A 57,671-nucleotide genomic window follows, 5' to 3' on the forward strand; every position below is an offset into this window, starting at 1 on the left:
CGTTTCCAGCGAAGAGAGTAATGCATTCAACGAGGTGGCCGTTTTATGCTCCGTCTCTGTTGTGACATTTTTATCTGTAGCCGCAGGGGTTTTACCGTGCAGCTTCGCCAGGGAAAGCAGCTGATTTCCCAGGGCGGTGATAAAGTCCTGTGGCAGCGTCTCACCACTGCTTAACAGGTCTGTGGTGCCTGATGTGTCAGCAGTGCCGATGGCTTTCGTCGTCAACGCGGTGTTTGGCAGCGTAATCATTCGCCTTTCCTCAGTGCGGCCCGTTGGGCAAATTCATCCATCCGTTTCTGGTCGAGACGGTTTTCTTGTCGTAATGCATTTTCCTCTGCCCGGGTGATCAGAGTTTGATAGGCGTTCAGGCGCTGCTGTTTCTCACGCCAGTTGACCAGCGCCTGTTCCAGCCGTTGGTTCCATTGCTGTAGCTGGCTGCGGTGTTGCTCAATCGCCTTCTCCAGCGTCTGGATAAACTGGTGATAGTTGGTCCAGCGATTGCTGGCAATTCCGCTGGACATGTCACTGTTCAGCTTATTGCGGTACTCGTCCTGGTAATCGAGCAACATGGAGAGCTGCTCGTTAGCCGCCTGCTGACCCCGGCGCATATCGCCCAACAACACGGCGGCGCGCTCCAGGTCCTGCTCCGCTAAATCGCGAAGCGTGTCAATAGCATTGGCTGTTTTCATTACGATGTCCTCGTATCAAACGCGCTGACTAGCCAAACAAGGCGTGCAAATGCAGGCAGGCGTCGTCGTACTCACTGCGTTCAAAAATGCCTTGTTGCAGGAAGGCTTCCATCTGCGGGTAAAGCTGAATAGCTTTGTCCAGCATGGGATCGCTGCCTGCGGCATAGGCGCCGACGCTGACCAGGTCACGGTTGCGCTGAAAACTTGAAAGCAACTGCTTGAACTGGCGTACGCGTGCATAGTGATTTTCATCAATCAGTGATGTCATGGCACGACTGATTGACGCTTCAATATCAATAGCCGGATAGTGTCCGGCCTCCGCGAGGCGACGTGACAACACGATGTGTCCGTCGAGGATTGCGCGGGCAGAGTCTGCAATCGGATCCTGCTGGTCGTCGCCTTCGGTCAGAACGGTATAAAAAGCCGTAATGGAGCCGCCGCCATCGATACCGTTACCGGCGCGCTCAACCAGGGCCGGGAGCTTAGCGAAAACAGACGGTGGATAACCTTTAGTGGCTGGTGGCTCACCGATTGCCAGGGCAATCTCACGCTGGGCCATGGCGTAACGCGTCAGGGAGTCCATGATTAACAGGACGTGCTTACCGCGATCGCGGAAGTCTTCTGCAATACGTGTGGCATAGGCTGCGCCCTGAAGACGCAACAGCGGGGAGACATCGGCCGGCGCCGCAATCACCACGGAACGGGCACGGCCTTCCGCGCCTAAAATGTTTTCAATAAAGTCTTTAACTTCACGACCACGCTCACCGATTAACCCGACAACGATCACATCGGCCTGGGTGTAACGCGCCATCATGCCGAGCAGCACGCTTTTACCCACGCCTGAACCGGCAAACAGGCCCATACGTTGACCACGGCCAACGGTGAGCAGGGCGTTGATAGCCCGAACGCCCGTATCCAGGACATCAGTGATGGGCGTGCGCTGTAAGGGGTTAAACGGCGGAGTATTTAGTGCCGCACGGTAGCCAGTTTCCGGTGACGGTAAGCCATCGAGCGGCCTTCCGCTGCCGTCAAGGACACGGCCCAGCAGTTGTGGTCCGAGTAAAAGCTGCTTTCCGGCCTGCGGGTTTTCACCGGTAGCCCGGGCATAAACGCGCGCCCCCGGCAGAATGCCGTCCACTTCTTCCAGCGGCATCATCAGCAGTTTCTGACCGTTGAAACCGACGACTTCACTTTCGATTTCGCTGATGCTCTTACCGTCGTTGCGCTCAATCACACAGGTTGAACCCAGGGGCAGCTGCAGGCCGGTCGCCTCCAGTACCAGGCCGGTGGCACGGGTCAAACGCCCATAACGACGAATCGGTTGTACCTGAGAAATACGACTCTCAAAGGCATCAAGCGAGCCAAGCCAGCGGTTCAGACGTGTGGTCATTAAAATTCTCCCGGCGCCGCCAGGCGACACAGTTCCTGCCAGCGAGTGGCGACGCTGGCGTCGAGATCGCCATCTTCGGCGCTGAGCTTGCAGCCGCCAGGGTGCAACGTGTTATCTGCCAGTAAACGCCAGCCGTGAAGATCGAGCGTCGGACCTAAGGTTTGTTCGATTCTCAGCAGATCGTCCGGATGAACGCGCAGTTGAGGTTTACCGCTAAACATCGGCTCCTGCTGAAGCAGGCCCTGGATCTGCCGAAGCAGGGCGCTGCCATCCACCGTTGTTGCCTGCCCAATGACTGAGCGCGCGGCTTCCAGCGCCAGCTGCATCAGACGGGCGGCGATCACGCTGTCCAAAGATTCCAGCGTGTTCTGGAATTCGGTGACCAACTGCTGCATGCGTGCCTGTAAAGGCGCCTGCTGCTGCTGTGCATCGGCCAGACCTTGCTGAAAACCCGCGTCGTAACCGGCCTTCTGGCCTTCAGCAAACCCCTGCAGATGACCTTCGCTATAGCCTTGCCCGTGCGCCTCTTTACGCAACTGCTGCTGCATATGTTCAAACTGCTGCTGTTGCTCATCTTCTTCAGATTCAAAGATGGTAACCTCGGCTGGCTCTGCTGACATGGCAACGGGCTCTTCTGGACGCCCCAGCTCAACCGGCTGCCACAGCTGCCATGGACGGGCAGAAAATGCATCAGACATAGGTTTCCTCGCCACCACCGATTACCATCTCGCCGGACTCTGCCAGGCGACGAACCACCAGCAGGATCGCTTTCTGTTCGTTCTCGACCGCAGACATACGCACCGGGCCACGGTTGGCAAGATCGTCGCGCAGAATATCTGCTGCACGTGCCGACATGTTTTTGAGGAACTTCTCGCGCAGAGGCTGCTCTGCACCTTTCAAGGCGATCAGCAACTGCTCGGACTCCACTTCCTGCAACAGACGCTGGATACTGCGATCGTCCACTTCCACCAGATTTTCGAACAGGAACATCTCGTCGATGATTTTCTGTGCCAGCTCGCCGTCGAAGTCGCGAACCGCTTCGATGACCGCTTCTTCCTGCTGCGTTTTCATCAGGTTGATGATTTCTGCCGCCGTTCTTACGCCGCCCATCTTCGCGCGCTTGAGGTTGGTGCCGTCGAGCAGGCTGTTCAGCACTTCGGTCAGTTCTGCCAGTGCGGCAGGCTGTACGCCACCAAAGGTCGCAATACGCAGCATGACGTCATGACGCAGGCGTTCATCAAACAGCGCCAGGATATCTGCAGCCTGACCGCGTTTGAGGTGTACCAGAATGGTCGCGATAATCTGGGGATGCTCGTCGCGAATAAGGTCGGCAGCCGCCTGCGGCTCCATGAAGTTGAGCGTTTCCATCCCGCTGGTGGTATCACGGGTTTCAAGGATATCTTCCAGCAGGCTTGAAGCACGTTCTTCACCCAGCGCACGGGTCAACACGGAGCGCAGGTAGTCGTTGGAGTTCAGGCTCAGCGCCGCGAACTGCTCGGCATCGGCTTCGAACTCTCGCAGCACTTCAGTCAGCTGCTTATGGGATACCTGACGCATGCTGGCCATTGCCGAGCTCAAATGCTGCACTTCGCGTTGGTTCAGATGCTTAAACACTTCCGCCGCGCGTTCTTCGCCAATGGTCATCATCAGAATGGCGCTTTTTTCAGTACCGGTCAGACTCATAGTTCGTTACCCATCCATTCACGAATAACCAGCGCCACGACGCGCGGATCGTTTTCAGACATGTCGCGGATACGCTGGCTCATGACTTCAGCGCTCATGCGGTTATTAGTTTTGCGTTCCTGCTCCATCTCATCTTTGCTGAGCTGGACGCTGTAAGCTTCCTGATCGTTTTGCTGTGCAGCACGGGCAGCCATCGCTTCTGCAGCCGCTTTCTCAGCTTCTTTCTTACGCAGTACATGTGGACGAACCGTTTTGCGGTACAGGATGAAGGCAACCAGTGCCACCAGCAGCCACTTACCTGCACTTATCAGCTGGTCAAAGAAGGACTGCTGTTGCCAGAAGGGCAGTTCGCTGACAGTAGGTTCGGTGGTATTGAACTGCGAGTTCACCACGTTGACGCTGTCACCACGTTGTTGTGAATAGCCCATGGCTTCACGCGTCAGGTCTTCAATCTGCTTCAGCTGCTGCTCGTTAAGTGCAAGCGCTTTGCCTTTATCATCTTCGCGATAGTTCACCACCACGGCGACGGACAGACGCTGCACATCTCCCACATTCATTTTGGTATGGCGAATGGTGCGATCCAGCTCATAGTTCACTGTGTCATCGCGGCGAGAGTTGGTTGGCACGCTGCTGGCCGAGGCGGTACTGGTACGCTGGCCATTCGCGGCATTGTTCTGGCCATTCGCATTCTGCCCGTTGGCCGCGTTGGTGTTCGGCGCATTGACCGGCGCAGTATTCGCGGGCGCTGGCTGATTAGACAGCGCGCCAGGCACGCCGCCAGGATAAGGGCTGCCAGACTGCTCGCTGGTGCTTGTCTGCTGTGAGCGGATTGACGCATTTTTGGGGTCGCCATTTGGCTGATACTTCTCGTCTGTCTGCTCGCTGGTATCAAAGTTAATCTGCGCGGTAACCTGTGCATGCACGTTGCCCTGGCCCAGAATCGGATTCAGGATAGCTTCAATGCGTTGCTGATAACGGGCTTCCACTTCGGCAGCATATTTAAGTTGTGCGTCATTCAGGTCACGACCCACCGCATCAGAACGCGTTAACAGATGACCGCTCTGATCCACGACGGTGACGTTGCCCGGAGGTAAACCCGCCACGCTGCTGGAAACCATGTGGGTAATCGCCTGAATCTGACCCTCGTCCAGTGCGCGACCCGGTTGCAGCGTTAAGGTTACGGACGCAGAAGGGGCCTTTTGCTCACGCACAAACAGAGTAGGTTTAGGCATGGCCAGATGCACGCGTGCGGTTTTAACCGGCCCCAGTGATTCGATGGTACGTGCCAGCTCGCCTTCGAGTGCGCGCTGGTAGTTAACCTGCTCACTAAACTGGCTGATACCGAACTTCTCTTTATCCAGCAGCTCAAAGCCGACGTTGCCACCTTTAGGCAGGCCCTGTTCAGCCAGACGCAGACGCAGTTCATGCACTTTGTCTTCAGGGACCATCAATGCGCCACCGTTATCGGCAAAACGATAAGGTACATTCATCTGCGTCAACTGCGTGACAATGGCGCCGCCATCCTCGTTTGAGAGATTGCTGAACAGCACGCTGTAGTTAGGTGTCTTGGCCCAGAGGACCAATGCAAACACCACTGCAATAGCAGCGGCGGCGGCGACGATTAAAGGTATGCGTGGATTAGCACGCAGGCGAGCGAGAAGGTCACCGAAGCCTTTCTTGTCTTGATCTTGTGTGGCGGCTGCACTCGCATTCATGACCGATTCCTGCCTGACGTAATTGACCGGGTTAGTTGTGATGGCAAAACAGACTCCCTGACCTGCATAAATAAAATTTCCACTTCAATGCCTGGCATTATTTGATGAAACGCAAAATTCGATGGGTGAATAAGCCACGGTTTTTAGCGCCATTTAGGGGCTTTGTCTTATTGACAATGTGTTAACTTCTCCGCACATCAAAAATCTTCATCTCTTTTCTGTGAGGTAACAGCCATGTCAGTGCAGGCAATCGAGGGTGTTTTACAGCAGTTACAGATGACGTCGCTCCAGGCCAACAACAAGAGTAACGACGTCACCAGCCATATCGACTTCGGTGCGACCATGAAGGCCGCGCTGGATAAAATCAGCGAAACGCAGACTTCTGCACGCACCCAGGCGCAGGATTTCGAAATGGGTAAGCCCGGGATCGCGCTGAATGATGTGATGGTCGATCTGCAGAAATCATCCATCTCAATGCAGATGGGAATTCAGGTCAGGAACAAGCTGGTTTCGGCTTATACCGACATCATGAATATGCAGGTGTAGTCACGTCACTGACGGGGGAATATCAGGTTCGTGCAAGGTGGACTTTGGGTTGTGGTAGAGCCAGGGCAGAGTGCGTGTTTGTGATAGGGCATCCAGCGCTGCTTTTTCTTATCCTTATTCCTTATCCACGCCGTCATACACCTGATAACCCCTCAGTGAAGGAGTTTGCCGCGGCTGACTGGCCAACAAATTCAAAAGTGTAAATCGATAAAAACAGACTGACCGACCCTTATACTGGCCAATAAGCTGGTTAACTCACGTCTGACAACCCGCCAAACGTACGCCTTAAAATTTATTGCCTCCGTAAGAGATAACCTTTATTTACATCACCTGTGCTATCGCAAAAAAAAAGAATTTTTATCCTGACTGGAATTAACGCGCCTGAGTGAAAACAATTATCCTTTACAGGGTTTTGTTTAATTTTCATTTAACTTCCAAACTATTTTTCAAGAGTGTTGCCGCGGTGTCTCGAACAGCAATATAAGGTTTTCTTCAGTTTCAATCCGATGACATCGCTGAGAACAGAAAGATATTTTTCGATAATAAATAAGAAGGGTCGCGGCGGTACGAATGAAAAATGGCTTGGTTTATTTAAACTCCTTTCGATAAAAACGCCGTGTTAATGTGGGTGGCGGTATAGAGGTAAGGCTGTGAACATGTTGCCTCATCCCGCAGTGAAGGCACCTCTGGCAGGGCGTGAGCAGCAAGCCAGGCAAGGCCTGTCAGCATAAAGTGAGAATGAGCAGGTTTATAAGAAATAATATCTGATTAAAAGATTTAACTTTTTAAAAAAAGTGCTCCGCGTTAATGTAATATCCTTGTTTACCCATCCTTTGGTTAAAATGAAATACTTAATTCAAACTCTGCTCGCTAACTCAAATAGCGGTGGGCAGATTAAATATGAGATTTATTCTGACGTTCAAGGCTCTGACTCTTTAAGCAAGATCCCTGAAGGCACATGCAGGGTGATTTCATATAAGCTGGTCAAGGGCTCTATTCAGTTACTGGATGACGATCTGGATTTGCAGGCGTTATTTGATGCTAACCGACCGGCGCAGGGCGTGTTTTATCCAGATGGGCCTCACCGGGTTAATCTTGAAATGCTGGTGGACTACCTTCATAAACAATCCTGAGTGACGGCGAGCCGTATTTACTTAAAAAGGCGTGATGGCATGCTAACGGGATGCAAACACATCGTTGCGCTTTTTTTGGGCTTTGTAATCTAAATTGCATGCCTCACTCTTCGTGCATTTCCTGGCGATAAGGATTACGTCAGGCGAAGTTAAAAATGATACAGGTCTGTTACTGCAGGGACGATACGGATGTAAATATAGGGTATTCGATGACGTGCTTTTTAATGATGAGGCATTGATTGAGCAGGTAAAAGCATGCCCCGGCGCGGAACATGCTCGCGATAAAACCACTCAGGACGCTTTAAAAGGGTCTTTTTTATCATCCTGACTGTCATCATTTTTTCTCGGGACTTCCCCGTGATCTTTAGGTGCATCCTTAGCGGGATGATCGTCTTCCTCATAGGCATTGCCTGCATGAGGTGCCGCTTCGGGTAAACCTTTGCTGACATCGCCCTCATGTTTACGCTGTTCGTTACTGTGATGTGTATGCATGCTTCGCTCCTTTTTGAGTCTGTTAAGTCTAGTCCAGCTAAACCAGACCGTCACAATTCCCCTCAATCAGTGGGGCTCGCTCAAAAATGGGCACCCTTACTGATAGCGACTAAGCTTACGCATTGACGCTTTGCTCTCATGGTGCTTACTCATCCTACCGTTTTCCGCTCATGTCACTCACGCTAGTGAGTTCCGATTATTCCTAATGCAAAGTCGCTATATTGTTCTACCTTTAAATCTCCAGGCGACATTTTCATTGGATAAACAACCATAAGGAAACACAGCATGACTGATTCAATCGAAACCAAAAGCAAAACAGATTATCTGCGTGACGTGGCATCTCAGCTGAAAGAAATGCGTCACTATGCACAGACGAACACTGAGACGCTTTCTGCACATTGGTTAGCCTTTGACGCCGGCGAGTATAAAGATGAAGGAAACGCAGCCCGCATTGACGCGCTGCTGAACAAACAGGGTACGTTACTGGAAGATCTGGAGACGGCCATTCAGGATATCGAAATCGAAATTAACCACAGCGAGCAGGAGAGTTAAGCGATCTCCCGCTGACTGAGGCGGTGGCGGTTAACGGATTAATCAGCCACCAGCCAGAATTCTGCTTCATCAAACATCTCTTCCACGAGGCGCGCTATTGTCGCCTTCTCGTTCTTACTGAGATCGGTCTCTATCGCATTCCGCTCCATAGGCTTGACCTTAACCTCAATGTCAGGGAACACGCGATGCACCCGTTTCTCTAGTTCTGCTAAAATCATCTCACGCGCTCCTGGCAGGCCCGCGACATTACGTTTATCGTAAATTAACTCTACAAACATGTTAACAATCCCTTAAGGGCAAAATCGCCTCGCCATTTTACTGTAAATAAAAACAGTATCAAGCTGATGTTTATCTTAATTCGTTTTTTCCGCGTCGCGTAGAAAAGCACCGTCATCTGGTTTACTCTGAGTGCGTTCACAACACTAAGTGCGCTCACTCACCAGGAGAAGTGCAATGCGACAATTGGTTATAGATATTCTGCTCAAACTAGCAAAAATGGATGTCGACGCTAAGGAACTGACTGCGCAGATAGAAGCACAGTCATTGTTGGTGGCAGCTTTATTGGTCCAGGCGAAACAAGATAACGCATTAACCATCTCCGAAACGGTTCAGGATGCGATAGTGACGGCTTCACGTTCATCATCTGAATTTATGCAGTCGGATATTGATTTACTGCTTACTCACATTAACCGGCTGCTGGCCGTCGCTAAGTATGTTGAAGTGAGAGGCAAAATGGCGCAGGAAGAGTAATGGCAAACGCTGGCGATAAGTGTGTTGTCTGTCGCCAGCGACGCCGTAAAAAGGAGAGGCTCAGCGAACCCATCCTGATGGTTAACAGGGCGATGACATCAGCGGTATTTTCATTGTCCCGCCAAGACCTTCTTACTACAGTTCATTTTTAATACAGAATTCTTCCCAGCTCATTCCCAGTGATTCCGCATGCGATCTGAGATAACGTTCTATGGCCTCGGCAGCGACGGCTTTATCCGGTTCAGCCAGCTGGATCGAGAAAATCATACCATCAAGGTTCTTCTGGCGTAAAAAAGCCGCGTAGATGCGTTCAGCATGCCATTCACGTAGTTCACGCAGTGACATATTGGCGGCGCGGGCATCGCTTTCTGTGAGTTCGTCTAATGCTGCCTGGAAATCCGCGTGGGCGGTAAAAAACAGGGCGCGAGCCTCGGCGTAATAAGCTTCTGGAGTTTTCATTGCAGGTTTCCTGATAGGTAGTGCAGGGCGACAGTGTAGCCTGTTGCGTCTGGCTTGTCAGGCTAAGTGGGGCAGGATGAAAAACGGTCAGTTCGCGGTGCTGATATTGATAAATGTTGCCCGTGCGCGATGAAAGCGTCAGAAAATGCAGTTTTACGCTTAGGGCAGCATTCAGATAGCTTGCGCACCTTACCGTAAAAATTATAACGTAGCCGCCATTGACCGGATTTTAGGGATTAAAAAATGAAAAACTGGATGCTGATTGCCACTCTGGCGCTGAGTGGCTGCGCACAAATCAATAGTTATGAGAGTGCGGTGCAAACGCCTGCTCCGGCAAATTTGCAGGGTAACTGGCAGACAGTAGGGCCACAAAGCGATCTGATTAGCGATAAGGCGATTGCCAGTCTGATCGTCAATGCCGATGGCAGCACTCTGGATTGCCGCCAGTGGCAGCGTGTCATTGCAAAACCAGGCAAGCTGACCCAACTCAATGGCGATTATGTCAATGTGACGCGTCAGGTGCGGGTAATGCCGCTGGACGTCGATAACGGTGAGCTGGAATACGACGGTCTTACCCTGCGCAAGGTCGAAAAGCCGACCGTTGAATGCCAGAAAGCAGAGCAGGAAGTGGCAAAACAGCCTAATGCCGACGTTATTCAAAATATCGAGCCTGAAATTATGCGGCCGGCATTAGCAAAATAATTGGCTGAATGCGGTCCAGAGACCGCACTCAGCATAGTCACACGGGTGAATCAGTCAATCTGGTGGCGTTGGCAACCTCTGTTTATGCTTCAACAACCCAGACGCTCACGCTGCCACCATTACAGCTAAACAGCGCGCTGCCATTATCATCGGTGGTAATGGTCTCTGATTTATGCCCAAGATAGTCACGCCACACTTTTCCGGCATAGCCTTCGCCCATCGCAATGTGTTTTTCTCCCGCCTCACCGTTTGACATGATCACCACGCAACCGGGCTTTTCCGCCGTGCCGCTTCGGCTAAAGGCTACACAGTTTGGATGATCGAAATAATCGGTTTGTGCGCCCCAGCCAAATAGCTGGCGGGCTCGGATCAGACCTTCGAGTTCGGGAATAACGGGCATATCGACCTGGTGAACGTCGCCATCACCGCCCTCATCCTGATAGCTGGCACCGAAAAGATCGGGATAGAACACTGTCGGTACACCTTGCTCACGTAACAGAATAAGCGCGTAAGCGAGCGGTTTAAACCAGGCTTCAACAGGGGCTTCCAGCGACTGTAACGGTTGCGTATCGTGGTTTGCGACGATGGTTACGGCATGCCAGGGATCGGCCAGAACCAGTGAGTTATCAAAGATTTTGCTCAAGTCGTAGGCGCTGCCTGCTTTGGAGGCCTGATGAAAGTTCATATGCAGGGGTGCATCAAAGAGCATCGTTTTGCCGTCAACCTGGTGGATATATTCCTGCAGTTTGTCGGTTTCAAAAGACCAGTATTCCGCCACGATAAATAAAGGTTCGTTGGCGACTTCCTGAACGTGGTCGATCCACGCTTTATAAAACCACGCCGGGATATGTTTTACGGCATCCAGTCGGAATCCGGTGCAGGGCACCTGTTCCATCACCCAGCGCGCCCAGTATTTAAGCTCTTCGCTCACAGCATTATTACGGAAGTCAATATTGGCACCCATCAGGTAATCGAAATTACCGAGCTCGCTGTCTACCTGGTCGTTCCAGCCCTCTGCGGTGTAATCGTTGATGATCTTAAAAACGCCATTTTCATCGGGGTTTTCAATATGATCGACACCGCTGAAACATTTATAGTCCCAGATGAATTTAGAATACTGTCCTGCCCGGGCAGGGAAGTTAAATCGTGTCCAGGCTTCACACTCTATAACATCAGGGTATATTTCATCGCGATTATCGGGATTAACCCGATTGACCCGAATCTGCTCTTTTTCGTCAGCGCCCATTTTATGGTTCACCACAACATCCAGCAGTACGCCGATATCGTGACTGCGTAACGCATTTACCGCATCCAGTAATTGCTGTTTATCACCGTATTTTGTGGCTTTACTGCCTTTTTGTTCGAACTCGCCTAAATCGAACAAATCATAGCTGTCATAACCCACCGAATAGCCACCGGATTCACCCTTATAACAGGGGGGGAGCCATACCATGTTGATGCCTATATCATTGAGCAGTGAGGCTTTTTCCGTAACTTCCGGCCACAGTTTGCTGCCATCGGGATAATACCAGTGGAAAAACTGCAATAGGGTTGGGTTGTGCATGACGCGTTTCCAGTCAGAGGAGAGGGAACTGGAAGTATGGGATAAGAGTGGAGAAATTACGCGGGTGAATTAAAAATATAGTTTCCACCCGCTAAAGCCGGGCTTTACTGCTCTTTAGGATAAAGAATATTGCCTGCCATATTACCGTAAGAGGTCATGATGTTCTGTTGCTGCGTTGACGTCGTGACCAGAGAGCGCAGCTCTTGCATGCGCTCACCTAATAAGGTTTTCAGCGTAGTTTCGTTATTGAGAATTTGCTCAAGTACGGGGCGAATCTGTGCCCGTTGTAACGCCGAAAGCACACCGGCATCGTTATCACGAGCCACACGCTCGACGCTGCTAACATAGGTGGATTCACAACTCAGTAATGCCTCCCATTGCCCTTGTCTGGCATTTTCCAGCATAGCATTACTGAGCGTGAGTAATTCCTGATACTCTTTTAGCAGCGCGAGTGGGTGACTCATTAAAACGTATCCTGCTGTGGCTGATAGTTAGGACCAATCTGTTTCCAGGCATCGGCGATGTTATTCAGCAAGCCTTCGACTTCCGCAATGGCTTCAACGTCATTATTGAGGTTGGCCTGTAACAAACGGCGGGTCATATATTCATACAGGTTATCAAGGTTGGCAGAAATCTCACCGCCTACTTCATGATTCAGGCCTGCACGTAAGCCATTAGTGATGATATTAATGGCTTTTGATAAGGCGTTTCCTTTACCCGGGATATCGCCTTGCTCAATTAAGATAGCTGCTTTTTTCATGGCGCTCAGCGCGCCATCAAACAGCATCACAACCAGCTGGTGCGGGCTGGCGCTTAACACCGCGCTCTCCACGCCGACCTGGGCATAGGCCTGGGTACCGGACTTAGCGTACATGCTTACCACTCCTGTTATAGTTTAGCGAACTGCTGGGTCAGATAGTTGCCGGTCTGCGTCATAGAGCTGACGAGCGTTGACAGGCTGGTGAACTGCGTTTTGTAACGCGCCATCGTTGCAGCGATTTGGCTGTTCACATTGTCATATTGATCCGACAGCTTTTTCAGTGACGTATTAATGCCGTTGGTGGCATTTTGTACCTGTCCGTCGCTGGCCAGAATTTGTGTCAGCTTGTTATTGGTTTGGGTTGCAAAACCGGTGGTTTTACCGTCACCCGTCAAAAAGTTCAGAACATCTGTTGGCTGATTGGTCAGGGCGTTGTTCAGCTTAGTGCTGTCTACGGTCAGCTTGCCGTTGACATCCTGCGTGATGCCCAGCTGTGACAGGGTGGTCAGGCTGCCGCCAGACTGTGCGCTGGATAACTGACTGCGCAGGCTGGTCTGAATATTACGCAGCGTGTTATCCCCTAACAAATCCCCATTGCCCGTACTCTGCGTCTCACCCGCTTTAACGGCAGTATATTTCGTTTGGTTACCGATCGTGGTCTGCAGCGAATTGTACGCATCAACGTAGGCCTGAATCGCCGCGGTCATGGGCTGATTATCCGTGGCCACCGTTAAGGTTTCTGGCGTATTCGCTGCGGTGGTTTTCGTCAGGTTGAGCGTGACGCCTTCGGGGGCATCAGTAATGGTATTGCTGCTGCGTGTGATGGACACGCCATTAATCTTTAACTGTGCATCTTTTGCGGCAACCTGTTCGGTCATCGCGTTACTGCTGCCGCCCTGACTGTAATTAATATATTGCGACAGACTGCCATCATTTGAGCTTACCGTCATGGCATTCGCCGTGCCGCTGTCACGCGCAGTCAGGGACAGATAATAGGTATTATCATCGGCTTTAATGATGCTCGCGTTTACGCTGCCTTGCTGCTTATTAATCGCATCGCGAATATCAGCCAGGCTGGTTTGATCCTTCGTCAGTGTCACGGTTAGCGGTGATTTTTGACCGGACTGCGAGATGGTAATGGTGCGTGAAGCCAGGCTCTGATCGCCCAGATCGGTATCTTTACTGGTGGCAGCTTTAGACAGCAGGGACTGAGAAGAGGCCAACTGGCTCACTTCTACAGAATAGTTACCTGCGGAGGCTTTACTCGCCAGCGTGGCAGTAAACGCGGTGTTTGTGCTGGTCACTTTAGTGGCGGCAATAGTCGATGCATTTTGCAATGCCGCAGCAGCGGTCTGGAATTTTGACAGGCCTGTTTTCACCACGCCCCAGGCGGTAAGCTGGGCATTGTAAGAGGACTGTTGCTTAGTAATTGGCGTCAGCTTAGTCTGTTCAGCTGTTTCCAGACTATTGTACAGAGTATTGAGATCGAGGTTAGTACCAGCACCGAGTGAACTTATACTTGCCATGGGTTAATCCTTTACGGGTTATACGCTAAGTAGATTGGGTATCGGCAGCGAGTGGCAAAAGATTAGCCTGTTTTTGATAAATTTAATGCGCCAATAAAGGACGCTTCTTTAATTGTCTTCGCGGATTTGCCTGCCAGAAAATTCCTGAAATTTTTCCCTAAAGGTTGCTCAGAGGCTGACGATAATCAGGTTGTCGGTGAGCAAACCGAATTCAGACGCCTTAATCTGGCTCAATTTTTAAAGGAAAAACATCATGGCAGTGATTAACACTAACACCCTGTCTCTGGTTACTCAGAACAACCTGAGCAAATCTCAGTCTTCACTGGGTACTGCGATTGAGCGCCTGTCTTCCGGCCTGCGCATCAACAGCGCGAAAGACGATGCAGCCGGTGAAGCGATCGCTAACCGCTTTACGTCTAACATCAACGGCCTGACCGTTGCTGCCCGCAACGCCAACGACGGTATCTCTCTGTCGCAGACCGCTGAAGGCGCGCTGACCGAAGTCAACAACAACCTGCAGCGCGTACGTGACCTGACCGTTCAGGCGCAGAACAGCTCTAACTCAGCGTCTGACATCGACTCGATTCAGGCTGAAGTTAACCAGCGTATGCAGGAAATCGACCGCGTCACCAAGCAGACCGACTTCAACGGCATCAAAGTGCTGAACACCGGTTCAGGCAGCAGCACCTACAACTTCCAGGTTGGTGCCAAAGACGGTGAAACCATCGGTATCACCATCAGCGCTAGCGACGGTTTTGACCTGGCCGCTGCCGGTCAGTCTGGTACTACTCAGAACACCAGCGTGACGACTGGCCAGACCGTAAACGGTAACGCGCGTACCACTTCAGCGATCGGTTTCGACGTGCTGAAAGGTGCTGTCACCGGTGGTACTGGTGGTACTGCAGCAGGCACCACGCCGCTGGCCGATATCGATAAAGCGATCAAAGCGGTCGACAACCAGCGCAGCCTGCTGGGTGCGTCTCAGAACCGTTTTGAGTCCACCATCAGCAACCTGAACAACACCGTAACCAACCTGACCGCGGCCCGCAGCCGTATCCAGGATGCGGATTACGCAACGGAAGTGTCGAACATGTCCCGCGCGCAGATCCTGCAGCAGGCAGGCTCTTCTGTACTGGCCCAGGCCAACCAGGTTCCACAGACCATGCTGTCTCTGCTGCGTTAATCGCCGCAAAACCTGTATTAATAAAAACGCCCTCAGCAATGAGGGCGTTTTTTTTATTGCCGCGTCAGGCTGATCACAACCTCAACGGATTTAGGCGCGCGGTAAGGTATTGAACAGCGTTTTGAGGCTCTTTTTGTACGAAGTGATGTCCGCTTTAGCAGCAAAGACTTAGGTTTTTACGGCAAAGTAATAAAAAAACGATACGAAGAATTAAAGTTTCAACCAGAGCGGGCGATAACAATATTGAAGGCGATAAAGCCGCAGGCCAAATACCTGACCCTGACTTTCTTATTAAAGGACATTCATCATGGCAGTCATTAATACCAATACCCTGTCTCTGGTTACTCAGAACAACCTGAGCAAATCTCAGTCATCACTGGGCACTGCCATTGAGCGTCTGTCTTCCGGCCTGCGCATCAACAGCGCGAAAGACGATGCAGCCGGTGAAGCGATCGCTAACCGCTTCAGCTCTAACATCAACGGTCTGACCGTTGCTGCCCGTAACGCCAACGACGGTATCTCTCTGTCACAGACCGCTGAAGGCGCGCTGACCGAAGTCAACAACAACCTGCAGCGCGTACGTGACCTGACCGTTCAGGCGCAGAACAGCTCTAACTCAGCGTCTGACATCGACTCGATTCAGGCTGAAGTTAACCAGCGTATGCAGGAAATCGACCGCGTCACCAAGCAGACCGACTTCAACGGCATCAAAGTGCTGAACACCGGTTCAGGCAGCAGCACCTACAACTTCCAGGTTGGCGCCAAAGACGGTGAAACCATCGGTATCACCATCAGCGCAAGCGACGGTTTTGACCTGGCCTCAGCCGGTCAGTCTGGTACCACCCAGAACACCCGCGCAATGACCACGGGCGACACTGTAAACGGCAACGCGCGTACCACTTCAGCAATCGGTTTCGACGTGCTGAAAGGTGCCGTCACCGGTGGCACCGGTGGTGCAGCAGCAGGCACCACGCCGCTGGCCGACATTGATAAAGCGATCAAAGCGGTCGACAACCAGCGCAGCCTGCTGGGTGCGTCTCAGAACCGTTTTGAGTCCACCATCAGCAACCTGAACAACACCGTAACCAACCTGACCGCGGCCCGCAGCCGTATCCAGGATGCGGATTACGCAACGGAAGTGTCGAACATGTCCCGCGCGCAGATCCTGCAGCAGGCCGGCTCTTCTGTACTGGCCCAGGCCAACCAGGTACCACAGACCATGCTGTCTCTGCTGCGTTAATCGCCGCAAAACCTGTATTAACAAAAACGCCTTCAGTTATGAAGGCGTTTTTCATTTGTGTCATATAAATATTCTTCTCAAACGTGTTTGCTCCCGTTTTGCTTTTCCCTCATCCATTGCTTTTTGTGTCGGGCATTCATAGCCCAATGCGAAACAGCGCAATGGCCTTTATGTTGCTGATGAGGTTATTCAGCTACGCCTGAGATTCCATCTCAACAGGTTTTCCAACAGACGATTAAAAAAAACCGTGTCCTGCGTAAAGTTTTGCTCATGACGGGCGATAACAATATTGAAGGTGATGAAGCCGCAGGCCGAATCCAAACCCTGTAATTTTTATATAAAGGATAATTATTATGGCAGTTATTAATACCAATACCCTGTCTCTGGTTACTCAGAACAACCTGAGCAAATCTCAGTCTTCACTGGGTACTGCGATTGAGCGCCTGTCTTCCGGCCTGCGCATCAACAGCGCAAAAGACGATGCAGCCGGCGAAGCGATCGCTAACCGCTTCAGCTCTAACATCAACGGCCTGACCGTTGCTGCCCGCAACGCCAACGACGGTATCTCTCTGTCGCAGACCGCTGAAGGCGCGCTGACCGAAGTCAACAACAACCTGCAGCGCGTACGTGACCTGACCGTTCAGGCGCAGAACAGCTCTAACTCAGCGTCTGACATCGACTCGATTCAGGCTGAAGTTAACCAGCGTATGCAGGAAATCGACCGCGTCACCAAGCAGACCGACTTCAACGGCATCAAAGTGCTGAACACCGGTTCAGGCAGCAGCACCTACAACTTCCAGGTTGGCGCCAAAGACGGTGAAACCATCGGTATCACCATCAGCGCAAGCGACGGTTTTGACCTGGCCTCAGCCGGTCAGTCTGGCACCACCCAGAACACCCGCGCAATGACCTCGGGCGACACTGTAAACGGCAACGCGCGTACCACTTCAGCGATCGGTTTCGACGTGCTGAAAGGTGCTGTCACCGGTGGTACCGGTGGTACTGCAGCAGGCACCACGCCGCTGGCCGATATCGATAAGGCGATCAAAGCGGTCGACAACCAGCGCAGCCTGCTGGGTGCGTCTCAGAACCGTTTTGAGTCCACCATCAGCAACCTGAACAACACCGTAACCAACCTGACCGCGGCCCGCAGCCGTATCCAGGATGCGGATTACGCAACGGAAGTGTCGAACATGTCCCGCGCGCAGATCCTGCAGCAGGCCGGTTCTTCTGTACTGGCCCAGGCCAACCAGGTTCCACAGACCATGCTGTCTCTGCTGCGTTAATCGCCGCAAAACCTGTATTAATAAAAACGCCCTCAGTGATGAGGGCGTTTTTTTATTGCCTGAAAACATGATGTCTTCATGGCTGTGGGTGAAAAAGTGAAACGCTTGCTTGAATGTTACAGGGATTCATACGGCATTTCACGTCGGTGAGTCTCTGGCAGGTCAGCTCACAGCGTTGAGTATCGAACGCTGACGTAAGGGAATAGACAGAAATATGCTGCGTTGAGGGCCTGGGCTAAAACAGGTGCATATCCTGATGCTGATTCGTTCCTGAAAGTGGTTCTGGCAGGCACGGCTATGACATCTTGCGTTATATCCGTTCATGTTCAGGCCGACTGGCTTTTAAAAGGGAAGCGGTTTGACATGAGATGATGAATAGTAATTATTAACGCAATGTTATTATCACGCCTTTCTGGGAATGGATTATTGAAGATGGAATGCTGAAACAGGTTGCCCGAACAGGCACTGAGATATCACGATGTTTCTTTATTGCAGAAATAACATTTTGTCTCGGTGGTGGCATCATATTAAAGCGGAGACACTTTTCAATAAAACCAGTAAGTGAAAGGTTTTAATACGGAATAAATAGGCGAAAAAATATAACCGCCTATTTAATAACGTTTTTTAATACAGGGGAAAGTGAGCAGGGGAGCGCCTGCTGCCAGGAATACGGTAAGTTTACGCTTCAGTACGGCCTGACCTTGACCTGGGAAGTCTTTTGTAAACAAATTTCAGTTGTCCTCTTTGGTAAAAAAAAGAGTAAAGCATAAAGTTTTAAGCCAGGAGGGCGATAACAATATTGAAGGCGATGAAGCCGCAGGCCAAATCCGAACCCTATAATTCTTTTATGAAGGATAATTATTATGGCAGTTATTAATACCAATACCCTGTCTCTGGTTACGCAGAATAACCTGACCAAATCTCAGTCATCACTGGGTACTGCGATTGAGCGCCTGTCTTCCGGCCTGCGCATCAACAGTGCAAAAGATGACGCAGCGGGTCAGGCGATTGCCAACCGCTTCAGCTCTAACATCAACGGCCTGACCGTTGCTGCCCGTAACGCCAACGACGGTATCTCGCTGTCGCAGACCGCTGAAGGCGCGCTGACCGAAGTCAACAACAACCTGCAGCGCGTACGTGACCTGACCGTTCAGGCACAGAACAGCTCTAACTCAGCGTCTGACATCGACTCAATCCAGGCTGAAGTTAACCAGCGTATGGAAGAGATCAACCGCGTCACCAAGCAGACCGACTTCAACGGCATCAAAGTGCTGAACACCGGTTCAGGCAGCAGCACCTACAACTTCCAGGTTGGCGCGAAAGACGGTGAAACCATTGGTATCACCATCAGTGCAAGTAACGGTTTCAACCTGTTCAATACCTCTGGTGCGACGTCTCAGACTACAGGTCAGACTATCAATGGCAACGCCCGTACTACCGCTGCAGAAGGCTTTGACGTACTGAGCGGTACCGTAACAAGCGGTGGCAGCACTGATGGTGCGCCGCTGGCCGATATTGATGCTGCCATTAAAGCAGTCGATGACCAGCGCAGCCTGCTGGGTGCGTCTCAGAACCGTTTTGAGTCCACCATCAGCAACCTGAACAACACCGTAACCAACCTGACCGCGGCCCGCAGCCGTATCCAGGATGCGGATTACGCAACGGAAGTGTCGAACATGTCCCGTGCGCAGATCCTGCAGCAGGCTGGTTCTTCTGTACTGGCCCAGGCCAACCAGGTTCCACAGACCATGCTGTCTCTGCTGCGTTAATCGCCGCAAAACCTGTATTAATAAAAACGCCCTCAGAAATGAGGGCGTTTTTTTGCTTAATCGCTTTAATTAGCCCGGTTTACTGTAGCTAATGTCCCGCTAAGTTAGTCGCTTACACTTCTACAATAGTCTGATATGGGTGATCTATGTGCGTGCAGATTTTGCTGATGCACAACCAGAGGATATCAGATGAGCAGGCTTTTAATTAGCATCGACAGATTCGAGCACTTTTCCATTCACGTTAATGAAGCGCTCGATATCATTGATGTTTTTTTGTCCTTAGGATGGCAGGTTGACGTTGTTACCAGTACGTACGGTAAGACGGTGTCATTTGAACTGGAAAGGCTCAGACAGAATCCAGACTTTCGCATCATCAGCGAAAAGCTGGGCACTTTGGCCGATGAGTATGGGCTTATCCTGGTTTACAAAGGTTTTTTTAGCCAGAAACTCCTGTCTTCTGTTGCGTTATTTTCCAGAACCGCGCCCGTTATTTTCCGGCATTTTTACGACTATCACGATGTTTATATGCCATGGGGCGTTGAGCTTGAGAATCAGCTTGCTTCACTCTCTCTCAGCCTGTCGCCGGCGATCTCTGAGCGATTACTCCAGAACGGCCTTCTACCCGGTCAGGTAGAGGTTTTACCCTATACTTTCTCCCCTGCATTCAATGCATTCGGGCAGCGTAGGATTCGCACAGAATTGAAAAAGGTGCTTTATTTTGCGCCTGATATTTCTGCCGAAATGTATGAACTACAGCAGCAGCTCAAAGCACAAGCAATCAGCCTGGAATGGTTCGATTGCAGCCAGCCTGTTAGCCGTATTGAGCCTGAGTGGCTCAATAATTATGATGCCGTTATCGGTAGTGATGAGATTGTGGCGAAATCACTCATCCTCGGTATTCCTGTGTTTCTCGCCTCTACAAATTATGTTGAAGGCTATTTAGGCGAGCATAATTTTAGTGAGTTCGATAAATCACATTTTACTGTCGTTAACCTGCAGTTTTGTCCTGATGCGGATGAATGGATTGAATTACTCAAACGTGGCTTCAAGGATGCACTGCATTGGACGCTTGCAAATGAAGACCGCTTCCGAAATCAGTGGGACCTGTCTTGTGCCATCGACAAAATCATTAGCCTGCCACTTGTAGCCAAAAAATGGTCCATGGATGAACGCGCGCATCACGCTTTGCGTTTCCATAGCCAGTCAGTATTGTCATGGGTAGACAAAAACTATTCTATAGAGCAGTGGCTTAAAGAGAGGCGTATTACGGACGCCCGTCGGGCAGCATTACTCTCGTTTATTGGAGCCGTTCCAGAAAGTGGTCACATCGGCGTCGTCATCGTTAATGAAAAAGGCAACGCAGCTGACTGCAAACGTTCTCTGGCTGCGGTCAGGGAGCAAACACTGCCGCCCTCGACAATAAGCTTATTAAGCGATGATGATGTCGTTTTAGATGAAGGAACTTTTGCGCGATGTGAAAAGGGCTGGCTGGCTGAACTTAACCAATTGCTCAAAGACACAAGCGCCCCTTCCGCATTTATTGTTGTCATGGCAGGAGATGAGCTTTTACCGGATGCCTTGTTGCTCATGGCTGAACACCGTTTGCGCTATCCTGATACCGCCTTCTGGTATTGCGATGAGAGCTTTAACGATGAAAACAATGAACCCGGCGTCATACTGCGACCCGCGCCTAATATCGATCTGTTAAGAAGCACGCCTTACGTGGGCCGCACGCTGATGTTTGACAAACATAAGGCGCAGGCAGCAGGGGGGATCACCGATGAAATGAATCCCCTCGGACTTTATCAACTGCTTTGGCAATGCATTGAACAGCAAGGGCCGGGTGCACTTGGTCATCTGTCAGAAGTGGTGGTAAAGAGCAGTCAAGATAACGGCCGCTGGTTCGAGGAAAGCCATTACAGCGCAGCCTACCAGGACGTTGTTAAAGCACATTTACAACGTTTAGGGATCACGGCATCACTTGACGCCGGGATGAATCTGGGCACGATGCGGGTGCGTTACCACTGGGATGCTAAACCGCTGGTTTCAATTATTATTCCCACCCGCGACCACGCCGCCTTATTACGTACCTGTATTGATACGTTGATGGAGAAAACGCGCTATCCCTATTATGAATTGCTGATTGTTGATAACCAGTCAGTGGACGAACAGGCGTGTGCATTTCTTAACGATCTTGAAAAATTAAATATCGAACAAATCAAGGTCCTACGCTACGACGCGCCGTTCAACTTTGCAGCCATAAATAATCGTGCTGCGGAACAGGCACGAGGCGACATACTGCTGTTTCTCAATAACGACTGCCAAATTACCCATCCGGACTGGCTTGATGCACTGCTCGAACATGCCTTGCGTCCGGAAATTGCCTTGGCGGGCGCTCGTCTGGAGTATCAGGATGGCCGGATACAGCATGGCGGCTTTCTGCTCGGCGTACAGAATGGTGTAGACAGCCCCTGGGATGGGGTTGATGGTGAAGCCAGAGGCTTCCAGCGTTATCTGCAAACTGAGCACAACCTGGCCGCGGTAAGCGCATCTTGCATGATGGTTCGCAAATCGGTCTTTTTTAGTCTGGGTGGATTTGCTGAACAAGAGTATCCCCTGTATTTCGCGGATGTTGATCTGGGCCTACGCGCTTTACAGCAAGGTTACCTGAACGTCTGGACACCATGGTCGCGCGTTCGTCATATGGGCGGAGCAACCCGACTGATGACGGAAAAATTCCATGTGCAGGAAAGACCTTTTCTTCACGATTACAGCAAGCTTCGCAGCCAATGGCGATCGATGCTCTTGCGGGATCCCAGCAATAATCAACAAATGCAGCGGGCAGGTAAAGCGTTCACGCTTGGCGCAGGAACGGCGCGTTTCCAGCAGCCGTTACCGGGGCGCCCCTTGCCGGTTGTGTTAGCGCATCACGTTGACTGGCAGGGATGTGGCAATCACCGTATCGTCCAGCCATTTAAAGCGCTGGAAAGTAATCTGCTGTTAGAAGGCGGTATGACCCAGCAGATTCCCGGCGTCATGGAAGTGGCGCTTCTGCAACCAGACATCATTTTGCTGGAGTCATTAAGTGGAAGCCGCTTCCCTTCAATTATGAAGCAGTATCGGGACGTCAGCGACGCGAAGATCGTGGTGGAATATGATGATTTCCTGCTGAACGTGCCGTTAAAAAATGGCAACCGCAACCACTTTCCCCAGCAGATCGTCAAAAATCTTCGCAAAGTGATGGAGTCCGCAGACTGGGTTGTCGTTTCCACGGCGCCACTGGCTGAGGCTTACAGCCGCTTTCACGCCGATATACGGATCGCGCAAAACCGACTGGCGGAAGCACAGTGGGGACACTTATTGAGTCAACGTGGTGTCGGGCGTAAGGTGCGTATCGGCTGGGCAGGCGGCAGCACGCACACGGGCGATCTGCAAATTTTATTGCCAATTATCAAGGAGCTGGAAGATAAGGTTGAATGGGTGTTCATGGGGATGAAGCCCCGGGGCGTTCACTGTGAATTCCATCCAGGCGTGCCTTTTGAGATGTATCCAGAAAAACTCGCCAGCCTCAACCTGGATCTGGCGCTGGTTCCTCTTGAAATCAACCAGTTTAATGAATGCAAAAGTAACCTTAGGCTGCTGGAGATTGGCACCTGCGGCGTGCCCATTATCGCGACCAGTATCGAGCCTTATCGCTGTGGATTGCCTGTGACCCTGGTTGAAAACCGCTTCAAAGACTGGATGGGCGCCCTACGCGCGCACCTTGCGGATATGGATGCCACTTATCATCTGGGCGATCAACTTCGCGCGGCGGTCCATCAGGACTGGTATCTGCGAGAGCATGGACTGAATGAATGGCAAAAGGGTTGGTTAACGCAGTAGCGTTTTAACATCCGAATAAACAGGCACCGCGTTATCGCCAATGACAGAGTCAGCAAGCGTCATTGTGCTTTAGGTGCCTTCAATATCGTTAACAGTGTTACCGCGCCGTACAGGTTGAAACCAGAATGGATAAATTTACCTACCCTTACTTGTTATTGTCCCCTGATTATCGTGAATCTTCACTGGGTATTCAGGTCATGCATCGACTCTGTCATATGATAAATGAGCAAGGCGGTAAAGCCTGGATGGTGAACTGTGAAGTTAATCCTGAATGGAATACGCCGCGCCTGGACGAAAAACAATGGAATGATATTCAGAATAGTGGCCAACCCTGGATAGCCGTTTATCCAGAAGTTACCTCCGGAAATCCGTTATCTGCCCCAGTTAGTGTTCGTTATATGCTGAACAGGGAAGGGATCATCATGAAAAACAGGCTGGAAGCCGGCCCAGACGATCTTTTTTTCTGGTATCGCAGTGAATTTGCAGAGAAAGCCGTTAATCCTGAAATTCTGTGTCTTGAAGCTTACGATCTTGATGTGTTCCGTGACGATAATCCGCATAAAGATTTGCACGTTCTTTATTTGAATCGCATCCCGAAATCGGCTGTTGATTTCAGCCAGCTTCCAGCAGACATACAGATTTTGTCAATGGAAAATCCGCTCACCCTGTCGGAACTTGCACAGTTACTAAAACGGACCAACGTTCTCTACTCTTATGAGTCGTCTGGAACCTGTGCGCTGGCGATTTTGTGCGGAAGCCCTGTTGTAGCACTGAGGGCTGCAGGCTATGAGCACCTTGCTATCAATACGATCACGATACGTGATAATGATGGTGCTGGTATCACGCTAGAAAACTCAGCGGAAGGGATTGCCCGTGCGCGTCAAACCCTCGGCAAAATGCGGGAAAATATATTGGCGCGCCGGGAGACGGGGCAGCGTCAGTTTGAGCGTTTCGTCGCATTGACGCAACAGCAGGCCGCGCAAAAGGATGCAGAAAAACAGCAACACAGTTTGACCCACTGGTTACAGCATCGCAGCGTGCCGCAAACATTATGGCCGGCAACACCTGAGAACATCCCCCGCTTACTGATTGTTATACAGCAGCATGAGGGCGGTGACATACAGCAAACACTTAATACTTTGCTGCCTCAATTTGAACACGCTATTGGCAGTCAGATAGTGATAGTTTCCTCTGATTCAGCTAATACTAAACCGAACTCGCCCTTAAATTATTGCCCTCCTGAACGTTTACTGTCCGTCGTTAACAGCCTGGCAGAGCAAAACGTATTTGACTGGGTTCAGTTCATTCCCGCGGGATGTGATTACAGTGCTCAGGGTATAAGACTGGCTATTGATGCATTACAGGATATCCATCATCTGGCCCTGGTCTATGCCGACGAAGCGATTAAAGAAGTCAATGGTGTGCTGAGCCCGCACTTTAAACCTGCTTTCAATCTGGATCTTTTTTTAAGCGCCCCACATCTCTATTTGCAACGCGGCTTCTTTCATCGTGAAGCCCTTATGGCCATTGGCGGTCTGGACACCGACTATCAGCGTTGTTTTGAACTTGATGCGATTTTAAAGCTACTCATTCGGTTTGATATTGGCGCTATCGGACATTTATCGGATGTCATAGCGCTGATACCGAAAGAGGTCTGCACTGCTACTGCGTCTCAAGAGCAACAGCAACTGCTTCAGCGTTACCTTTTGCAGAGAGGATTTGATCAGGGAAGTGCTACTGCTCAGCCAGGCAAACCGTGGCAGATACAATATGGTAGGAACATCACGCTCTCACTGTCAGTGATTTTGGTAGCGGGAGATAATTTGCCCGCTCTCCAGCGCTGCTTCACTACACTTTATCAGCAAATGCCAACCCAGGCATTTGAGATGCGCGTTGTCGTTCAACCGCACACGTCTGACGAGATTCGAGCCTGGCTCGACTGGCTGGTAAAAAACAATACGGCCGTAATCCACATTGTTGAAAGCCATGAAAGGTCAGACATGATGGCGATTAACAGGGCGAGTCAGCATGCAACGAGTGAATACCTGCTCTTGCTCAATGCCAATACCGCCTTCGTCAGCAGTACCTGGTTTACGGCACTGGTAAACCACGCTCTTCGTCCAGAAGTCGGTTGCGTGGCGCCACAACTGATCAATTTTAATAATCAGATAGTCTGTGCGGGTTATCTTTTAGGGATAAATGGCCTTGCTTTTCCGATGGGATATGGTGAGAACTGGGGCCGTGCAGGTAACCTTTCGCGGCTGCTCAGCGATTGCGATTATTCGGCACTGAGTAAAGATTGTTTACTGATCCGCAACAGCCTGTGGCAACAAACTGGCGGATTTGACACACAGTTTACTCAGCCCTTGTTAGCCAGTCTTGACTTAGGGCTGCGCATTCGCGAAACCGGGCATCTATCGATCTGTACGCCTTACAGTGTGGTAGCAAAAGATCATGTCATCACAGGCTATCCGTCCGAGTGTTTGCCTCAACCTTCATCAGAACTCACTCTTTTTTACCAACGCTGGTTGGCGGTTATTGCCCAGGATCCCGTTTACAGCCTTGGGTACAGCTTGAGTCAACGGCTCTTTCAGCCAGATACAACGTTGAGTGCCAGCTGGAATCCGTTGCATCACCACGGCGTACCTAATGTGGTCTTGATTGTCGGTGGGCAACAAGATGCTACTGTGCAACGTCTGATTTTAACGCTGGAAATGCTTGCGTCAGCGTGCTCACTTCATTTATTACTGCTTGAACGTGTTCCAACGGCACCTGAGTTGTACAGATTAAAGCCCGATGTGCTGCTGATCGCGGGAGAAGTGAATAACGATCTTTGCCAGTGCGTAAAACAGTTCAAGCAGCATAGCGCCTGCCAGATAAGCTATGCCCTCAGTGATGACATCAACAGATTTAATCTCAAAATTCTATTTGAAAATGAACTCATCAGCACCTGGCTGACGTCAAGTAGCGCTTATGTCAATTGGCTCAAAAAGCGGCATAAAATGGCCGTTATTCTGCCTAATATTCTTTCAGAGCAATGTCATGATAGAGAAAACCAGCAACATAGCGCAAAACCGCGTGTGCTTTGTATCACCCATTATCTGGAAGAAAAAGATTGCCAGCTGCTTGATGCTGCGATTGTAAGTTATACAGACCAACTTGACTGGATAATACTGGGCGACTCGCCCAAGGCGTGGTTGCCCTATATTGCTGAAACACATCGTTATTTTGATGAGCGTCGTCTGGTTAAGCAACTGGCATCGCTTTCAATTGATTTCGCTGTCGTACCGCGAAGTAGCATTGATGAAAACCGTTTTAAAGATAATTTTTGCCTGATGCAGTTAGCCGCGTGCTCAATTCCAGCTGTAAGCAGTGATGTGCCTTCTTTAGCGTGTGCACTACCGGGCTGGAAAGTTAAAAACAATGCAGATGCCTGGAAAAAGGCGATTCATTTGCGATGTGAGGCGCCAGACGAAACCATACAGACTGCAAGCCAGTTACAGGCCTCACTTTCTGCGCTTATCGACAGCGAGGACGCTAAAGCGTGCTGGTTTAAAGCATTAGGGTTGAGCAAAAATAACGGATAACAAGAACCTGTGCCACAGCGGTAAGTCAGCGAGGCGGGTTCTTTATATGAAGCAAAATTAACAGCGGGTGCTTACAGTATGCAAAATAATGGCCAATCGAAAAATGTACTCGTAACAAGCCCGCTTTTGCCGCCGCTTGAAGAGTTTTTACCCTATCTGGAACAAATTTGGCAGAGCAAACAGCTAACGAATGGGGGGCCTTACCATCAGGAGTTAGAAAAAGCGCTCGCCGAGTATCTGGGTGTTGAACATATTTGCCTGTTTGCTAACGGTACACTTGCGCTGGTCACCGCCTTACAGGCGTTACGTGTGACGGGGGAAGTGATTACGACACCCTATTCATTTGTTGCGACATCACACTCGCTTTTGTGGAACGGCATTAAGCCCATTTTTGTCGATATTGATCCTGTCACCTGCAACATGGACCCGGCAAAAATTGAGGCCGCCATTACACCTAATACCAGTGCGATTCTTCCCGTTCACTGCTATGGCATTCCTTGCGATGTAGAGGGTATTCAGCGTATCGCGGACAATTATGGCTTGAAGGTGATCTACGATGCTGCTCACTGTTTTGGCGTTAAGCAGGATGGAGTAAGCGTTCTGAATCATGGTGATTTATCTATCCTTAGTTTCCATGCCACTAAAGTATTTAACACATTTGAAGGTGGGGCGATCGTTTGCCCTAATGCAAGTGTTAAACGCCGCATCGATTTTCTTAAAAATTTCGGTTTCGCTGACGAAACTACGGTAGTGGCTCCGGGTATAAACGGCAAAATGAATGAAGTTCAGGCCGCATTTGGGTTGTTACAGCTCAAGCATCTTGATAATGCATTTGCTCGTCGGGCTGATGTTTACGAAAAATATGTCGCGGCATTGGGTTCGGTGGAAGGGCTGTCGTTCAGTCATCTTCCGCAAGGATTAACATGGAACTACTCATACTGTGCCGTGTTTATCGACGAGCAGTATTTTCCAATGAGCCGCGATGCGCTGTATCAATTATTTAAGCAACAAGATATTTATGTTCGTCGCTATTTCTACCCACTCATTTCAGAATTTCCAATGTATAAAAGTTATGCTTCATCACATCCTGGCAATCTGCCTGAGGCAACGCGCCTGTCTCATCAGGTGCTTTGTTTGCCGATACATCCGAGCCTCAGTGTCGACGATCAAAACAAAATTATTGAGATCATCCTGTCTGTTAGCCAGATGAAAACGGTGGCCTGATTCAGCAGCAGTTATGGATGTTAATAAATAAACATGCCAGAGGTGCGCGTATCTGGCATGTTTGTCTCCTTTACCCCAACTGAGCAACAGGGCCGGCTGGAGATTAGATACCTACGTCCAGACTATTTTTAAAGGGGACAGACAGAATGTTGACCCTCTTTCTCACATGCCAGATGCGACAGCACAACACCATTTTCTGAGCAGCACGATCATTCTGTTCAGCATCACAGCACTCTTTCCTCAGCCTTGTCAGCAAAGCCATGCATTGAGTACCTGCTTTTCACTGCTTCCTGAATTATTCAATGTCTTAATTAACGACAGAAAACGTACGGTATTCCCAGCCAGAAACTTGAATCTGGTCTGGTAAATTAGTGCTATTCAGTTTGAGTTAGGTAAAGCAGACAGTGAAATTAGCGATCTATGGTGCGGGTGGACTGGGAAGAGAAGTCTTACTTCTTGCTCAGCAGATTGAAAAACAGGCTCATCGTTGGGATGGTCTGATTTTCATTGATGATATTTCGCCCAATCGTGATGTTAAAGGTATCCCGGTTGTTAGTTTTGACCAGGCGCTGACGCAGCACATTGAAGTGGTTATTGCGGTGGGCGAGCCGTCACTCCGTGCGCAACTCGCTGATAAAACTGCCTCTCATCACCTGGCACTTGCCACGCTTATTCATCCCGATGTTACCGTTACCGAATGTACCCGCGTTGGGCCTGGTTGTGTGCTCGCAAAAGGCGTTTATCTTTCCTGTGATGTGACGCTTGGCAGTAACGTTTATATGCAACCTAACGCCAGCGTGGGGCACGACGCTCAGGTGGGCGATCACGTTGTGATATCTACGTTTGTTACGACTGGTGGCAATGTCGTGATCGGCGATCGCGTATTTATTGGCATGAGTGCGGTCTTACAGCAGAAAATTACTGTAGGCAATGACGCTATTATCGGTATGGGTGCCGTCGTCTTTAACGATATCCGTGAAGAAGGTATTGCGTTGGGGAATCCAGCTCGGGTGATGCGCAATAATGATGAAAAGCGGGTTTTTAAATCACTGTGAACTGCGCTACAGACTCTGAGGTAAGAATGAATTTTTTGTCAGAAATTACAGAACGAGAACACTATTTTTTATCTGCTATCGCGCGGTTCCGCAAAAATGGCCTTCCTGTTGTGCTTTGCGGTAATGGGTATGTCGCCAATGTTTTTAAGAAATTTTTAGATAAGCAGGGTGTGAGTTTATATTGCTCAGCGCTAACGCTTGAGTATATGCCTAACGAAAAACATGAACACATTGAAGTCCGCGCTATTGAAGAGCTGGTTGACCTACCCCAGCGATTTAATTATATAATTGGTTTTCAGACCTGTACTGATTTTTTGATAGAAAAGCTACAAAAAAATGCTGAAGAATTGATAATTTGTGATCCTTCTTCAATCGAAATGTTCAGTGCAGGCATGATTGATTACGATTTTTGTTTTGATAATCGTGACAGCCTTCAGGCTTTATACGACTCGTTCGGTGATGATTTTTCACGGAAAACATTTACAGCTTACCTTAATCAAAGAATTTGCGGTCAGGTTGGTCATCTGCTCCCTTATCATAGCGATAATGCTTACTTTAATGATGAACTCGTGACACTTGGGAACGATGAGATTTTTGTTGACTGCGGTGCTTATGATGGCGATACAGTCCTTTCGTTTGTAAAGAATTTACGCGAACTCAACCTTGCACCAGCGAGAAAAATTTATGCATTTGAACCTGACTCAAAAAACTTTAAGAAATTGGTGAGCAATACTAATCATCTGTCAAATGTTTCGTGTATTCATTCTGGCGTGTGGTCGAAGAATGACGAACTGAGTTTTAATGAAAGTGGTGACCAGAATTCAGGGATTGTTGAAGGGGGCAGTCATCATAAAATTTCAGTCTCGAGTATTGACCGTGTTGTAAATGATGAACCTGTTACATTTATAAAGATGGATATTGAGGGTGCTGAACAGCAAGCGCTTAAAGGTGCCGAGGCCACGATTTTAAAGCATAAACCATTACTTGCACTTAGCTTTTATCATCGGCTGGACGACTTGTTTATTATCCCGTCCTACATTAAAGCTTTGCATGACGACTATCGTTTTTGTTTGCGTTGGCATCACCGTAAATATGCATATGACCTTGTTCTTTACGCCTTGCCATATTAACAAAGTACGCTAAAAAGATAATGAGAGAAATACTATGTCTAATATCGAACGTTACAATGCTATTTTTGTAGAAACCTTTGAAGTCGATGCATCCATCCTGCCGGATTACAAATATCAGGATACACCATCCTGGGATTCCGTTGGGCACATGAGCATGATCGCCGCACTCGAAGATACCTTCGATATCATGCTGGATACCGAAGATATTATTGCCTTCTCTTCCTGGTCTGAAGGCAAAGAAATCCTGAAAAAATACGACGTAGAATTATAGGAGTTATTATGCTTCTTGCTGGAAAATGGGCAGTCATAACGGGATGTCTGCAAGGTATCGGCAAGGCAACGCTTGCGACGTTCGCCGCGTCAGGCGCATCAGTTTTTGCCTGTTGCCAGCATGAAGATCCTGATTTCATGTTTTTCATCAAGCAGTTAATGGATGAAAACGACGTTGAGATTGTCCCTGTTTATTTTGATTTACTGAGTGATGAGTCGGTTAAGGCCGCGGCACAACAGATTCAGAAAGCCAAAAAGCCTGTTGAAATATTAATTAATATTGCCGGTGCTAATTTTGATGCGCTTTTTCCCATGATGACGAACGAGCAACTTCATAAAACATTTAGCATCAATTTGTTTTCTCAGCTTGTGTTTACCCAATACATCACGCGTCTGATGCTGCGTAATAAAAAAGGCAGCATCGTTAATATTTCCAGCATTTCAGCACTTGATGGAAATGTCGGCCAGTTGGCGTATTCCGCTTCAAAAGCGGCGTGGTTAGCAGCAACGAAAACACTCTCGGCGGAGCTTGGTCCACAGGGTATAAGAGTGAATGCCATTGCGCCGGGCGTCATCAGCACGCAAATGACGTCAACATTACCGACAGAGGTCATGGCGCGTCAGATGGCCCGCTGCGAATTAAAACGTCCCGGACTGCCTGACGAAGTTGCCAATACATTGCTATGGCTTGCATCCGATAATGCAAGCTATGTAACAGGACAGGTCATTCGTGTCGACGGCGGAATGGGTTGAGGGCACTAGCATGTTGATGAAAAATAAAACGGTATTAATTACCGGCTGCCGTCGCGGTATGGGACGTGCAATGGTTGAAATTTTTGCGGCCAATGGCGCAGACATTTATGCGCATGCCAGAGCAGAAACGGCTGAGTTTCTGGCTGACATGGCGCAATTAGCCGAGAAGTATCAGGTGAACATATGGCCATTATGTTTTGATATGACAGACCATGTCGCAATGAAGCTAGCTGTAAAGCGGCTGATTGCTGATAAATGCTGCCTGGATGCCGTGATTAACAATGCCGGTATTACCCATAACAGCCTTTTTCAAATGACAACTGAAGCACAGTTACGCCAGCAGTTTGAAGTTAACTTCTTTGCGGTGTATTTGTTCAGCCAGTTTATGGTCAAGCTGATGATGCGCCATAAAAAAGGCAGTCTGGTGAATATCGCGTCTACGGCCGGGGAAGATGGCAACCCAGGCAAGTCAGCCTATGGCGCCTCTAAAGCGGCATTGATCGCGATGACAAAATCTGTGGCCGCCGAATTGGGTGAGCATGGCATTCGCGCGAATGCTATCGCGCCCGGTATCACCGATACCGACATGCTGCTAACCATGCCCGAACATATCGTTGAAGCAGCACGTCAAAGCACCGATTTACGCCGGCAAGGGTTGCCTGCCGAAATCGCTGAAACGGCGTTGTTCCTCGCTTCCGATTTATCCAGCTATATCACCGGGCAAACGCTTCGCGTTGATGGCGGTCTGAAATGAATATGTCCATCCAGCAGCTAAAAAAAACCGCGACGGCTACCCGCATTACTATTCTTAAAGCCGCGTATCAGGCACCAAGTGATGGCGTACATATTTCCCCAGCGCTGTCTATGACGGACGTGCTCACCGTGCTGTTTAGCACTGTTATGCGCTATCAACCCGATCGAATCACAGATAAACAACGCGACACCTTTATTTTGAGTAAAGGCCATGCCGCACTTGGGCTCTATGCCACTTTGCACCATCATAAAATCATTACTGAACAGCAGCTGAATAGCTTTGAAATCAATGGTTCCGTGTTACAGGTCCATCCTACCCGGCATGCAGCCTTTGGTATTGATTTTTCAGCCGGCAGCCTGGCGCAGGGAATGAGTTTTGCTATAGGTTTGGCGTTAAGTCGTCGCTTGCAACAGCAGCCGTGGCAGACGTTCGTCGTCGTGGGGGATGGTGAGTGCAATGAAGGGGCGATTTGGGAAGGCGCTTTCATGGCTGCACAGCAAAAGCTGGATAATCTGACGGTCGTTGTTGATCAAAATGGCCTGCAGTCAGATGGATTCACTGCGGATATTATGCGAATGAACCTTCCTGCCTTGTGGTCCGCCTGCGGCTGGCAAACGCTGGAATGTGATGGTCATGATTATCAGGCGCTTATTGATGCTTTTAATGCTCCTCATGAAGGTAAGCCCAAAGTGATTATTGCCCGAACACTGAAGGGTAAGGGCGTTTCATTTATGGAAAATAATAAAGACTTTCATCGCAACCGTTTAAATGAGCAACAAATGCAGCAGGCATTAAGCGAACTTGAACAGGAGGCACCATGCTGAACATTAAACCCGTCTCAGTGCGTTCATGGGCCATGCTAGGTTCCCGCGGTACCTTTGGTCTTGCTCTGCTTGAACTGGCAGCCGACCATCCTAAAATCGTCGCATTATCAGGCGATCTCTGCAAATCGTCTGGGCTTGATCGTTTTGCAAATACCTATCCTGACCGTTTCTTTAATGCCGGCATCGCTGAGCAAAATATGGTTGGTGTGGCGGGTGGACTTGCTGCGGGTGGATACGTACCTTTTGTCACCTCATTTGCGAACTTCCTGACTTTTCGTGCCGCTGAACAAGTGCGACTGAATCTTGGCTACATGGAAGAGAATGTCAAACTGGTCGGACTGGCCTCAGGCCTGGCGACAGGTATGTTCGGAGCCACGCATCATGGTATAGAAGATCTGGCGGCTCTACGCGCTGTCTCAAATATCACCATTCTGTCACCTGCTGACTGTACTGCAACCGCGAAAATGACGGAAGCCGCTTTGCACCATCCGGGCCCTGTCTATCTCCGACTGACCGGCAATATGCGTGCACCTATTGTTTATAAAGAAAATTTTGACCTGAAGATTGGGCGCGCCATTACCTTAAAAATGGGTGATGAGGTAGCGCTGGTTGCCACGGGCACGATGGTGAGTGTTGCCTTGCAGGTTGCAGATGAACTGCAAGCGAAAGGGATTAATACGGCCGTTATTGACATGCATACCATCAAGCCGTTGGATACTGAAACACTTGATCATTTATTGAATAACAAGCTTGTTGTTACCCTTGAAGAGCACAGTGAAATTGGCGGTTTAGGCAGTGCCGTTGCTGAATATTTCGCACCTAAAAGCACGAAACCCGCTCAACTTATTATCGGTATACCGCAGGGTTATCCACATGCAGGGGATTACAACTGGATGCTTGAGCAGGCCGGACTGACGGCAGCACAGATCACTGACCGTATTCAGACGGAACTGAGGTAAGCCAATGTCTTTCTGGCGTATTGAACAACATGATCCCCGGCAACTCGCTGTGATTGACGATAGCGGTTTACGCTGGCGTTACGCTGAGCTGTTAACGGAAGTGACGCAAATGGAAGGCAGACTTAAGTCTGGACTGCTGATATTCATTCTGTGTCGGAATACCACTGCAACGCTTATTGGCTATCTGGCTTGTCTGCGATGTGGGGCGGTTCCTTTACTGCTTGATGCGGACCTGGATAGCACGCATCTTGCTGAGTTGATTACCACTTACCGGCCGGCGTTTCTTTGGGCTCCCACTGGTCAAGTTCAGGGTGAAAGCCATTATCAAACGCTGGATTATCAGTTCACTGCGACAGGTAAGGCCCCTCAGCAATTACATCCTCAACTCGCCCTGTTGGTTACGACCTCAGGCTCAACAGGAAGCCCTAAACTGGTTCGTCTGAGTCAGCAAAACCTGCAAAGCAACGCCACCAGTATCAGTGAATACCTGGCACTGGATGAAACTGAAAAGCCTCTGGTCCATTTGCCGCTCAATTACGTATTTGGTTTATCTGTTGTTAATAGTCATTTACTGGTGGGAGCGACGCTGATACTGACGCGCTATGGTCTTATGCAGCGTGAGTTTTGGCAGCAGATGGCGTCTGAAAACGTGACTTCTTTGTCAGGGGTTCCCTATACGTTTGAAATGCTGCATCGCTTGCGCTTTTCGCGTATGTCGTTTCCTGCCTTACGCACGCTGACTCAGGCAGGTGGTAAGCTTTCAACTGCGATGCATCAATTCTTTGCCGATTATGCACAGCAGCACAGTAAAAAGTTTGTCGTGATGTATGGCGCGGCAGAAGCGACAGCGCGTATGGCATGGTTGCCTGCTGAGCTTGCACAGTCAAAATGTGGCTCAATTGGTCTTGCCATCCCGGGAGGGAAATTAACACTTCATCGCGAAGATGGGAGTCTGATTACCACTATGGGTGAACAAGGTGAGCTTTATTACCATGGCGATAATGTGATGATGGGATATGCTTCGGACGGAGACGACCTTCACCGAGGTGATGATCTCAACGGGCTGTTAATCACAGGTGATATTGCCACCCAGCACGCGGATGGTTGCTTTTATATTGTGGGGCGAAAAAAACGGTTCCTGAAAATATTTGGTAATCGCGTTGGCTTAGATGAGATGGAGCAGCTCCTCAAAACGCATTTTATTGGACTTGATTGCGCCTGCGTGGGACGTGACGATCAACTTACCGTTTTCATTACCCAACCCGATTTGGCAGATGAAGTAAAACGTTTTGCCTCACAGGTGACAAAACTTCATACCTCTGCCTTCAAAATCAATGTCGTCGACACCCTGGTAAAAACATCCTCAGGTAAAACCCATTACGAGAGGCTCATGGCTGATGAAACCGGGATTTGAAGAGGGATTTATCCCTGCGCCGTTTTCATTACCCAAAGCGGAGAAAAAGGCGTTACTCTTTAAGCGACTGCATGAACTAAGCGTCCATCATCAACGAGATTGTCTGGCCTATCAGCGCATCCTGGCCGCGCAGCAGTGCGATCTCGCATCATTATCTGAACCCGATGCTTTGCCTTTTTTACCCGTTTCACTCTTCAAACAACTTACTCTGAGTAGCGTGCCAGAGGACCATATCGTTAAAACGATGACCTCTTCTGGAACCAGTGGCCAGCAAGTATCACGCATCTATCTCGATAAAAGCACGGCGGCACTTCAACAGAAGGTGTTGATAAAGATTGTCAGTGATTTCATTGGCGCCGCCCGTTTACCGATGCTGATAATTGACTCACCTGCTGTGATGAAAGATCGCGCCATGTTCTCGGCTCGAGGGGCAGGCATTCTGGGGTTTTCCATGTTTGGAGCAGACAGGGCCTACGCACTGGATGAAGAGATGAATCTCAATCACGACGTGCTGGCTGCCTTTCTGCGGAAGCATGCCGGTAAGCCGTTGTTGCTGTTTGGCTTCACGTTTATGGTCTGGCAGCATTTTTATAAAGCGCTTGAGGCCTGCGCTGGCCGTTATGATTTATCTCAGGCCACACTTATACACGGTGGGGGATGGAAAAAGCTACAGGCCCAGGCCATTTCTGCGTCCGCGTTTGCGCAGCGCTTAAATTCAGTGTGCGGCATTACCCGCGTTAGTGACTATTACGGCATGGTTGAGCAAACAGGCTGTATCTATATGCAGTGTGAATACGGTCATCTTCATGCCAGCCTTTTTTCCGACGTTATTATTCGCGATCCGCAGGATTTTTCAGTGTGTCCTGTTGGGCAGGCAGGCATTATTCAGGTTCTGTCTGCGCTGCCCGAGTCCTACCCGGGACACTCTTTGCTTACGGAAGATGAAGGCATTTTGCTGGGCGAGGATGATTGTTCCTGTGGTCGTATGGGGAAATATTTTCAGGTATTAGGGCGTCTTAAAAATGCTGAGATCAGAGGATGCAGTGATACCTATGGCGGATAAATTCGAACAGGTCACATTCCTGATTGGCGATGCCCAGCGGTTGGCAATGCTTAATAAAGTGCCGGCCTATAAGCCATTCGCGCCAGAAATTATGGGGTTTATTGACACCTTCTCTCAATATCTTTTTCAGTTACCGGACGTTAAGCAATGGAGTGATGTCGCAAGCCTGGTATTCTGGTGTCGACCGGCCTCGCTACGTCAAATGCAATCCCGCTATGCCGGCCTTGAGCACCGGTTAGGCAGAGGGGCGGCATTTCACATCGCGCCGGCGAATGTTGCAGTGAATTTTGCTTATTCACTGCTTGTGGGCTTACTGGCGGGAAACGCCAATGTCGTTCGTCTACCAGGTAAAGATTTTGTCCAGATTTCGATGATCTGCACGGCCCTCAGGCAGGCGCTAAATGACCATCCCCATATTGCCCCCTATATCGTGCTGGTGCGCTACGATAAACAGAAAGACGTGAATGATGCGCTTTCACTGCTCTGTCAGACAAGGTTAATTTGGGGAGGGGATAATACGATAGCGATGCTGCGTCAGTCCCCTTTAGGCCCAAGAGCGCTGGACATCACTTTCGCCAATCGACACTCGTTTTGTGTTATTGGAGCTCAGGGGTATCTTGATGCTGTCAATAAAGAACGCATTGCTAGTGATTTTTACAATGACACATTACACAGCGATCAAAATGCCTGCTCTTCACCTGGATTAGTCGTCTGGCTGGGTGAGAATGCAGAGATTCGCGAGCAAGCTCAACGTATATTCTGGAAACATTTTGACCGAATAGTACAAGAGCGATACACATTGCAAGCGGCGAGTGCAGTTCAGAAGTTGACGCAATTCTGCCTGCTCAGCGCGCAAGTTGACGGGGTAAAACGCCACCCGTTGAGCCATAATCGGTTGATGCGTGTTGAGCTTCCTGCGTTGTCTTCAGAAAGTTTATCTCACAGCGGGACGTGCGGCTATTTTCTTGAATATCAAATTAACACGTTGTGCGAGATTTTACCGTTGTGTAGCGGGACCTGCCAGACGCTGTCATATTATGGAATGGAATCTGCAGCACTGGCTGAATTTATCATGGCGTACAGGCCAGCAGGCGTAGATCGCCTTGTCGAAATAGGTCAGGCTCTTCAATTCACCTTGCAGTGGGATGGCTTTGATTTAATCTATATGCTTACACGCATTGTTAATGTTTGAATCTTTTATATTGTGGGTTCATTCATAACGTACGTAACCAGCTGACAAGACTGCGCGGGTTGTATGGTAAAAAGGTGCTAATAAAGCACCTTTTATATTATTAACAATGGCGTGTTGTAGTTACCCATATTTTTTGAATCTGTTGTTACTCAGAGGGCGATTGTTTGATTCGCCTCAGGGCAGATATTCTTATGCAATAGCCTGTAGTGTGCAACACGCGAACTACGCTAAAACATTATCGAATCAGGATAAGCCGTAATTAAACATTCTGGAATTCAGCCTGTAATCCCTGATAATAGGCCGACTTTAGCAAAGATTTTTTCAATATCTCATCGTCTTGGGAAGAGAAAAATGAGTAGTTGATTTTACCCGCCAGAGAAAGTCCTGTGTCGCGCATCATCAGATAACTCTGGTCACCACTTCCAATCTCAGGGGCATAATAATTATTGAGTAAATCGTTACCATTGAGATCAAAGTTTTTATTTTCTTTGAAAAGATCATAAAAGATAGCACTCAAAAAAACGCTCAGATGCTTATTGTTTGGATGACTAACGGTACTATAGCACTGCTTATTTTTAAACATTGATTCCTGATAAAAGTGGGAATAGTCAAATGCGACTTTCTCTTCCTGAAAAAGTTTGTGATAACGCTTTGCGTCTTCAATGACCATATTATGCTGCTTCTGATTATCATAACTCACTTTATGATATTGAGAAACTGCATCCCCGTGCTGATGGCCTGTTAAATAAAGATGCAGGAAGCGATAATCTACATAGACCATTAACTCCGGGACAGGCGCAGGAAAATAACCTAGTTGAGGGGTGGATACACGGGACTCCATCGTCGGCAGAATACGGATGTCGAAATACGCTGCCAGCTTATCAGTTGAAAGCATCCCCCAGCGTTCTGAGTGATACTGCATATAGATATGATCACAACTTTCAAGTTCATGCATAAGATTGATAACATCCCGTTGCGCATCAAGCTTATAAATGGGCGTATTTACCACCTGCTTAATGGCACCGCGATGAAGATCAGAATAATTACTTAGCAACTGGCCGACAATTTCAAGTTGGCAGTTGCCAATGGTGGCGACTTTCATTGGCTTTAATCCTTACAAAATGCTGGCATATGAAAAAGTAGTTGACTGAGGTTTTAAACAGGTTATCAGTTGCTCCTGCCAGTCGGATGCAGTTATTCCTGCAGAGGTAATATGTTCTGTGTTCAATATACTCCGTGCGGGCCGCGTTGCTGCGGAAGGATATTGTGAACTGGTTATTCCGCGTACGTTAACCTCTTTTTCTGCCGCAACAAAGATGGCTTGAGCAAATTCACACCAGCTCACCGCAATATCGCCACAGTAATGATAAATACCCATATTTTCTGGCGAACCAGAAAGGTGAATCATCGCCTCCGCTAAATCACCCGCGTAGGTCGGACAGCCATACTGATCGTTCACCACATGTAACTCGGAACGCGTCTGCGCCAGACGAAGCATCGTACTCACGAAGTTATTACCGTATTCGCTGAACATCCATGAGGTTCTAATCACAATGGCTTCTGGCAATACCTCAAATACACGCTTTTCACCTTCCCACTTGCTTAAGCCATAGAAATTAATCGGGCAGGGCGGATCATTTTCGCTATAAGACGTTTTCTTTAACCCATCAAAAACATAGTCAGTCGATATATGAATCAGGCGTGCGTTGACCAGTTTTGCTGCTTGTGCCAGATTTTCAGGACCAATCGCATTCACCTTCAGCGCGCGGGTACGATCGGTTTCTGCTTTATCGACGGCCGTGTAGGCCGCAGCATTCATGATGACATCAGGTTTGAATTTTTTGACGACGCGCATAACCGCACAGCGGTCAGTAATATCCAGCTCTGCCGAACCACACGCCAGCGTGATCCAGTCAGCGGGAAAACGATCCAGCAAGCAACGCCCTAATTGGCCATAAGCCCCTGTAAGTAAAACGCGCATTACACCAACTCCTGCAGTGATAGTCCTTGTTGATCTTTTACCGACAATATCGGCTGTTCTACAGGCCATTGAATTGCAACATCAGGGTCATTCCACATCAGGCAGGCTTCATCCTTAGGGTTGTAATATTGAGTACATTTGTATTCAAAGTCAGCGACGTCCGAAAGGACGACAAAACCGTGCGCGAGTCCGGGGGGAATCCACAGCTGCGTTTTATTTTCTTCAGAAAGCAGAATACTCTCCCACTGACCAAAGGTCGGAGAACCGGGACGGATGTCGACTGCAACATCGAATACTTCGCCCCGCACGACGCGCACCAGCTTGCCCTGGGGCTCTGTTTTCTGAAAATGTAAGCCGCGTAATACATGTCGGCCTGAGCGCGAATAGTTGTCTTGCACAAATTCGAGGTGGGTTTCAAGTAACTCCTGATAGCGACGTTTTTCAAACGTTTCCAGGAAAAAACCACGATCGTCACCATAAACCGCTGGCTGGATGATTTTAACATCGGCAATTTTAGTGGCTTTGACCTTCACGCTATTCCTCCACCAACATTTTTAAATACTGGCCATACTGCGTTTTCCCAAGATATTGGGCGCGTTTTAACAGGGCTTTGTGATCTGTCCAGCCTTTACGCCAGGCAATTTCCTCAAGACAGGCAATTTTAAAGCCCTGACGCTTTTCAATGGTGTGGATGAAGTGTGACGCTTCAAGCAAGCTTTCATGCGTGCCGGTATCCAGCCAGGCAAAACCACGGCCCAGTATTTCGACGTTTAATAATCCATCGTCGAGGTACATTTGGTTTAGCGTAGTGATTTCCAGTTCGCCGCGTTCAGAAGGGCGAACCTGTCGGGCCATGGCGCTCACATTGCTGTCGTAAAAATACAGGCCCGTCACCGCATAGTTTGATTTTGGCGTTGTGGGCTTTTCTTCAATAGAAAGTGCACGGAATTGTTTGTCAAATTCGACAACACCAAAACGCTCAGGGTCCATTACCTGATAACCAAATACGGTGGCACCAAGCTCACGAGTAACAACATCTTCTAGCTTTTTACCGAAGCTTTGACCAAAGAAAATGTTATCGCCCAACACGAGTGCGCAGCGTTCTCCAGCGATAAACGACTCACCAATAATAAAGGCCTGCGCCAGACCGTCTGGCGATGGCTGCACAGCATACTGAAGATTGACGCCAAAATGTGAGCCATCACCGAGTAAGCGTTGAAACCCTGCGAGGTCTTCTGGAGTGGTAATGACCAGGATATCTCTAATCCCTGCGAGCATAAGCACCGAGAGCGGGTAATAGATCATGGGCTTATCGTAGACGGGGAGTAACTGTTTGGAGACGCCGCAGGTTACAGGATGTAATCGAGAACCTGTTCCACCAGCCAGCACTATGCCTTTCATCATTCACTTCCTCTATACCCGATCTGCATCTGCAGAGTGATGGTGAAAGAATACGAGTGTGCAAGTGAAATTAATGGCAAGAATAACCGATAAAAAAGCAGGTAAAGTAAAGGATAAGAACACCGCGCGCCCCTGAACAGAGAGGGAGATAAAACAAACAGGCGTGTTTTGTGTTGCACTAATGCAAATGTTGCAGGGCAAAACAAACGGATTTTGGTCTGGGCCGTAAACAATAAAAAAGTGAACTCAGCGTTACAGTTCATCTCCGCTATGCCGATAATTCCCTTCAGAATGGCTCTAATTTTGATATTACTTTTCATGTTCTGGGGTGGTTATGCGCTTTAACTATGACCTGCTACCGGGCGAACGTCTCTCATTTGAAGAGATCGCCCTACGTTATGCACAACAATACCCTGATGAGAAAGAACTGACCGCGCGTGCGTTGCTGAGTCCTTCAACCAGCTATCGGACGTTAAAAATTCGCGCAGTCTTTGCTCAGGAAGAGAGTAACAGTCCGCTGGAAGACCTGTTGTTCATCGCCAACGATAACGAACGAAAAAATTATCTGCGCCGTTTTGAGCACTATCTGAAACAGCAGCAGCCTTTTCACTATTTTCGTCGGGGACACGAGGATAAAGAGAACAACCGGTGGAAAGTGATTGGGCAGAGCTACGTCTATGCGATGGTCGATCCGCACTCCGCTCAGGCGCAAAACCTGATCAACAGCCGGGGCTATAAGCTGGTTCTGATGCGCGAGGACGAAGAGGATGCCTGGTGGCAGCTGTTCAACGTTCAGTCTAATCCTTGCTTTCCACAGTCACGCCGTATCCAGTTTATTGTGGTACTAAGCACGCCTGAGCACAGAACGCCCGCTGCAGTCATGCCTGGTACGGAAGTCGGGCGGCGGGTGAAAGCCAAAGTGTTGCAGAAGGCCAGCCAGTCAGAGTTTATGGCGGCGGTTAAGGCGCGCTATGGGGCCTGTATCATTACCGGAACCAGCCTTCTCGATCAGCATCAATGGCCTTGGGTCGAAGCCTGCCATATCGATACGCGCGAAAACGAAGAGGGATTTCTCGCAGACAATAGCGTGGATAATGGGCTGTTCCTGCGCAGCGACTTACAGCGGCTTTTCATCAACAGAATGATTAGTATTGATGGTGATTCCGGGCAGGTCCGTTTTCACACGGATGATAAAACACGTGAAAGCATTAGCCCGTTTTATCAGGAGATGGAAGGGCGGGTTTGCGCGCTATGGGAAAACGTTCCCGTAGCCACACGGCAGCGTTTGCTGACATTACGTTAGCCTTCCTGTACAGAGCGGAGACTTCCGCTCTGAAACATCACAAATTTGAAATAACCTCGGTTTATCCCGCCTATTCTGCCAATCAAAAGCCCTACAGAATTGCATAATCATGCCGATAACTTCATTAACGCAGGGTAGTCAACGTGAACGATCTCTATACCGCCGAAGGCGTGATGGACAAACATTCGCTCTGGCAGCGCTACGTACCACTGGTACGTCATGAAGCACTGCGCTTGCAGGTCCGCCTGCCAGCCAGTGTTGAACTTGACGATCTGCTTCAAGCCGGGGGCATTGGTCTGTTGAATGCGGTGGAGCGCTATGACGCACTCCAGGGTACCGCCTTTACCACGTATGCAGTACAGCGCATCCGTGGAGCCATGCTTGATGAGCTTCGCAGCAGGGACTGGGCACCACGTAGCGTCAGACGAAATGCTCGCGAGGTTGCGGGAGCCATGCATCAGGTTGAACAGATGCTGGGCCGCGCTGCCTCTGAGCAGGAAGTCGCGCAACAGTTGAATGTTTCGATAGAAGAGTACCGGCAGATTCTGTTGGATACCAACAACAGCCAACTCTTTTCGTACGACGAGTATCGGGAAGAACACGGTGACAGTGCGGAACTGGTGACGGAAGGGCACGAAGAGGCCAATCCACTTCATCAGTTGATGGAAGGGAGTCTGCGTGAACGCGTCATTGAAGCGATCGAGGCCTTGCCCGAACGCGAAAAGATGGTGCTGACACTGTACTACCAGGAAGAACTGAATCTGAAAGAGATTGGCGCGGTTCTTGACGTGGGGGAATCCCGAGTCAGCCAACTGCACAGTCAGGCGATAAAACGCTTGCGTGCCCGACTTACGGGAGCGCGCTAGAAGGCTCAGTTCCTGGCGATCTATAAATAATAAGAAATCGGGGACTCAACAGTGGGAGCCAAAACCAAAGCCAGACCTTTAAGTCGTTATCTTAAAGACTACAAACACAGCCAAACCAATTGTTCACACTGTGGCAAAGTTTTAGATCGTATGGCGCTGGTCTTCCGAGGTCAGATCATCAATAAAGAGGCCATCGCACGCATGGACCAAATGATTGATGAGCCGCTTTGGCTAAAACTTCAGCCTGAATTAACGGCGCTTTGCCGTTTTTGCAGCGATATTTTTTGTAATACACATCCTAACTACTTTGACATTATGGCGTTTAAACAATATCTGTTCGAACAGACGGAAATGAGCCCGAGCACGATTCGTGAATACGTGGTTCGCTTACGTCGGCTTGACGATATGCTGAAAGCCAGAAACTTTCCGGCTGAAAAACTGACAGGCAATAGCTGGCATCAATGCCTGGAAGAAGACTTACCTGATGCTGGCAATAATAATTATCGTATTGCGCTGCGAAAGTACGACCAGTTTTTAGGCTGGCAGCAACGTTAAGGGACACAGTGAAATGTCAGAGAGCGTTGCCACTGACATGATGTCTCCCACCCCCATTTTTCCCACTTCGCGGGGGAAAATGGGGATGTTGCGCTGCAGCAGGCTGCCCTCTCTTTTCCCCCGCATTTGAATTCAGGATGATCCTTTCCGCATCTTCTGTAACACTGTAAAGATCACTGCCTTGTGCCCAACGGGAGGCCGCATTGTCCTTACATCTTATCCATCAGTTTCCTCGTATCGAACTTCTGGGCGCGCCCACGCCGCTGGAATATCTGCCGCGTTTATCTGACTATCTTGGTCGTGACATCTTTATCAAACGTGATGACGTGACACCGCTGGCTATGGGCGGTAACAAGCTGCGCAAGCTGGAGTTTTTAGCCGCGGATGCCCTTCGTGAAGGCGCTGACGTGCTGCTGACCGCTGGCGCCATTCAGTCTAACCATGTGCGTCAAACGGCGGCCGTTGCAGCCAAACTCGGCCTGAAATGTGTGGCCTTGCTGGAGAACCCGATAGCAACGCACAGTGAAAACTACCTGACCAATGGCAACCGCCTGATGCTGGATCTCATGGATGTCGAGGTGGTGATGGTCGATGCGCTGACCCAACCTGCCGCGCAATTGGCGGAACAGGCGGAGCGGCTTGAAGCGCAGGGCTTCCGGCCTTACATTCTGCCGGTGGGCGGTTCGAATGCGCTGGGGGCGCTGGGCTATGTGGAATGTGCCCAGGAGATTGCTCATCAGAGCGAAGGGGTGGTGGATTTTGCGGCAGTCCTGGTCGCATCAGGCAGTGCCGGAACGCATGCCGGTCTGGCGGTTGGGCTGGAACAGCTGCTGCCAGAAACTGAGCTGGTTGGCGTAACCGTATCGCGTAACGTCGCTGAGCAACGGCCTAAGGTTGACGCACTACGCCAGGCCCTGGCAACGCAGTTAGCCCTAGAGGCGAAGGCACCGGTCACGCTATGGGATGACTATTTTGCTCCGCGCTACGGCGAGCCGAATGAAGAAGGCATGGAAGCGATCAAACTGCTGGCGCGTCTCGAAGGGATTTTTCTCGATCCTGTTTATACCGGTAAAGCCATGGCGGGCCTGATCGATGGTATCAACCAGAATCGTTTTCGCCGGGAAGGGCCGCTGTTGTTTGTGCATACAGGCGGCGCGCCCGCGTTATTTGCTTATCACCCTTCGGTCTGAGACGCAGCGCAAAAAAGGGTTATAATTCAGCCGTTATTTTAACGCCTTAGGTAAAATAACGCCCATAATGACAGAGCGGCAGGCCGTGATGCGCCGCTCAACAGCTCACTTACAAATAATAAACGGGGTAAACATGGCTTTCTCACAGATTCGTCGCCAGGTGGTGACGGGAATGATGGCGGTTGCGCTGGTGGCAGGCTTCAGCGTTAAAACGTTTGCGGCAGACGATTTACTGGCGCAGGTTAAAAGCAAAGGCGAGCTGCGCGTCGGTCTGGAAGGCACCTATCCTCCTTTCAGTTTTCAGGATGAAAAGGGCAAGCTGACGGGCTTTGAAGTGGAGTTTGCTCAGGATCTGGCCAAACACATGGGGGTTAAAGCCGTCCTGAAGCCAACCAAGTGGGATGGCATGTTAGCGGCGCTGGATTCGAAACGCATCGATGTGGTCATCAATCAGGTGACGATCTCCGATGAGCGTAAAAAGAAATATGATTTCTCTACGCCGTATACGATTTCTGGCGTGCAGGCGCTGACGCTGAAGAAAAACGCGGGCAGCATCACTAAGCCAGAAGACCTCGCAGGGAAGAAAGTCGGTGTGGGCCTGGGGACCAACTACGAGCAGTGGCTGCGCGCGAACGTAAAAGGTGTGGATATCCGCACTTATGATGATGACCCAACCAAATATCAGGATCTGCGTTCTGGTCGCGTTGATGCGATTCTGGTGGATCGCCTGGCTGCTCTGGATCTGGTGAAGAAAACGGGCGATACCATGGCGGTAGCCGGTCCGGCATTCTCGCGTCTGGAAGCGGGCGTTGCGCTGCGTAAGGGCAACGAAGATTTACTGAAGGCGATCGATCAGGCCATTGCGGAAATGCAGAAAGACGGCACCCTTAAAAAGCTGTCAGAAAAATGGTTTGGCGCGGACGTTACTAAATAATGCAGGAAAGTTTACAACTGGTGCTGGACTCAGCACCCTTTCTTCTTAAGGGCGCGCTGTTCACGCTGCAGCTCAGTATTGGCGGTATGTTTTTCGGGCTGATACTGGGCTTTTTGCTGGCGCTGATGCGCCTGTCCCGCTTCTGGCCCGTGAACTGGCTGGCGCGTATCTACGTGTCCATCTTTCGTGGCACGCCGCTTATCGCCCAGCTGTTTATGATCTACTACGGTCTGCCGCAGTTTGGCATTGAGCTGGATCCCATTCCCTCGGCGATGATTGGGCTGTCGCTTAACATGGCGGCCTATGCCTCAGAATCGCTGCGCGGCGCGATTGCGGCCATCGAGCGCGGCCAGTGGGAAGCGGCGGCCAGTATCGGCATGACGCCGTGGCAAACGCTGCGTCGGGTTGTTTTACCGCAGGCCGCCCGTACCGCACTCCCGCCTTTGGGTAACAGCTTTATCAGTCTGGTAAAAGATACTTCGCTGGCTGCCACGATCCAGGTTCCGGAACTGTTTCGTCAGGCGCAGCTGATTACCTCACGCACGTTGGAGGTGTTCACCATGTATCTGGCGGCTTCGCTGATCTATTGGGTGATGGCAACCGTACTGTCAGCATTGCAGAACCGACTGGAAGCGCACGTTAATCGTCAGGATCAGGAGGCGAAATGAGTGCTATTGAAGTTCGCCAGTTGGTGAAAAAGTTTAACGGACAAACGGTACTGCACGGCATCGATCTTGATGTCGCCCCGGGCGAAATCGTCGCGATAATCGGCCCCAGTGGCTCAGGTAAAACCACGCTGTTGCGCAGCATCAACCTCCTTGAGGTCCCGGATGCTGGCCGCATTAAAGTGGGTGATATCACCATTGACGCCAGCCTGGGCATGAACAGACAGAAAGAGCGGGTGCGGCTGTTGCGTCAGCAGGTGGGTTTTGTCTTTCAAAACTTCAATTTATTTCCGCATCGTTCGGTGCTGGAAAATATTATTGAAGGTCCGGTGATTGTGAAGCGGGAAGCGAAAGCGGACGCGGTTGCCCGCGCGCGCAGCCTGCTTGAAAAAGTTGGACTCAATGGCAAGGAAGACAGCTACCCACGGCGCCTGTCCGGTGGTCAGCAGCAGCGTGTCGCCATTGCCCGCGCGTTGGCGATGCAGCCAGAAGTCATTTTGTTTGATGAACCGACCTCTGCGCTGGATCCGGAACTGGTGGGTGAAGTACTGAACACCATTCGCGCACTGGCTCAGGAAAAACGCACCATGGTTATCGTGACGCACGAAATGAGCTTTGCCCGCGACGTCGCCGACCGCGCCATTTTTATGGATCAGGGCCGTGTTGTTGAACAGGGCCCTGCTAAGGCACTCTTCAGCGATCCTCAGGAGCCGCGTACCCGGCAGTTTCTGAATAAATTTCTTAATCAATAAACCCGGTGCCGCCAGAAGTTGGCGGCGCTTATTGCGCTGTCTCCCACCTTTATTCTTCTCAGTTTCTTCCGAAAATTTACATTTTGCATAGATTTAATTAACTGATTTTAAAGGTTATTTGTCATCATCTCGCGTCCTGAGGTAACAGATTGTAACTTTTAAGAGCCGCCTGATTGAGACTTCCCGCTAAATATTAATAATTCTTCACAAATTCATTGCACGATCGGGAAGACATAATGAACCAACCCAGGAAGGAAATCCTCTGGATCAATACCCTAAAAGGGGGATGCATTTTACTTGTGGTACTGCATCACTCCATCATTACAACCTTCGCGCCAGCGCTTCATCATTTGACAGCCGGTATCGTACCGGCTCATGCGTGGGTGGCGTTTAATACCTGGCTTTCCCCCTTACGGATGCCGGCATTTTTCTTTGTATCCGGCCTGCTGGCCAGTAACTCGGTGATCAATAAACGCTGGAAAGCGGTCTTCACTAAAAAGTTCAGCAACATCGTTTACCTGTATCTGCTGTGGGGCGTAATCCAGTGGCTGAGTATCCACTACATTTCAACCCACCTGGGCGAGCGGCTGTCCAGCAGCAAAAACGCCGCCTATGCGGATTCGCCAATGGAGTTTATTAAACTGCTGATGCTGTCGATGACCAGCCTGTGGTACCTGTATGCTCTGGCGGGGTTTTTTCTGGTCACTAAACTTTTCCATCGGCAGAAGATGCTGCTGGTGGCTGCGGCAATAGCGGCAAACTACGCCGCGCAGTTTAGCCTGATCCCCGGATGGGGCCCGGCCAGCGTGGCACAGAACTATCTCTATTTCTTACTGGGCGTATTTTTTAGCGCAACGTTAATCGAACTGAGCGGTTTAAAAGGTCGTCACTGGCTCTGGTTGGGCGCAATCGCGGCGATCGGCATTGCCCATCATCTGGGCGGCATATATAAAAACCCGTTCTACAGCCTGCTGACCATCGTCTTTGGTATTGTGCTGTGCCGTTTTCTCAATGCGCACTTCAATATGGCGTGGCTGAACTATATAGGGCGTAACACGCTGCAGATTTATGTTTTGCACCGTATCTTTATCGAACTGGTGGGGCTGAGCGCCATCTCACTGGCGCTGCACTACGGCTGGTTTGGCAACGCGGGTTTTAGCTGGGCATGGGCGTTGCTGATGCCGTTAACCGGCGTGGCAGTCTGCACGCTCCTGTCTTTGATGGTCTGGTCGCTGCTGAACCGGGGGCCGGGACGGATGCTGTTTATTCATCCACGTTTAATCAGTAAACGGCAGCCAGAAACCCAAGCCTCATCATCCTGACGTACCGGGCCAGCATGCTGGCCCGTTTCGTATCCTTTCTCTGGCGAGCACCGCAGGGAGTGAGCATTTCTCCCCCGTTAGCCTGTTCCTGTCGCGTCAGCTGACAGGGCGAGAAGCCTCAGTCGCCTCTGGTCGGGGAAGTGACACTTCATGTTGAGGCTGCTCTTTGCGTGCTGTGTTATGCCGGGAGACAAATGCCTTTGATGACCAGGTGCTGAATCAGAATAATGGTTTTCGCGTCAATGATGATGCCGGCATCAATCATCGCAAGCGCCTCTTGAATCGGCACCTCAATGACTTTGATATCTTCACCTTCAGCAGCAAGGCCTCCGCCCTCGTTAATCCGCATTTCGCGGGTAAAAGGGGCGATGAAAAAGTGCAGACGCTCAGTAACGGAACCCGGGCTCATGAATATCTCGCCAATCTTAGTGACCTCATTCAGCTTATATCCGGTCTCTTCTTCGGCTTCGCTTCTTATTGCCTGGATCGGGTCCCGCTCATCAAGCAAACCGGCGCAGGCTTCAATCAGTTCATAGTGATGACCGATCAAAAACGCAGGCAGGCGGAACTGGCTGGTAAGGATGACCGTTCTGTCATCGCGGTTGTAGAGCAGAATAGTCGCACCGTGGCCGCGATCGTAAGCTTCACGCGTGAAACGCTGTTCTGTCCCATCGGAACGGACATAGGTCATATCGTATTTGGTCAGGGTGCCCCAGTCGTTTGCCAGTATCTGCTGGTTGTTAACGGTCGCGGTGGTGGAAACGGGCGTATAATGCGCATGCTGCATATTGAGATTCCATTGGTAAGTAAGTCTGGAAGAGCCATTCAGACACAGCGTGCCGAGTGGACATTGAAAAAATCACCCCTAAACCTAAACCTAAAAATGCACTTTTCACCTGTCAGCGATATTTCCGAAAGGAACACCTAAGCGAATAACGTTTAGCGGTGTTTTATCTACGCCCTGTCTTTTTTAAGGTGATATTCGAAGCTGAAATAAAGATACAGGCAATAATGCAGGAAAAAATTAGCCGAAAAGGGCATGAACGAACGATTTTATCTGGCTGAATAAGTCACTCGCGCTAATCAAACACGCACAGTACGTTACCTGTACTTAAGATGAGTCACCTGAGCTAACATAAAGCCAGAAATAAGGTTAAGCAAGCGTTGAGTGTGAAAATTCGCCGGGACGTCATCGTGCGGTGTGGCATCGCGCGATGAAACGTTTATCTGTTGCCGCAACGATAAAGTCATCGCACTGCTGGGGCAGGATGCACGGGGCCTTGGGGCCTTTGCGGCAGGATGCCTGCATAGCGCGGCACGGCTTTTGCAGCGCGAGTTCACGCAACAGCGTAGGGCCAGGGAATAAAATACCTCGCCTGTCCTGCGCGACCCAGGCCAACTGATTTAATAAGTGACCTGATTCTTAACGGGCAGCAACACCTGGATATTTCTTATTTATTCAGATAAGAACACCTTATTTATTCCGTCGTCTGACAACGATTACCTGCGTTGAAATTAAATCTGGGATAAATGTCAGAAAACATCCTGTATTGTAAAGTACGGTTTTAAACCCTTCCGGGAGGGGGACTTTAAGACTTTCGCTACATTCAGGAGTGCGAGCATAGGGAATACTTTTCGTATAACGATAACGTCGGCAGTTCGAATAACTTGTTTGTACATGACACAGCGACGGAAAAAGCCTGATGACGAAAAGTGAAAAAAAAGATATTGCATGGATTAATACCCTAAAGGGAATCTGTATCCTGCTGGTCGTCCTGTATCACACGGTGTTACCCGGTTTTGAAAGCCAGGTGAAAGATCTGGCCGCAGGTGAATGGGTGGCAGAGATGTGGGTGCAGTTTAATACGTTATTATCGCCGCTGCGCATGCCCGCGTTTTTCTTTGTGTCGGGTTTACTTGCCAGAAATGCCATCATTGACCGCCCCTGGAAACGTATCGCGACCAGCCGGATGACAAATCTGTTTTATCTCTATCTGCTGTGGGGAGCCATTCAGTGGGGGGCCATCACGGGCATTTCAACGGAAATTACCGGGCAGCGTATTTCACAAAATATCAATGCGGCCTATGCGGGAACCTTTTCTGAGTTCCTGACGCTGACGTTTCTGGCGATGAGCACCTCATGGTATTTATATGCCCTGGGGATCTACTTTCTCCTTGCCAAACTTTTTCAACGTTACAGCCTACCTTTATTGCTTATGGCCGCAGTGCTTAATTATCTGGCGGTTGAAAAAATCATTCCCTACTGGGGCCCACAGAGTCTGGCGCAGTATTTTGTTTTCTTCATGCTCGGCACGTTCTGGTGTTCGCAGATACTGCGTTTAAGCGAGTGGCGAAGGCAAAACGGACTGCCGTGGTTGTTACTGCTGCTGCTGGCGGGCCTGCCCGCTCTGTTCGATTTCGACAGAAGCCTCTTCTTATCTGTTCTTGCCATCCTCATCAGCGTGGCGGCCTGTCGCGGGTTAAATCAGGTCAGTAGCATGGCGTGGCTCAACTGGATTGGCCGTCATACCTTGCCTGTTTACGTCCTGCATCGCATCTTTATTGAGTATTTCGGCATGACGGCCATTTTGTTTGCGCAGCGCCACCAGCTCTTTGCGCTGGCATGGTTTTCGTGGCTGTGGGCCTGCCTCTATCCGCTGGTCATTGTCGCCCTCTGCTCACTGGCGTCCGTTGCCGTCTGGTCGCTGACAAATCATGGCGTCGGGCGCGCGTTGTTTTGCTTCCCGACGCTGATAAAACGGCCTGCGTGCCCTGCGGCGTAACCGGGGCAGGTGGCGCAGGATGCGGGAACAGAAAAAGGCGTGGTGTAAAAAGCACAATGAAGCCGGCCGCTGATAGCGAGCCGGGTTGCGGTCAGGCTTATTTACGAACGCGCACCACCTGATAGCAGCGCGTGAAATACTCGACCGGCGCGCTCCAGATGTGCATAAGGCGGGTAAACGGAAACACCAGAAAAATCGGCATTCCCAGAATCAGGTGAATACGATCAATCCCTTCCACTCCGTCAAGCCAGCGTCAGACGTTGCTCCGCAACATGATCACCGCCTGTGCCTAGCCGACCTGTTTCATCATGCCAGGGCCGTCCATATATCGTCCAACGCTCAGCGCAAAAAAAGGTTCATGCCCGGGCATGAACCTTTAACGTAAACGATCGGTCTGAAGGACGTTACCCGATTGTCATCAGGCTGGCATTGCCGCCCGCGGCTGCGGTGTTAACGCTAAGCGAACGTTCAATCAGCAGACGTTCCAGCAGCAGATTAGTTTCGCCGCGCGCAAAACCCTGCACAGACACGATGGCACCTTCGCGCGCCGCGACCTGTTCGCACAGGTTGCGGAGCTGGTCGGCATCACCGTGATAGATAACGGCGTCAAAATGCGCAGACAGGGGATCGTTGGAGAGCGTAATGCGGTTTTTCACCGCCGCCGGTAAGGTGCCCAGCAGTGCGCGGTGCAGCTCATCGTCCTGCCACAGTGCCTGGCTGCCTACGCTGGTGACCGCCGCCAGTTGAATCAGAGCATCCTCCTCGTTATCCGCCAGACAGAGTACCTGCTCACGCGGCAGCAACAGGAAGGTATTGCGTTCGCCTGTTGGACCGGGCAGCAGGCGTACCGTGCCTGCCTGAGCCAGCTCGGCATAATGCTGGCACAGTGAAGACAGCTGAGGCTTATCTTTTGCCCACTCGCTCAATGCCTGATGCGCTGCCAGCAGCAGCTGACGCTGGGCATGGTCGGCCGGGCGCTCAGCATCCTGACGGGCGAGGGTGGTGCTGAGTGCGTTGTCCGGGCGATTCGCCAGCAGGCGATACAGATAAAGCGGGCCACCCGCTTTCGGACCGGTACCGGATAACCCCTCGCCGCCGAATGGTTGCACGCCCACCACCGCGCCAACCATGTTGCGGTTAACGTACAGATTGCCCACTTTGGCCGCTGCGGTGACCTGCATGATGGTTTCGTCAATGCGGGTATGGACGCCTAACGTCAGCCCATAGCCCGAGGCGTTAATCTGTTCGATCAACTGCGGCAGGCCACTGCGGGTGAAGCGTACAACGTGCAACACCGGACCAAATACCTCTTGCGTCAGATCGCTAACCTTATCCAGTTCAATCAGCGTCGGTTTCACAAAAGTTCCGGTTGCCCACTCTTTGCTGTCCTGTGGATGATCCTGCGCCGTTTGGAACACCTTAAAGCCTTTATTGCGCATGGCCTGAATATGGCGCTCAATGTTGGCTTTGGCCTCTTTATCGATCACCGGGCCGATATCGGTGGACAGGCGCTCCGGATTGCCCATACGGCACTCCGCCATCGCGCCACGCAGCATTTTCAACGTATGTTCCGCGACGTCCTCCTGAACGCACAGCAGACGCAGCGCAGAGCAGCGTTGACCCGCGCTGTCAAAGGCCGAGGCGACGATATCGATCACCACCTGTTCTGTCAGGGCAGATGAATCGACAATCATGGCATTAATGCCGCCGGTTTCAGCAATCAGCGGAGTGGGGCGGCCTTGGGGATCCAGCCGGCCTGCCAGATTACGTTGCAACAGGGTGGCGACCGCCGTGGAGCCGGTGAACATCACGCCACGAATGCGTTCGTCTCCGGTGAGCTGTGCGCCCACGGTTTCACCGAGGCCCGGCAGCAGTTGCACTACGCCAGCCGGGACACCGGCACTCAGTAAGATCTCAACGGCCTGCGCGGCAATCAGCGGCGTCTGCTCGGCAGGCTTCGCCAGCACGCTGTTTCCGGCCGCCAGCGCGGCTGCGACCTGACCGGTAAAAATGGCCAGCGGAAAGTTCCACGGGCTGATACAGACCACAGGTCCCAGTGGGCGGTGCGTTTCGTTGTCAAAATCAAGGCGGACGATGCCAGCATAGTAATAGAGGAAGTCCACGGCCTCACGCACTTCGGCAATGGCGTTGCTGTAGGTTTTACCGGCTTCGCGCACCAGAATGCCCAGCAACTGCTGTAGCTGACCTTCCATTAACTGGGCTGCACGCTCAAGGATGGCCGCGCGCTCCTGCGGCGGAGTGGCAAACCAGATAGGACCGGCATTGACCGCCGCCTCAATGGCCTGGGAAACCTCCTGTTCTGAGGCATGGCGAACGGTACCGACGACGTCAGACGGCGCGGCCGGATTCACCACATTCTGGCTTTCTCCGCTACCAGCAGGGCCGTCAATGAGCGGTTGTGCCAGATAAGGCTCACTCGCGCCGCTCAGCAGAGCACTGGACAGGGAAGCAAGGCGGTGCTCGTTAGCCATATCCAGACCCGCAGAGTTAACCCGGTCGCTGCCATATAAGTCTCGCGGCAGCGGGATCTTTGGATGTGGCAGGCCCAGGGTGCCTTCGCTGGCACCCAGTTTTTCAATTTCACTCACCGGATCGGCGACCAGCTCGTCTATCGGCATGGACGTGTCGGCAATACGGTTAACAAAGGAGGTATTCGCACCGTTTTCCAGTAGGCGACGCACCAGGTAAGCCAGCAGGGTTTCATGTGTACCTACGGGGGCATAGATACGGCAGGGACGATTGAGTTTGCCGTCTGCCACTTTGCCTACCACCTGATCGTAGAGCGGTTCACCCATGCCATGCAGGCACTGGAACTCATACTGTCCGGGATAATAGTTATTGCCCGCCAGTTGATAGATCGCGGCCAGCGTGTGCGCGTTATGTGTGGCAAACTGCGGATAGATCAGATTGGGCACTGCCAGCAGTTTACGGGCGCAGGCCAGATAAGAAATGTCGGTGTACACCTTACGGGTATAAACCGGATAGCCTTCCAGCCCTTCCACCTGGGCGCGTTTGATCTCGCTGTCCCAGTAAGCGCCTTTCACCAGGCGAATCATGAGACGACGACGGCTGCGTTGGGCCAGATCTGTCAGCTCATCAATGACAAACGGGCAACGCTTCATATAAGCCTGAATCACGAAACCTATGCCGTTCCAGCCTTCAAGCTCGGGTTCAAAACACAACCGCTCCAGCATATCGAGAGACAGCTCTAAACGATCGGCCTCTTCCGCATCAATGTTAATGCCGATGTCGTAAGAGCGGGCCAACAGGGTCAGCGACTTCAGAATCGGATACAGCTCATCCATCACCCGATCATACTGCGCGCGGCTGTAGCGCGGATGGAGTGCGGACAGCTTGATAGAAATGCCCGGGCCTTCATAGATGCCCCGACCGTTTGAGGCTTTACCAATGGCGTGAATCGCCTGCTGATAAGAAACCAGATAGGCTTTGGCATCGCTGGCCGTCAGGGCGGCTTCACCCAGCATATCGTAGGAGTAACGGAAGCCTTTTTCTTCAAGCTTGCGGGCGTTGGCCAGGGCTTCGGCGATGGTTTCACCGGTCACGAACTGTTCGCCCATCAGGCGCATCGCCATATCCACGCCTTTCCGGATGAGCGGCTCGCCGCTCTTGCCAATAATTCGGTTGAGCGAGCGCGACAGGTTGACTTCATTGTGCGTTGAGACCAGACGGCCCGTAAACAGTAATCCCCACGTCGCGGCGTTCACAAACAGTGACGGGCTGCGGCCAAGATGTGACTGCCAGTTACCGTTGCTGATCTTGTCGCGGATCAGCGCATCGCGGGTGGGCTTATCCGGGATACGCAACAAAGCCTCGGCCAGGCACATTAATGCCACACCTTCCTGAGAGGAGAGTGAAAACTCCTGCAGCAGGCTTTGCACCATGCCGGCACGGCCGGTCGCCCCTTTTTGGTGCCTCAGCTTGTCGGCCAGCTGGTGCGCCAGCTGCTGCGTTTTTTCTGCCAGGGCGGCGGGAAGGCGCGCTTGCTCAAGCAACATGGGAACAGCATCAGTTTCAGGACGGCGCCAGGCGGCTGTCACCGCAGAGCGGGCGACCGACTGCGGCAAAATGTTTTCGGCGAATTCAAGGAAGGGCTGAACCATCTCTTCCGGGGCAAGCTCATCGGACGCTGAGTCGTTAAGCTGCAGGGGGATCTCATCCACCGTTTCACCCGCATCTAACTGGGTCAGATAATTAAAGATCGCCTGTTTGATCAGCCAGTGTGGCGTGCGATCGAGTTTCTGCGCCGCCAGTTTAATACGGTTGCGGGTGGCTTCATCCAGCTTCACCCCCATGGTTGTTGTTCCCATGATTTTCTCTTCCTTAAAACGGTTTTGACCAGAGCATGGGCTGCACTATTACCCATGTTGCAACTTTGTGCAACCAGGTTAAATGTGACCTCGGTTGCACACTTTGAAACCCCTTTTTTAATTAACATTTAAAAGCGGCACAAATCTTGCTGCAAAAAACTCGCCAAAGTTGCAACCTCATTCAATTTAAAGGGTGAAATCATTGCAAAGGTGCAACTTTATTGTGAGCGGGCGCAACCTGTGAGCATTAAAAAGGGATTGAGAGGTGAAACTGATGTGACGGATGTGTTAAATGCATTGTGTGCGCCGTGCCTTTACGGCAGGATACCGCGCCTTAAGGGAAATCGCTTTCTCTTGATGCGGTAACAGCCTGACGCCTTCACGTTCCGAGGGGGGCAGGAAAAAGATTTCTCTCAAGAGATCGGATAATAACGGAGAAACAAATGACAGTAAGTACGCCAATGTTGGTGACCTTTTTAATTTATATCCTTGGGATGGTGCTTATCGGTTTTATTGCCTGGCGCTCAACGAAAAACTTCGACGACTATATTCTGGGCGGACGCAGCCTGGGCAGTGTCGTGACTGCGCTGTCCGCTGGAGCCTCCGATATGAGTGGATGGTTGCTAATGGGATTGCCGGGTGCCATTTTTCTCTCCGGTATCTCTGAAAGCTGGATCGCCATTGGCCTGATTATTGGTGCATGGTTTAACTGGAAGATTGTCGCGGGGCGCTTACGGGTTCAGACGGAACATCATGATAACGCCCTGACGCTGCCTGACTTCTTTACCAGCCGCTTTGAAGATCGCAGCAAAATCTTGCGGGTCATTTCTGCCGTGGTGATTCTGGTGTTTTTCACTATCTACTGCGCATCAGGCGTGGTAGCGGGCGCGCGTCTGTTTGAAAGCACCTTTGGTATGGATTACTCCACCGCCCTCTGGGCCGGTGCCGCCGCCACCATTCTGTATACCCTGGTGGGCGGATTCCTGGCGGTGAGCTGGACGGATACCGTTCAGGCCAGCCTGATGATCTTCGCGCTGATCCTGACGCCAGTCATCGTGGTTATCGCCGTGGGTGGCTGGAGCGATTCGATGGCGGTGATTGAGGCCAAAAATGCTGAAAACGTGGATATGTTCAAAGGCCTGAATTTCGTGGCCGTGCTGTCACTGCTGGGCTGGGGACTGGGCTATTTCGGTCAGCCTCATATCCTGGCACGTTTTATGGCGGCGGATTCACATCGTTCCATTCGTACCGCGCGCCGTATCGGCATGGCGTGGATGATTCTCTGTCTGGCGGGCGCGGTGGCCGTGGGCTTCTTTGGGATCGCCTATTTCCACAATAATCCTTCTCTGGCTGCGGGCGTTTCACAGAATGGAGAGCGCGTCTTTATTGAGCTGGCACGTATTCTGTTTAATCCGTGGATTGCCGGTATTTTACTGTCTGCCATTCTGGCGGCGGTCATGTCCACGCTCAGCTGCCAGCTGCTGGTCTGCTCCAGTGCGCTGACGGAAGATTTGTACAAAGGCTTTTTACGCAAGAATGCCAGCCAGAAAGAACTGGTTTGGGTAGGGCGCCTCATGGTGCTGCTGGTAGCGTTAGTGGCCATCGCGCTGGCGTCGAATCCCGAAAACCGGGTGTTAGGTCTGGTCAGCTATGCATGGGCCGGTTTTGGCGCGGCATTTGGACCGGTAGTCCTGTTTGGCGTGTGCTGGAAACGCATGAACCGCAACGGTGCGCTGGCGGGAATGATTGTCGGTGCGGTCACGGTACTGGTATGGAAACAGTATGGCTGGCTCGGCCTGTATGAAATCATTCCGGGCTTTATTTTTGCCAGTATCGCCATTGTGGTCTTCAGCCTGGCAGGCCGGGAACCTTCTGCAGCTGCCATTGAACGCTTTGATGCTGCCGAGGCAGAATTCCAGACTAAATAAGGCGTGAACGTGTTGAAAAGCCTGCCCTGTAAAGGGCAGGCTTTTTTTTGGCCTGCGTCTGGCACAGACAGTTACGAAATTATTTCACGGAGGAAC

General features: G+C 50.6%; 51 protein-coding genes and 1 pseudogene (1 of these 52 running past the window's edge). 32 read left to right on the forward strand and 20 right to left on the reverse strand.

Going from position 1 to position 57,671, the window contains the following annotated elements; translation table 11 throughout:
- The 6 genes in view from P9J57_RS08590 to fliF are tightly spaced (at most 28 nt apart) and all read right to left on the reverse strand, a layout consistent with a single transcriptional unit that may run on beyond the window.
- Nucleotides 1-249, reverse strand: partial view of a flagellar hook-length control protein FliK gene (locus tag P9J57_RS08590; RefSeq protein ID WP_014605564.1) — the start only. Its footprint begins 1,020 nt before the window's first position; the window shows 249 of its 1,269 coding nt (coding positions 1-249); the start codon lies at nucleotides 247-249; the stop codon falls past the left edge of the window.
- A complete protein-coding gene (gene fliJ, locus P9J57_RS08595; protein WP_013026178.1) occupies nucleotides 246-689 on the reverse strand; it encodes a flagellar export protein FliJ in 444 nt (147 codons plus the stop codon). The genes P9J57_RS08590 and fliJ overlap by 4 nt, the downstream gene beginning before the upstream one ends.
- Before the next feature lie 28 nt (nucleotides 690-717).
- Nucleotides 718-2,079 (reverse strand): flagellar protein export ATPase FliI, encoded by a 1,362-nt coding sequence (gene fliI, locus P9J57_RS08600; RefSeq protein ID WP_014593947.1) that lies wholly within the window; start codon nucleotides 2,077-2,079, stop codon nucleotides 718-720.
- A complete protein-coding gene (gene fliH, locus P9J57_RS08605; protein ID WP_014593946.1) occupies nucleotides 2,079-2,777 on the reverse strand; it encodes a flagellar assembly protein FliH in 699 nt (232 codons plus the stop codon). Before fliH ends, fliI begins: the two co-directional genes overlap by 1 nt.
- Complete coding sequence (fliG, locus tag P9J57_RS08610; RefSeq protein ID WP_013026175.1) at nucleotides 2,770-3,762, reverse strand: flagellar motor switch protein FliG; 993 nt, start codon at nucleotides 3,760-3,762, stop codon at nucleotides 2,770-2,772. The genes fliH and fliG overlap by 8 nt, the downstream gene beginning before the upstream one ends.
- On the reverse strand, nucleotides 3,759-5,477 hold the full coding sequence (gene fliF, locus P9J57_RS08615) for a flagellar basal-body MS-ring/collar protein FliF (RefSeq protein ID WP_014593944.1): 1,719 nt from the start codon (nucleotides 5,475-5,477) through the stop codon (nucleotides 3,759-3,761). Before fliF ends, fliG begins: the two co-directional genes overlap by 4 nt.
- 234 nt (nucleotides 5,478-5,711) lie before the next feature.
- Between fliF and fliE the strand changes: the two genes are divergently transcribed.
- Nucleotides 5,712-6,023, forward strand: coding sequence for a flagellar hook-basal body complex protein FliE (gene fliE / locus P9J57_RS08620; RefSeq protein WP_013026173.1), 312 nt, complete (start codon nucleotides 5,712-5,714; stop codon nucleotides 6,021-6,023).
- A gap of 965 nt (nucleotides 6,024-6,988) precedes the next feature.
- On the forward strand, nucleotides 6,989-7,156 hold the full coding sequence (locus P9J57_RS08625; RefSeq protein ID WP_019106601.1) for a hypothetical protein: 168 nt from the start codon (nucleotides 6,989-6,991) through the stop codon (nucleotides 7,154-7,156).
- Between the two features lie 291 nt (nucleotides 7,157-7,447).
- Here the strand turns inward: P9J57_RS08625 and P9J57_RS08630 are convergent, their stop codons facing one another.
- Entirely contained in the window at nucleotides 7,448-7,648 is a 201-nt protein-coding gene (locus P9J57_RS08630) for a hypothetical protein (protein WP_019106602.1), read from the reverse strand.
- Nucleotides 7,649-7,933: 285 nt separating this feature from the next.
- Here P9J57_RS08630 and P9J57_RS08635 point away from each other — a divergent pair, with 285 nt between their 5' ends.
- Nucleotides 7,934-8,200: a hypothetical protein gene (locus P9J57_RS08635; protein WP_013026170.1), complete on the forward strand. Its 267-nt coding sequence runs from the start codon at nucleotides 7,934-7,936 to the stop codon at nucleotides 8,198-8,200.
- Between the two features lie 38 nt (nucleotides 8,201-8,238).
- Here the strand turns inward: P9J57_RS08635 and P9J57_RS08640 are convergent, their stop codons facing one another.
- Nucleotides 8,239-8,478, reverse strand: coding sequence for a DinI-like family protein (locus P9J57_RS08640; RefSeq protein WP_013026169.1), 240 nt, complete (start codon nucleotides 8,476-8,478; stop codon nucleotides 8,239-8,241).
- Nucleotides 8,479-8,653: 175 nt separating this feature from the next.
- Here P9J57_RS08640 and iraP point away from each other — a divergent pair, with 175 nt between their 5' ends.
- The gene (iraP, locus tag P9J57_RS08645; RefSeq protein WP_014605567.1) at nucleotides 8,654-8,950 is read left to right on the forward strand and encodes an anti-adapter protein IraP; all 297 of its coding nucleotides are present in this window, start codon (nucleotides 8,654-8,656) and stop codon (nucleotides 8,948-8,950) included.
- A 135-nt stretch (nucleotides 8,951-9,085) separates the two neighbouring features.
- Here the strand turns inward: iraP and P9J57_RS08650 are convergent, their stop codons facing one another.
- Complete coding sequence (locus P9J57_RS08650; RefSeq protein WP_014605568.1) at nucleotides 9,086-9,409, reverse strand: DUF6388 family protein; 324 nt, start codon at nucleotides 9,407-9,409, stop codon at nucleotides 9,086-9,088.
- A gap of 243 nt (nucleotides 9,410-9,652) precedes the next feature.
- On the opposite strand from P9J57_RS08650, the gene yedD reads away from it, so the two are divergent.
- Nucleotides 9,653-10,111, forward strand: a complete 459-nt coding sequence (yedD, locus tag P9J57_RS08655) for a lipoprotein YedD (RefSeq protein ID WP_014593943.1) — start codon at nucleotides 9,653-9,655, stop codon at nucleotides 10,109-10,111.
- An 82-nt stretch (nucleotides 10,112-10,193) separates the two neighbouring features.
- On the opposite strand, the gene amyA is transcribed toward yedD, so the two are convergent.
- The 4 genes from amyA to fliD form a co-directional block, all read right to left on the reverse strand.
- Nucleotides 10,194-11,675, reverse strand: a complete 1,482-nt coding sequence (gene amyA / locus P9J57_RS08660; RefSeq protein ID WP_014593942.1) for an alpha-amylase — start codon at nucleotides 11,673-11,675, stop codon at nucleotides 10,194-10,196.
- Between the two features lie 104 nt (nucleotides 11,676-11,779).
- Complete coding sequence (gene fliT, locus P9J57_RS08665) at nucleotides 11,780-12,139, reverse strand: flagellar protein FliT (RefSeq protein WP_013026163.1); 360 nt, start codon at nucleotides 12,137-12,139, stop codon at nucleotides 11,780-11,782.
- A complete protein-coding gene (gene fliS / locus P9J57_RS08670; RefSeq protein ID WP_014605569.1) occupies nucleotides 12,139-12,549 on the reverse strand; it encodes a flagellar export chaperone FliS in 411 nt (136 codons plus the stop codon). The genes fliT and fliS overlap by 1 nt, the downstream gene beginning before the upstream one ends.
- A gap of 14 nt (nucleotides 12,550-12,563) precedes the next feature.
- Nucleotides 12,564-13,961, reverse strand: coding sequence for a flagellar filament capping protein FliD (fliD, locus tag P9J57_RS08675; RefSeq protein WP_014605570.1), 1,398 nt, complete (start codon nucleotides 13,959-13,961; stop codon nucleotides 12,564-12,566).
- A gap of 253 nt (nucleotides 13,962-14,214) precedes the next feature.
- Between fliD and P9J57_RS08680 the strand changes: the two genes are divergently transcribed.
- From P9J57_RS08680 to P9J57_RS08760, 17 genes are all read left to right on the forward strand, one after another.
- A complete protein-coding gene (locus tag P9J57_RS08680; protein ID WP_014593940.1) occupies nucleotides 14,215-15,144 on the forward strand; it encodes a flagellin N-terminal helical domain-containing protein in 930 nt (309 codons plus the stop codon).
- Nucleotides 15,145-15,451: 307 nt separating this feature from the next.
- On the forward strand, nucleotides 15,452-16,384 hold the full coding sequence (locus tag P9J57_RS08685) for a flagellin N-terminal helical domain-containing protein (RefSeq protein WP_072138847.1): 933 nt from the start codon (nucleotides 15,452-15,454) through the stop codon (nucleotides 16,382-16,384).
- A 353-nt stretch (nucleotides 16,385-16,737) separates the two neighbouring features.
- The gene (locus P9J57_RS08690; protein WP_089517241.1) at nucleotides 16,738-17,670 is read left to right on the forward strand and encodes a flagellin N-terminal helical domain-containing protein; all 933 of its coding nucleotides are present in this window, start codon (nucleotides 16,738-16,740) and stop codon (nucleotides 17,668-17,670) included.
- 863 nt (nucleotides 17,671-18,533) lie between these two features.
- Entirely contained in the window at nucleotides 18,534-19,439 is a 906-nt protein-coding gene (locus P9J57_RS08695; RefSeq protein WP_072138845.1) for a flagellin N-terminal helical domain-containing protein, read from the forward strand.
- A 189-nt stretch (nucleotides 19,440-19,628) separates the two neighbouring features.
- Nucleotides 19,629-23,321 (forward strand): glycosyltransferase, encoded by a 3,693-nt coding sequence (locus tag P9J57_RS08700; protein WP_483279471.1) that lies wholly within the window; start codon nucleotides 19,629-19,631, stop codon nucleotides 23,319-23,321.
- A 125-nt stretch (nucleotides 23,322-23,446) separates the two neighbouring features.
- Nucleotides 23,447-26,908, forward strand: a complete 3,462-nt coding sequence (locus P9J57_RS08705; protein ID WP_483279472.1) for a glycosyltransferase family 2 protein — start codon at nucleotides 23,447-23,449, stop codon at nucleotides 26,906-26,908.
- 78 nt (nucleotides 26,909-26,986) lie between these two features.
- The gene (locus P9J57_RS08710) at nucleotides 26,987-28,132 is read left to right on the forward strand and encodes a DegT/DnrJ/EryC1/StrS family aminotransferase (protein ID WP_013026154.1); all 1,146 of its coding nucleotides are present in this window, start codon (nucleotides 26,987-26,989) and stop codon (nucleotides 28,130-28,132) included.
- Nucleotides 28,133-28,536: 404 nt separating this feature from the next.
- The gene (locus tag P9J57_RS08715) at nucleotides 28,537-29,187 is read left to right on the forward strand and encodes an acetyltransferase (RefSeq protein ID WP_019105013.1); all 651 of its coding nucleotides are present in this window, start codon (nucleotides 28,537-28,539) and stop codon (nucleotides 29,185-29,187) included.
- A 26-nt stretch (nucleotides 29,188-29,213) separates the two neighbouring features.
- Entirely contained in the window at nucleotides 29,214-30,317 is a 1,104-nt protein-coding gene (locus P9J57_RS08720) for an FkbM family methyltransferase (RefSeq protein WP_014593935.1), read from the forward strand.
- Nucleotides 30,318-30,351: 34 nt separating this feature from the next.
- A complete protein-coding gene (locus P9J57_RS08725; protein WP_013026151.1) occupies nucleotides 30,352-30,588 on the forward strand; it encodes a hypothetical protein in 237 nt (78 codons plus the stop codon).
- Nucleotides 30,589-30,596: 8 nt separating this feature from the next.
- Complete coding sequence (locus tag P9J57_RS08730) at nucleotides 30,597-31,340, forward strand: SDR family NAD(P)-dependent oxidoreductase (RefSeq protein ID WP_019105012.1); 744 nt, start codon at nucleotides 30,597-30,599, stop codon at nucleotides 31,338-31,340.
- Nucleotides 31,341-31,350: 10 nt separating this feature from the next.
- Complete coding sequence (locus tag P9J57_RS08735; RefSeq protein ID WP_014593933.1) at nucleotides 31,351-32,094, forward strand: SDR family NAD(P)-dependent oxidoreductase; 744 nt, start codon at nucleotides 31,351-31,353, stop codon at nucleotides 32,092-32,094.
- Nucleotides 32,091-32,918: a transketolase gene (locus P9J57_RS08740; protein WP_014593932.1), complete on the forward strand. Its 828-nt coding sequence runs from the start codon at nucleotides 32,091-32,093 to the stop codon at nucleotides 32,916-32,918. Before P9J57_RS08735 ends, P9J57_RS08740 begins: the two co-directional genes overlap by 4 nt.
- Nucleotides 32,912-33,877 (forward strand): transketolase family protein, encoded by a 966-nt coding sequence (locus P9J57_RS08745; protein WP_014593931.1) that lies wholly within the window; start codon nucleotides 32,912-32,914, stop codon nucleotides 33,875-33,877. The genes P9J57_RS08740 and P9J57_RS08745 overlap by 7 nt, the downstream gene beginning before the upstream one ends.
- Nucleotides 33,878-33,881: 4 nt before the next feature.
- Nucleotides 33,882-35,291 carry an AMP-binding protein gene (locus P9J57_RS08750; protein WP_210511779.1) on the forward strand — a complete coding sequence of 470 codons (1,410 nt, stop codon included), beginning with the start codon at nucleotides 33,882-33,884 and terminating at the stop codon, nucleotides 35,289-35,291.
- On the forward strand, nucleotides 35,275-36,354 hold the full coding sequence (locus P9J57_RS08755; RefSeq protein WP_024471521.1) for a LuxE/PaaK family acyltransferase: 1,080 nt from the start codon (nucleotides 35,275-35,277) through the stop codon (nucleotides 36,352-36,354). The genes P9J57_RS08750 and P9J57_RS08755 overlap by 17 nt, the downstream gene beginning before the upstream one ends.
- A complete protein-coding gene (locus P9J57_RS08760; protein ID WP_246872749.1) occupies nucleotides 36,344-37,546 on the forward strand; it encodes an acyl-CoA reductase in 1,203 nt (400 codons plus the stop codon). Before P9J57_RS08755 ends, P9J57_RS08760 begins: the two co-directional genes overlap by 11 nt.
- A gap of 259 nt (nucleotides 37,547-37,805) precedes the next feature.
- On the opposite strand, the gene P9J57_RS08765 is transcribed toward P9J57_RS08760, so the two are convergent.
- The 4 genes from P9J57_RS08765 to rfbA are packed head-to-tail and all read right to left on the reverse strand — an operon-like array spanning nucleotide 37,806 to nucleotide 40,928.
- Nucleotides 37,806-38,648 carry a WcbI family polysaccharide biosynthesis putative acetyltransferase gene (locus tag P9J57_RS08765; RefSeq protein WP_105088242.1) on the reverse strand — a complete coding sequence of 281 codons (843 nt, stop codon included), beginning with the start codon at nucleotides 38,646-38,648 and terminating at the stop codon, nucleotides 37,806-37,808.
- Between the two features lie 12 nt (nucleotides 38,649-38,660).
- Complete coding sequence (rfbD, locus tag P9J57_RS08770; RefSeq protein WP_483279473.1) at nucleotides 38,661-39,527, reverse strand: dTDP-4-dehydrorhamnose reductase; 867 nt, start codon at nucleotides 39,525-39,527, stop codon at nucleotides 38,661-38,663.
- Entirely contained in the window at nucleotides 39,527-40,060 is a 534-nt protein-coding gene (gene rfbC / locus P9J57_RS08775; RefSeq protein WP_014593928.1) for a dTDP-4-dehydrorhamnose 3,5-epimerase, read from the reverse strand. The genes rfbD and rfbC overlap by 1 nt, the downstream gene beginning before the upstream one ends.
- Nucleotide 40,061: 1 nt before the next feature.
- On the reverse strand, nucleotides 40,062-40,928 hold the full coding sequence (gene rfbA / locus P9J57_RS08780) for a glucose-1-phosphate thymidylyltransferase RfbA (protein WP_022623282.1): 867 nt from the start codon (nucleotides 40,926-40,928) through the stop codon (nucleotides 40,062-40,064).
- A gap of 334 nt (nucleotides 40,929-41,262) precedes the next feature.
- Here rfbA and P9J57_RS08785 point away from each other — a divergent pair, with 334 nt between their 5' ends.
- The 8 genes from P9J57_RS08785 (at nucleotide 41,263) to P9J57_RS08820 (ending at nucleotide 48,515) form a co-directional block, all read left to right on the forward strand.
- Complete coding sequence (locus P9J57_RS08785; protein ID WP_014593927.1) at nucleotides 41,263-42,231, forward strand: HNH endonuclease signature motif containing protein; 969 nt, start codon at nucleotides 41,263-41,265, stop codon at nucleotides 42,229-42,231.
- Nucleotides 42,232-42,374: 143 nt separating this feature from the next.
- Nucleotides 42,375-43,097, forward strand: a complete 723-nt coding sequence (locus P9J57_RS08790; protein WP_006118887.1) for an RNA polymerase sigma factor FliA — start codon at nucleotides 42,375-42,377, stop codon at nucleotides 43,095-43,097.
- A gap of 51 nt (nucleotides 43,098-43,148) precedes the next feature.
- The gene (gene fliZ / locus P9J57_RS08795; protein WP_013026139.1) at nucleotides 43,149-43,652 is read left to right on the forward strand and encodes a flagella biosynthesis regulatory protein FliZ; all 504 of its coding nucleotides are present in this window, start codon (nucleotides 43,149-43,151) and stop codon (nucleotides 43,650-43,652) included.
- 203 nt (nucleotides 43,653-43,855) lie between these two features.
- Nucleotides 43,856-44,842 (forward strand): D-cysteine desulfhydrase, encoded by a 987-nt coding sequence (locus tag P9J57_RS08800; protein WP_013026138.1) that lies wholly within the window; start codon nucleotides 43,856-43,858, stop codon nucleotides 44,840-44,842.
- Nucleotides 44,843-44,975: 133 nt separating this feature from the next.
- Nucleotides 44,976-45,776 (forward strand): cystine ABC transporter substrate-binding protein, encoded by an 801-nt coding sequence (gene tcyJ, locus P9J57_RS08805; RefSeq protein ID WP_014605583.1) that lies wholly within the window; start codon nucleotides 44,976-44,978, stop codon nucleotides 45,774-45,776.
- On the forward strand, nucleotides 45,776-46,444 hold the full coding sequence (gene tcyL / locus P9J57_RS08810; protein ID WP_013026136.1) for a cystine ABC transporter permease: 669 nt from the start codon (nucleotides 45,776-45,778) through the stop codon (nucleotides 46,442-46,444). The genes tcyJ and tcyL overlap by 1 nt, the downstream gene beginning before the upstream one ends.
- A complete protein-coding gene (gene tcyN / locus P9J57_RS08815; protein ID WP_013026135.1) occupies nucleotides 46,441-47,193 on the forward strand; it encodes an L-cystine ABC transporter ATP-binding protein TcyN in 753 nt (250 codons plus the stop codon). The genes tcyL and tcyN overlap by 4 nt, the downstream gene beginning before the upstream one ends.
- Before the next feature lie 236 nt (nucleotides 47,194-47,429).
- A complete protein-coding gene (locus P9J57_RS08820; protein ID WP_014605584.1) occupies nucleotides 47,430-48,515 on the forward strand; it encodes an acyltransferase family protein in 1,086 nt (361 codons plus the stop codon).
- A gap of 178 nt (nucleotides 48,516-48,693) precedes the next feature.
- Here P9J57_RS08820 and P9J57_RS08825 read toward each other — a convergent pair whose 3' ends face one another.
- Nucleotides 48,694-49,302: an NUDIX domain-containing protein gene (locus tag P9J57_RS08825; RefSeq protein WP_238493445.1), complete on the reverse strand. Its 609-nt coding sequence runs from the start codon at nucleotides 49,300-49,302 to the stop codon at nucleotides 48,694-48,696.
- Between the two features lie 916 nt (nucleotides 49,303-50,218).
- On the opposite strand from P9J57_RS08825, the gene P9J57_RS08830 reads away from it, so the two are divergent.
- On the forward strand, nucleotides 50,219-51,298 hold the full coding sequence (locus tag P9J57_RS08830) for an acyltransferase family protein (protein WP_483279474.1): 1,080 nt from the start codon (nucleotides 50,219-50,221) through the stop codon (nucleotides 51,296-51,298).
- A 97-nt stretch (nucleotides 51,299-51,395) separates the two neighbouring features.
- Here P9J57_RS08830 and P9J57_RS08835 read toward each other — a convergent pair.
- Both P9J57_RS08835 and putA read right to left on the reverse strand, forming a co-directional pair.
- Nucleotides 51,396-51,545: pseudogene (locus tag P9J57_RS08835) on the reverse strand (respiratory nitrate reductase subunit gamma); the annotation flags it as partial.
- 157 nt (nucleotides 51,546-51,702) lie between these two features.
- Nucleotides 51,703-55,647: a trifunctional transcriptional regulator/proline dehydrogenase/L-glutamate gamma-semialdehyde dehydrogenase gene (gene putA / locus P9J57_RS08840; protein ID WP_483279475.1), complete on the reverse strand. Its 3,945-nt coding sequence runs from the start codon at nucleotides 55,645-55,647 to the stop codon at nucleotides 51,703-51,705.
- 443 nt (nucleotides 55,648-56,090) lie between these two features.
- Between putA and putP the strand changes: the two genes are divergently transcribed.
- Nucleotides 56,091-57,575: a sodium/proline symporter PutP gene (gene putP / locus P9J57_RS08845; RefSeq protein ID WP_014593920.1), complete on the forward strand. Its 1,485-nt coding sequence runs from the start codon at nucleotides 56,091-56,093 to the stop codon at nucleotides 57,573-57,575.
- Nucleotides 57,576-57,671 lie beyond the last annotated feature (96 nt).

Source organism: Pantoea sp. nfd-35, assembly GCF_056892255.1.

Excerpts from the sequence above, each read along its gene's own strand:
- putP (WP_014593920.1), top strand. The coding sequence starts at position 56,091 with ATGACAGTAAGTACGCCAATGTTGGTGACCTTTTTAATTTATATCCTT.
- P9J57_RS08640 (WP_013026169.1), bottom strand. The coding sequence starts at position 8,478 with ATGTTTGTAGAGTTAATTTACGATAAACGTAATGTCGCGGGCCTGCCA.
- P9J57_RS08630 (WP_019106602.1), bottom strand. The coding sequence starts at position 7,648 with ATGCATACACATCACAGTAACGAACAGCGTAAACATGAGGGCGATGTC.
- tcyL (WP_013026136.1), top strand. The coding sequence starts at position 45,776 with ATGCAGGAAAGTTTACAACTGGTGCTGGACTCAGCACCCTTTCTTCTT.
- rfbD (WP_483279473.1), bottom strand. The coding sequence starts at position 39,527 with ATGCGCGTTTTACTTACAGGGGCTTATGGCCAATTAGGGCGTTGCTTG.
- fliG (WP_013026175.1), bottom strand. The coding sequence starts at position 3,762 with ATGAGTCTGACCGGTACTGAAAAAAGCGCCATTCTGATGATGACCATT.
- iraP (WP_014605567.1), top strand. The coding sequence starts at position 8,654 with ATGCGACAATTGGTTATAGATATTCTGCTCAAACTAGCAAAAATGGAT.
- P9J57_RS08690 (WP_089517241.1), top strand. The coding sequence starts at position 16,738 with ATGGCAGTTATTAATACCAATACCCTGTCTCTGGTTACTCAGAACAAC.
- P9J57_RS08685 (WP_072138847.1), top strand. The coding sequence starts at position 15,452 with ATGGCAGTCATTAATACCAATACCCTGTCTCTGGTTACTCAGAACAAC.
- P9J57_RS08700 (WP_483279471.1), top strand. The coding sequence starts at position 19,629 with ATGAGCAGGCTTTTAATTAGCATCGACAGATTCGAGCACTTTTCCATT.
- P9J57_RS08755 (WP_024471521.1), top strand. The coding sequence starts at position 35,275 with ATGAAACCGGGATTTGAAGAGGGATTTATCCCTGCGCCGTTTTCATTA.
- P9J57_RS08710 (WP_013026154.1), top strand. The coding sequence starts at position 26,987 with ATGCAAAATAATGGCCAATCGAAAAATGTACTCGTAACAAGCCCGCTT.
- fliI (WP_014593947.1), bottom strand. The coding sequence starts at position 2,079 with ATGACCACACGTCTGAACCGCTGGCTTGGCTCGCTTGATGCCTTTGAG.
- putA (WP_483279475.1), bottom strand. The coding sequence starts at position 55,647 with ATGGGAACAACAACCATGGGGGTGAAGCTGGATGAAGCCACCCGCAAC.
- fliJ (WP_013026178.1), bottom strand. The coding sequence starts at position 689 with ATGAAAACAGCCAATGCTATTGACACGCTTCGCGATTTAGCGGAGCAG.
- P9J57_RS08765 (WP_105088242.1), bottom strand. The coding sequence starts at position 38,648 with ATGAAAGTCGCCACCATTGGCAACTGCCAACTTGAAATTGTCGGCCAG.
- P9J57_RS08740 (WP_014593932.1), top strand. The coding sequence starts at position 32,091 with ATGAATATGTCCATCCAGCAGCTAAAAAAAACCGCGACGGCTACCCGC.
- fliH (WP_014593946.1), bottom strand. The coding sequence starts at position 2,777 with ATGTCTGATGCATTTTCTGCCCGTCCATGGCAGCTGTGGCAGCCGGTT.
- P9J57_RS08750 (WP_210511779.1), top strand. The coding sequence starts at position 33,882 with ATGTCTTTCTGGCGTATTGAACAACATGATCCCCGGCAACTCGCTGTG.
- P9J57_RS08680 (WP_014593940.1), top strand. The coding sequence starts at position 14,215 with ATGGCAGTGATTAACACTAACACCCTGTCTCTGGTTACTCAGAACAAC.
- P9J57_RS08725 (WP_013026151.1), top strand. The coding sequence starts at position 30,352 with ATGTCTAATATCGAACGTTACAATGCTATTTTTGTAGAAACCTTTGAA.
- P9J57_RS08830 (WP_483279474.1), top strand. The coding sequence starts at position 50,219 with ATGACGAAAAGTGAAAAAAAAGATATTGCATGGATTAATACCCTAAAG.
- fliS (WP_014605569.1), bottom strand. The coding sequence starts at position 12,549 with ATGTACGCTAAGTCCGGTACCCAGGCCTATGCCCAGGTCGGCGTGGAG.
- tcyJ (WP_014605583.1), top strand. The coding sequence starts at position 44,976 with ATGGCTTTCTCACAGATTCGTCGCCAGGTGGTGACGGGAATGATGGCG.
- P9J57_RS08745 (WP_014593931.1), top strand. The coding sequence starts at position 32,912 with ATGCTGAACATTAAACCCGTCTCAGTGCGTTCATGGGCCATGCTAGGT.
- P9J57_RS08720 (WP_014593935.1), top strand. The coding sequence starts at position 29,214 with ATGAATTTTTTGTCAGAAATTACAGAACGAGAACACTATTTTTTATCT.
- P9J57_RS08650 (WP_014605568.1), bottom strand. The coding sequence starts at position 9,409 with ATGAAAACTCCAGAAGCTTATTACGCCGAGGCTCGCGCCCTGTTTTTT.
- P9J57_RS08705 (WP_483279472.1), top strand. The coding sequence starts at position 23,447 with ATGGATAAATTTACCTACCCTTACTTGTTATTGTCCCCTGATTATCGT.
- tcyN (WP_013026135.1), top strand. The coding sequence starts at position 46,441 with ATGAGTGCTATTGAAGTTCGCCAGTTGGTGAAAAAGTTTAACGGACAA.
- fliF (WP_014593944.1), bottom strand. The coding sequence starts at position 5,477 with ATGAATGCGAGTGCAGCCGCCACACAAGATCAAGACAAGAAAGGCTTC.
- P9J57_RS08760 (WP_246872749.1), top strand. The coding sequence starts at position 36,344 with ATGGCGGATAAATTCGAACAGGTCACATTCCTGATTGGCGATGCCCAG.
- fliE (WP_013026173.1), top strand. The coding sequence starts at position 5,712 with ATGTCAGTGCAGGCAATCGAGGGTGTTTTACAGCAGTTACAGATGACG.
- rfbA (WP_022623282.1), bottom strand. The coding sequence starts at position 40,928 with ATGAAAGGCATAGTGCTGGCTGGTGGAACAGGTTCTCGATTACATCCT.
- P9J57_RS08735 (WP_014593933.1), top strand. The coding sequence starts at position 31,351 with ATGTTGATGAAAAATAAAACGGTATTAATTACCGGCTGCCGTCGCGGT.
- P9J57_RS08695 (WP_072138845.1), top strand. The coding sequence starts at position 18,534 with ATGGCAGTTATTAATACCAATACCCTGTCTCTGGTTACGCAGAATAAC.
- yedD (WP_014593943.1), top strand. The coding sequence starts at position 9,653 with ATGAAAAACTGGATGCTGATTGCCACTCTGGCGCTGAGTGGCTGCGCA.
- fliT (WP_013026163.1), bottom strand. The coding sequence starts at position 12,139 with ATGAGTCACCCACTCGCGCTGCTAAAAGAGTATCAGGAATTACTCACG.
- P9J57_RS08730 (WP_019105012.1), top strand. The coding sequence starts at position 30,597 with ATGCTTCTTGCTGGAAAATGGGCAGTCATAACGGGATGTCTGCAAGGT.
- amyA (WP_014593942.1), bottom strand. The coding sequence starts at position 11,675 with ATGCACAACCCAACCCTATTGCAGTTTTTCCACTGGTATTATCCCGAT.
- P9J57_RS08635 (WP_013026170.1), top strand. The coding sequence starts at position 7,934 with ATGACTGATTCAATCGAAACCAAAAGCAAAACAGATTATCTGCGTGAC.
- fliD (WP_014605570.1), bottom strand. The coding sequence starts at position 13,961 with ATGGCAAGTATAAGTTCACTCGGTGCTGGTACTAACCTCGATCTCAAT.
- P9J57_RS08785 (WP_014593927.1), top strand. The coding sequence starts at position 41,263 with ATGCGCTTTAACTATGACCTGCTACCGGGCGAACGTCTCTCATTTGAA.
- P9J57_RS08825 (WP_238493445.1), bottom strand. The coding sequence starts at position 49,302 with ATGCAGCATGCGCATTATACGCCCGTTTCCACCACCGCGACCGTTAAC.
- P9J57_RS08820 (WP_014605584.1), top strand. The coding sequence starts at position 47,430 with ATGAACCAACCCAGGAAGGAAATCCTCTGGATCAATACCCTAAAAGGG.